The sequence below is a fragment of the Paenibacillus jamilae genome, from assembly GCF_050482105.1.
Taxonomy (GTDB): Bacteria; Bacillota; Bacilli; order Paenibacillales; family Paenibacillaceae; genus Paenibacillus; species Paenibacillus jamilae_B.
Map to the genome: position 1 here is coordinate 115,343 of NZ_JBCNHI010000033.1, position 53,725 is coordinate 169,067.

Consider the following 53,725-nt stretch of genomic DNA (forward strand, 5'->3'; position numbering starts at 1 on the left):
ATCTACCTCAAACTTCATAATGACCTCGAACTCTTCCTCGTTGCCCTCGTCATCGGCAATATAAATAATTTCCGGCTCTTCTTCCATACCCACTTGATTTTCAGCCATTACGAAATCCCCCTCACCTTGTACTGTGTGCGTCCAAATAATTTTGCAAGATCAGGCTTGCGGCCAGCTTATCTACCACCTGCTTGCGTTTTTTGCGGCTGACGTCGGCCTCCAGAAGCGCACGCTCTGCCGAACGCGTCGTCAGCCGTTCATCCCAAAGGTGAACGGGTAAACCCAGTAACTCCTTGAGCCGGTTCGCAAACTCGATGCAAATCTCACCGCGTGGACCCACGGTTCCGTTCATATTTTTCGGCAAGCCTACAACAACCTCACCAATTTCATGTTCACGAACCAAATTTGCAATTTTACCGAACTCGCTGTCGTCACCGCGTCGTTCTATGACTTCCAATCCTTGGGCGGTCCAGCCGAAGGCATCACTTACGGCGATCCCAATTCGGCGATCCCCGTAATCCAATCCCATTACTTTCATGCCTGTCTCCTAACGGTGCTTAGCGAGATAGAAACGAACCAGCTCTTCAATCAATTCATCGCGTTCTTTTTTGCGCACCAGGCTCCTAGCATTATTGTGCCGTGGCACATAAGCCGGATCACCGGATAACAAATACCCGACGATTTGATTGATCGGATTGTATTCCTTTTCTACCAACGCATCATATACGGTCAACAAAATCTCCTGAGCAGAAGCTTCCTTCTCATCCGCCTTGACATTAAATTTGACCGTTTTGTCCATGGAATCCATTGTTGACACCTCGCTTCCACAAAACATGTGTACATGTTTATGCCAGCTTATTCTTTTATATCATACCATAAGCAAAGCCCTTCAAGGAAATGTCTAAGTCCGTTTTTTTCCAAAATCCCGCAAAAATTATCGAACTTTATCCTTGTGCAGCTGCTGACACCAGTTCATGTGCACGTTGAAGCGCTTGGTCCAGCTTGCTGGCATCCTTACCCCCGGCTTGCGCCATGTCAGGTCGTCCGCCGCCACCGCCGCCGCATATGGCCGCAATTTCTTTTACGAGCTTACCTGCATGAAGTCCTGCTTTGGTAAGTTCAGCCGGGACAGCAACGACAAAATTAACTTTGTCGTCCATTGCAGCGCCTAATACCAGCACAGCTGTAGGAAGCTTACTTTTCAGCTCATCAGCAATAGCACGAAGTGCATCCATGCTGGAAGCCTGCACGCGTGCAGCCAACAACTGTACTCCACCAGCCTGCACGACCTGATCTGTCAGCTGACCCGCCTCAATAGCACTCAGCTTGCTTTGCAGTGATTCATTTTCACGACTGAGGTCTTTAATTTGTTGCTGCAAAGATTCAATGCGTTTTGGCACCTCGGACAGCTTGGATTTGACAAGTCCAGCTGACACCTTCAGCAGCTCTAATTGACCTTCCATATATTCAAAACCAAAACGTCCGGTCACCGCTTCAATACGACGTACTCCTGATCCGATGCCGCTCTCGCTTACAAGCTTGAACAAGCCAATTTGCGAGGTATTGCTGACATGACATCCTCCGCATAGCTCGATGCTGTAATCGCCGACTTTAACGACTCTTACGATGTCACCATATTTTTCACCAAACAGCGCCATCGCTCCAAGTGCCTTGGCTTCATCAATCGGTTTCAGTTCAATAGTTACATCCAATTGGCTCCAGATGGCACGGTTAACCCGCAGTTCAATATCTGCCAGCTCTTCTGGAGTAATACTACCAAAATGAGAGAAGTCAAAACGCAGACGCCCAGGTTCTACCAAAGAACCCGCCTGATTGACATGGTCACCCAGCACTTCTTTAAGCGCTTTGTGAAGCAAATGCGTAGCCGTATGGTTTTTCTCGATTTCACCACGCGAAGCCTGATCAACTTCAGCTTTTACCGTATCGCCTACGTTCAGCTCACCAGCCTCTACAACGACCTGATGTACATGCTGACCTTGCGGCGCCTTGAACAGCCCTTCGACTTTCGCCGTTACCGTTCCGCCACGCAGTAAGCCATGGTCACTGACTTGCCCGCCGCTTTCGGCATAGAAAGGAGTCACATCCAGCACGACCTGACAGGACTGCCCTTCACTAACACTATCCACCAGCATATCATTATATACAATTGCCACAATTTTGGACTCGGTTACGAGGTCATTATATCCAACAAAATCACTTTTAACCGCCAGATCGGACAAAGCTCCACCCTGTATCTTCATGCTGGCATTGTCTTGATGAGCATCACGCGCACGTTGACGCTGTTCCTGCATTGCTTCGTCAAAGCCTTCACGGTCTACTTTCAAGCCCTGCTCGTCCGCATAATCCTCTGTGAGATCGAATGGGAACCCATACGTATCATACAGCTTGAAAGCATCTGCTCCGCTAATGACATCGCGGCCTTCGGCCTTTGCCTGAGCACTAATCTCAGCCAAAATGGCTAATCCGTCTGTCAATGTTTCATGGAAACGTTCTTCTTCCGTTTTAATCACCTTGATGATGAAATCACGCTTGTCCACGACCTCAGGGTAGTATACACCCATGATATCTCCAACAGTTTCCACCAGTTCAAACATAAATGGACGGTTCATGCCGAGCATTTTTCCATAACGAACAGCCCGGCGCAGCAAACGGCGAATGACGTAACCCCGTCCTTCATTGGAAGGAAGTACACCGTCACCAATCGCGAAAGTAACGGTACGAACATGGTCAGCAATGACCTTGAGAGCCACATCACTATCCACATTGTCGTTATATTTAACGCCTGCCATTGCAGCTGTTTTTTGGATTAATGGCTGGAAGATATCGGTATCAAAGTTGGAATCCACATTTTGCAAAATGGATGCAAAACGCTCCAAACCAGCCCCTGTATCTATATTTTTATTGGGAAGCGGCGTGTAACTGCCATCTTTGTTATGGTTGAATTGTGAGAATACGAGGTTCCACACTTCCAGATAACGCTCATTTTCTCCCCCTGGATACATTTCGGGGTCTGTCATGTCGCTGCCGTAGGCTTCGCCACGATCATAAAAAATTTCCGTACAAGGGCCGCAAGGGCCTTCACCGATATCCCAGAAATTGTCTTCCAGTTTGATGATACGTTCAGCCGGAAGTCCGACTTTTTCATTCCACAGCTTGTACGCTTCTTCATCCTCAGGATATACCGTTACAGCCAGACGCTCTGGATCAAAGCCGATCCATTTCGGGTCCGTCAGAAATTCCCATGCCCATGTGATGACTTCTTCCTTAAAATAGTCGCCAATGGAAAAATTACCGAGCATTTCGAAAAACGTGTGATGGCGACGCGTTTTACCAACATTTTCAATGTCGTTCGTCCGAATACATTTTTGCGAGTTGGCGATACGTGGATTTTCTGGTTTTACACGTCCGTCAAAATAAGGCTTAAGGGGCGCCATACCCGCATTAATCCACAGCAGGGAAGGATCTTTGTGTGGAACAAGCGGTGCGCTTGGTTCAATCACATGTCCTTTGCTTTCAAAAAACTCCAGCCATTTGGAGCGGATTTCACTAGCTTTCATATAAGTAGCCTCCTAATTATGGTGTCACTGGTTTCTGGCACAGGCCATAAAAAATAGAAAAACGCCCCTGAACAGATCAGGGACGATTGTATCGCGGTACCACCCTGGTTATCGTCGTCCCCTCTGTACGAAATGCTACATGTGCAAGCGCACACCAACATCTGCTTAACGGACGATCGATCGCCTTGTTTTCACTGGTAACGGGAGCATCCCGGCGGGTTCAGCCCGCACTCCGAAATGAGCTTTCCCTACTGGATAAACACATTTAAACATACTCAATTCAGTATATCCGTGTCATTTAGCCGTGTCAACGCGATTTCAGACAGCAGGTATGCGGGATAGAGACGAAATTAGATCGTTTTTCGCTTCACGTAATATGCAAAAAAATGCTGAAGCCCTACCTTTAGAACCGCCATCACAGGAACTGCCAAGATCAAGCCAGCAACTCCCGCAATTTCCCCACCTACTAGCAGAGCGAAAATAATGGATAGCGGATGCAGATGCAGCGTGCGTCCCACTACCTGAGGAGAGATAACATTACTCTCTAGTACCTGAATACAGGCATTAACAACTACGACTAAAAGCACCATTTTCAAGGAAACGGTAGATGCCATAATTACTGCTGGTGCAGCGCCCAAAAAAGGACCCAAATACGGAACAATATTAAAAATAGCCACCACTCCGGCCAGCAGTAGCGCATAAGGCATGCCAATCAGCATATATCCGATATACGCCATCACTCCAATAATGACGCATACCAGCAGTTGGCCCCTGACATAGTTGCCAAGCGCCTGATCAATTTCCTTAAGCACCGATACAATCGCCTTACGACGAGAACGCGGGAGATAAGATACAATCGTCCGTTCGAACACGTCAAAGTCCTTTAAAATATAAAAAATGAGAAAAGGGACAATGAACACATTGAACAGTATGTTGATCATTCCACCGATGTTGTCCATAAAGGTGGAAATCCCAGTAGCCATCCGATTCTCCAGTTGGAAAAACCATTGATTCATCCCTGTTCGCACCCCTTGGGGCAAAATACCGTTGTCCATATTCGTCATGAGTCCCTGTGCATGTATAGTCAATTCAGGCAGATGCTCATTCAGCTCATCCAGTTGTTCAATGAACATTGGAATCAGATTCATCAGGATAACAATAAGACTGGCCAAAAACACAGCGTAAATGAGCAGTACTGCTACACTTCGAGGCACCTTTCGCCCGCCCAGCATACTGACTACAGGGTTAAGTACATAGGAAATGATCATCGCTACTGCAAATGGAGCAATGATTGTTTTCAAAAATTCATACAAATGCAAAAACAAAGGTCTCAGCAGCCAGATAAAATATAGAATAACAAGCCCCAGCAGCGTCCATATGCCATACCGGAACAGTCTATTTTTCGTTAATTGGTCCATTTTGTACCCCCTTACCGGACTAGCCTCCTTTAAGTATATGCCTGTACCTCTACTTTAATCCTTCCCGCCAGACTGAGCTGCCCCATAAATAACCATTGTAAAAAAATGATGAAAACGAATGAAAACAATAAACAAACACAATCAATCTGACGATATAAGTACAAAGCACTATACTAAGCTTTCACATTTCTGAAACATCGGGGGTCGTTACATGAATTTAAAAATGAAGCTTATTCTCCTCTTCACTTGCATTGTTATCGTTGCAGCTGGGCCTTTGTCCGTCATTAGCATGACCAGTGTAAAAAATCAGGCCAACCATGATATCCAAGAGCTTATGAACAGCAAAGCTTCCGAGACCGTCAATCAGCTCGATGGATGGACAGGTGGCAAAGCTGAAATTATTGAAACGTTAGCTGCGAGTCTGGAATCCAGCGATATTTCATCAGATGCCAAAATAGTATCTCTGAAAGCAGCTTTTCAAAATTATAAGGATCAAAATATTTCCAACATTTATGCAGGCTTTGAAGATGGAGCTTACTGGGATGGATCTGGATGGTTTGAAGCCAATTATGACCCTCGCACACGTCCGTGGTACAAGGACGCCAAAACCAAGGGAGAAATGTATTATTCCTCACCCTACACTGATGCAGGCAGCAATGACTTCACCATTTCCATTGCCAAACCTCTCAAGGATTCCAACGGCTCGATCACCGGAGTAATCAGCGAGGATATTATGCTGAACGATATGACTAAAATGATTAAAAGCATAAATCTGAATGGATTGGGCTATGCATTTCTGATTGACCAAAAGGGAGTTGTGATCGCACACCCAGACAGCAAGCTGGCCGGTAAAAATCTCAAGGAAACCCCCGAATTAGGATCATCAACCGCGGTCCTGCTCAGCACAGCTTCGGGAAAAACAGACTATAGCTACAACGGCAGTGACCGTCAGCTTTATTTTAAAAGGATGCCTAGCACAGGCTGGATTGTAGGACTATCCATTTCTAAAGATATCGCTTTTCAGGAGTATTACTCCACTCGTAATCAGTTGATTATTACTGTGGCTATCATTTTAGTTGCTGCTATGCTGCTGGCGATCTGGGCGGCCAACAACTTTATCAAGCCGATTCGCAGACTCCAAGCAAACGTTAAACGGATAGCTGAAGGCGATATGACTGCTCGTGTGGATATTAAGGGCAAAGATGAGATCGCCAGCCTGGGGACAGATTTTAACCTCATGTCTGACAATCTATCTCACCTGTTGCGCAAGGTATCCGATACAGCTAGCGATGTTAGTTCCGCTTCCCATGATATGCATCAACACGCTAAAGATACGGGAAGCATTGCGTCACAAATTTCCAGTGCAGTTCAGGAGCTGGCTCAAGGAGCGAGCGACCAAGCAGAAGCCGTATATTCCGGTTCTGAAAAGCTGACACACATGACAGGCTCCATCAATCAGATTGGTGAAAGTGTTAAATGGACCCAAACTGCCGTATTCGAAACGGATTCTGCCGTACTCGCCGGATATGAAACAGCAGAGCGTCAAGCAAAACTGGCAGCCGAGTCCAGACAAACGACTACTGCAGCAGGAGAAGCGGTAGATTCGCTCACGCTGAAAACTCAGGATATTGAACGGCTAGCCGGAGCTATCCACGATATTGCCGCACAAACAAATCTGCTGGCTCTCAATGCATCCATCGAAGCAGCACGGGCCGGGGAACACGGACGAGGTTTTGCTGTCGTCGCGGGAGAAGTGAGAAAGCTGGCCGAACAAGCGGGCAGTTCCAGTGACAATATTATGAGTAAGCTGGAAGAAATTAAAATTGCGGGAGTACAAAGCGCAGAGGAAATGAAGAAGGCTCTTGCTGTAACTGTAGAACAGGAGCAAGCTGCTATTGCAACAAGACAGGCATTTGAATCCATACGTGGTGCCTCTCAGCATATGCTTGCCCAAATTGAGGACGTTTCTGCCGCTGCAGAACATCTCCGTGTGAATGCTGGACATATTTCCGATGTCATATCCAGCGTTGTCGCTGTCTCTGAGCAAAGCGCAGCCTCTACCGAGGAAGTAGCTTCCTCCGTGCAAGAACAAGGTCATGCCATGAACAAAATTGCTGACCTTTCTGCCAAACTTGATTCTCATGCAGACCTTCTATTAGAAGAGGTCAAACGTTTTAAATTATAAAACTAGCCCATTTTCACAAAAAAAGGATACACAAAAGAGGGTGCCCCTAAGCCAATAGACCGTTGGGACACCCTCTCCATTTTTTATCAAGCATGATCCAATCCATTAAGCTCTATTTTTAAGCATTAGATGGTAGATCACGCTTCTTCGTAAGCAGCCTGTCCACTTCTTGTGTCAAGCTTACGAAGAAGCGTGAATTTGCGGCAAGTCCTGTTGTGCCATCTCATCTCCAAAGAATAAGTCGTCCAGCGAACTGAGCGTTCCATCCTCTTCGACTTGGTAGACAGACATTTTTTCACCATTCACCTGAAGTTCAATAAAGCATCCCCAGCAATAAAATTGATGGGAGCCAATCTTGCCAATATCTTTGGAATTACAATTCGGACATCTCAATAAACTCACCCTATCCATTAACAGAATATATGGCTTTTTCCAAACGCTGCTCGCTTAACGGGGGAACCATAACAGCATTTTCCCCGATGGACATATCTTCGGTGCAGGGCAGCCATTTCCGCCCTTCTATAATATCCGATACAAAACCATCGCTGATTTCCAAGCCTATTATGTTATTGCCCATTTCCTGGTCAAAATAAACATCCGAGATGTGCCCGAGCATAAGCCCTTCCTCTGTTAGCACAGAAAGATCCTTCAGTTTACCGGGTCCAAGCAAGTACGTATGTTGTATATCGTGGGCCTCCGTTTTACGGACGGCCTGCTGATTGCGAATCATGATCGCATCCTCACCATAAGCAACGATGTCATCCCAAGCCACCATTTTGACATGAGATGAAAAAAGACCTTTACCTTCTAGCTCAATCCCTGTAATTCGCCAATCAGCTGTCAGCATAAAGTCATGTATTTTGCCAATCTGCTTCCCGTCTTCTACATCAAAAACGGCAAGTCCGATCATATCTTGAAGTTTCATATATGGGTCCCTCCTCATTCTGCAATCCGAACGAAGGTGCGATCGTTTTCCTACATGCCTGTCAGACCTTGCTTTTCGTTCATGCAATGAAATGGAAAACCGCCCCTCCCTTCTTACTGAAATACGGAGAAATCCCTAGTTCCTAGTACGCAGCCGCTTCCATATGGTTTCAATTTTCTTGGCCGTGTATTCCATTTCTTCCGTAGTATTACCCAAACCGAAGCTAAAGCGAATCGCTGAGTTCAAAACATCTTCAGGAAGATCCATCGCCTGCAACACATGCGATAGCTCTAAAGACCCCGAAGTGCAGGCTGATCCGCTGGCTGCTGCAATTCCCTCCATATCGAGATTCATCAGCATAGTCTCTGTACCAATGGCAGGAAAGCTAATATTCAGCACATTAGGCACAAAATATTCAGGATCACCATTGACTATAAACTCACTACTGCCCAGAGAATCTTCCAACGCTTTTAGCAGCGTCTGACGAAGAGCGGTATCGTGCGCCCCACGCTCCTCTATGGAAGCATTGGCAAGAGTTGCGGCTTTAGCCAGCCCGGCAATGCCAGCGATATTTTCTGTTCCGGCACGGCGCTTCTTCTCCTGAAGTCCCCCATGCATTAGCGGCTGAATGCGTGTACCCTGACGAATGTACAATGCACCCACACCTTGCGGTCCGTTAATCTTATGTCCAGACACACTAAGTAGGTCAATCGGGAGGTTCCCGCAGTCGATGGATATATGCCCGAAGGCTTGAACTGCATCGACATGGAAAATAATACTACGTTCTCTCGCAATCTGTCCTACTTCTTGGACCGGCTGAATGACACCTACCTCATTGTTGGCATACATCATGCTGATTAAAAAAGTATCCGGGCGAATAGCTGCCTCTATATCCGCAGGATTTACACGCCCAAAACCATTGACTGGGACATAGGTCACCTCGTATCCCGCTTTTTCCAGCTCATCGCAAGCATGAAGCACAGCGTGGTGCTCAATCGCGGTTGTAATGATATGACCGGAAGTGCGGCCATCTGCCGTAGCCGTCCCAAACAGGGCCAGATTATCACTCTCTGTCCCTCCGCTCGTAAATATGATTTCTTCAGGCTTACAGCCCAAAGAGGCCGCAACGGCATCCCGCGCAGCGCTGACGGTGCGCTTGGCATCACGGCCAAAGGCATGAACGCTCGAAGCGTTGCCGAATTGGCCGGTCATGATGTCCATCATAGTCTGCGCAACCTCAGGATGCATAGGAGTCGATGCGGCATGATCCAGATAAATTCTGTTCATGTTATCCACCTCAAATATAGAACATGTAATTATCCAATTCATCATGTTCTTGGTATGTGATCAAGTCCTTAAGTGTAGTAGAATCAAGCACTTCAGCAATGCTATCACGAATTCGCAGCCAGAGCTGGCGTTTTGCCGGATCGTCTTCTTCCGTAAAATCGACTGGAGAAATCGGACCTTCCAGTACACGAATGATGTCTCCTGCTGTTACGCCTGACGGTTCATTCGCCAAAATATAACCACCATAAGCACCACGGATACTTTTTACCAAACCTGCATTACGCAAAGGTGCAATGAGCTGTTCCAGGTAATGCTCTGATAGCTGATTTTTTTCGGCAATACTTTTCAAAGAAGTTGGACCTTCGCCAAACCTGGCTGCAAGCTCCATCATAATGGTCAGGCCGTAACGGCCTTTCGTTGATATTTTCAATTGTGGCACCTCTCTTATATTAACAATTCCGTTAAACACGCGGAATAATTGGAGTTGTAAACCTCTCTATTCCGATCCTAACCCTCAGCTTATGTTAACATATTAGGGCAGGTAAAGGGAAACATTACGGTAACAATCTTAAAAAAAGTTGCTTTCGAGCGATTAGGAACAGAATTAGCCCGTTTTATGTAGCTTTCTTTCATCGTTCGCCGTGTCGTTTATTCGTCCAAACATCGTAACTTATTATCGTTTATGTTACAATAGGTGGGTTCTACAACAATATTGAAAGAATTGGGTGATGACCATGGCAAAAGCCAATCATGAAACCCGTGTCGTCGTCGGGATGTCCGGTGGCGTCGACTCATCCGTTACCGCGCTGCTGCTAAAGGAGCAGGGCTATGACGTAATCGGCATCTTCATGAAAAATTGGGATGACACGGATGAATTTGGCCGTTGTACGGCTGAAGAGGATGCGGAGGATGTGCGCCGTGTCTGTGAACAGATCGACATTCCTTACTATACAGTTAATTTTGAAAAAGAATACTTCGATAAAGTATTCTCCTATTTTCTTGATGAATATAAAGCTGGACGCACACCCAATCCGGATGTCATGTGCAACCGGGAAATTAAATTCGGCGAGTTTCTGAACAAAGCGCTGGATTTGGGAGCAGATTATGTTGCTACTGGACATTATGCACGGGTTGTGGAAGAAGACGGCCGCTTTACTTTACTGCGTGGTGTGGACAGCAACAAGGATCAGACTTATTTCCTGAATGCATTAAGCCAAACACAGTTGTCGCGAGCCATGTTCCCGATCGGCCATCTGCCGAAACCAGAAGTCCGTAAAATCGCAGAAGCTGCGGGACTTTATACAGCCAAGAAAAAAGACAGCACAGGCGTATGCTTTATCGGTGAACGCAATTTCAAAGAGTTTCTGAGTGGATATCTACCTGCAAAAGGTGGAGATATGGTGGATATCGCTACGGGTGAAGTCAAAGGACGCCACGATGGTCTGATGTATTATACACTGGGCCAACGACAAGGCTTAGGCATCGGCGGCTCAGGTTCAGGCGAGCCGTGGTTCGTAGCAGATAAGGATCTGGAGAAGAACATCCTGTATGTGGTACAAGGTGATCGTCACCACAGCCTGTATTCCACCGGCCTGATTGCAACAGATGTGAACTGGATTGAAGGTGCAGATGCACGTCCATCCGCTGAATTCCGCTGTACAGCCAAGTTCCGTTACCGTCAGCCTGACCAACAAGTAACTTTACAATGGCTTGCAGATGGAACCGTACATGTCGTATTCGATGTACACCAAAAAGCCATTACCCCTGGACAAGCTGTAGTATTTTATGACGGGGAACGGTGTCTAGGTGGCGGAACTATTGATAAGGTTGAAAAACTTCAGCCCGAAACGGTTTGAATGAATAACAATTAACATTGAATAGCCGTAATAAAAAAGTCGTCTCTCCTGATTTGGGAGGGGCGACTTTTTTCTGTTACATGTTTTTAGCCATGTAGGGCTTCTTTAGATACAGCAAGCAGTATTTCTCTTATTTTGCGGTTTATTTTCCATTATCAAGTAGAACTCCTCATCCAAAAAAACTATGGACTTCTAAAATGAACACTAACTTATTCCCTCTGTAATTCTTTCAACTATTTCTTTATCAAAATCGTCGAGTTCAGACATTAACAGCTCGTACTGTTTTATAGATTCAGAAGTGTTCAATACTCGAAGTACGGCAATACTATAGTGTCCAAGCGTATCAATACCAAAAAGCTTATTTACCTTAGGGTCTCTGAACTGGCTAATATGTCTCAATTTTTCGATTATTTTCTCATTGCATAGTTTCTTTTTAGCGATCTGACTCATTGCATTCAACTGTACCTGATTATGCTGGATATCCAAACATTCCACCAATTGATCGTCGCCTATTTTTCCCTCTCGTATTTCTTTCGATAAAGTAAGTAGCTTCATTTTGTTATCTCCCATCAATCTAGTTTAACTGGCCCATAATTCTCTAAAAGATACTGCCGTTCATCCCTGTAATTATTCCAAAGCTGTTCTGCAAGGTCCTTATTTCCAATCCTCTCTGCTTCTTTTATCTCTACCATATAGGCTCTAAGTTCCATGATAATCCTATTTTTGAATTCATATGTTACATCCAAACTAGGAAAACCTTTAGCTTTATCATCAAGAAAATGTTGGTACTCATGCCGCAGTGCACTAATTGAAGCATCCTCATATATATTCAATTGCCCAGGCTTCCCTGATCCTTTGGGGGCATACGCCATAATGTCTCTATCTAGAATCCTAACTTCAACTCCGGCTCCTTGCGTATTCTTAATAATGGTACTCCACTCTTCTGGATGAGAAAGTCGTCCGGGACCATATATATCCCTAAATGGATCAGCATCATTCTTACCTAACATCGTATCAGATAAACGATTCGATGTCCCTTTAACTTCAATAGTAGCCCCAGATTTCACCTCATATTTTAATGACGAGCCCAATCCAATCTTAGGTTTAATTACTGAACTGACTCCCCCAAATATTCCCGCTGTACCGATCATGTTAGCCCAATGTTCCTTTGACCATGCATTTGTAGGAAACATTGCTTCTCTGATTGTTCCATGTACACCAAAAGTCCAGAAGTTTAAAAAATCATTCCCTGAATCAAACTGCTTGGATGCACGCTCTGCATATCCTTGATACAAACCTTTTGGAATTCCAAACGTCCAATAGTCTAAAAATCCACCTACAGAGTCATAGCGTTTTTCGTACCTGTCCTCCGCAGCAGCCATAAAATCCTCACCAAGCTCTACCAAACTATCTGCTGATTTTTCCAAAGCATTTCTAGTATCTGGAGTAGGGATAGCACATGAATTAGGTGGTGGTGGTAAGCAGCTTGAATCAATATTACCTGCTTCCCGCAAATCAGCTAACCTGAATTTATCGGCATGACGACGCAATTCTTTTGCAATAGAATCTGTCAGTGTAACAAAGTCATTCATATTCTTCTGAGATGTTTGGAAACTATAATAGAACTGCTCTTTTGTCACTCCATCCCAGAATCGTTCCATAGATGAAATTTGTTGTATTAAATTGATATTCATTTGGGTCACTTTTTGCTGTGCAAGTTCGAATTGCTTGGAGATAGTCATAAGCTGCTCAGGTGTTACTTTAATAGTTGTCATATTATACCTCTGTTGAAAGTTCGTCAGGACATAATAACACTCTTCAAATTTATGGAGAACCATCTTAATTCCTAATTGTTATAAGAAAGATTCACCTTATTACCTATGCCTAAAGACTTAAAACTTAACTTATTAATTGTTGAACCTGAAGAAAATTTCGTGACCAGAGGCATCATCAGTAGAAAAATCGCTAATAAAGACTATACATGAGAAATTTTTGATAACGTTCCGATTTGGGTATATGATGTAGACAGATCGTTACTTCAATTGAAAAGGAGCGTGCCTTTATGTCTGATTCATTAGGAATGCTGACACCAGGTAAGAAAGTTTCTTTGAAAGAATGGGACCCCAAGGATACGAAGAATATTAAAAATAAAGAAGAAATCCGACAGGAAACAGAACAATTGAAGGAACGCTTTGCCGAATTACAAAGTAAATTATTTACAGAGAAAAAACAAGCCGTTTTGTTTGTATTCCAGGGTATGGATTGCAGCGGAAAAGATGGAGTGATCAAGCAGGTGTTTTCCAATCTTAACCCCGCAGGGGTCACTGTACACAGCTTCAAATCACCTACGACTGAGGAATTAAGCCATGATTTCTTGTGGCGTGCTCATACTGTTACCCCAGGACGGGGATATATTGCAGCGTTCAACCGTTCTTATTATGAGGATGTGCTGATTACACGAGTTCACGGACAGGTATCCGATAAGCAGGCCAAACAAAATATAAAGCATATCAAGCATTTTGAACAGTTGTTGCTGGATAGTGGTGTAAAGGTGGTTAAAATCTTTTTACATATTTCAAAGCAATTTCAGTTGGAAAAGCTGATTGATCGGATTGAGAAGCCACGCAAAAACTGGAAGCTTGATCCGAGTGATTTGCAGGAACGGAAATTTTGGAAGCAATATACCCAATACTATGAGGAGGTACTAGAGCTAAGTGCAACCAAGCAAGCACCTTGGTATGTTGTTCCTTCAGACAATCGTTGGTACAGAGATTATACTGTACTGCGGATAGCGGTCCAAACGCTAGAGGAAATGAAGCTGTCTGACCCTGATCCACGACCTGAACTCAAAGCCCTTTTACCTGAATTATACAAAGAACGAGATAAAAAATAGTTAAATAAGCACAGCACTAAGCTTCCGCCCTCCTATTCATGGCTGATAACGCCTTGAGTAAGGGAGTGGAAGCTTTTATTGTGTGCTTACCTGTCATTATGAAAATACTTACAAGGTATAACTGACCCTGTACCCGATAGCTGCAGCAATAACTCCTACTATTACAGAAGATAATATATACATAGTCATACGTCGGTACTTTTTATGTTCCATCAGTTGAAGAGATTCATAGCCGAATGTGGAAAAGGTGGTGTAGCCGCCACAAAAACCTGTTCCGAGCAGCATCCAGAGTGCAGGAGACAGATGGTGCTGTGTAAACTCGCCATACAGCCACCCTAACAGTAATGAACCGCTGATATTAATGATCCACGTCCCCCACGGAAATAACGTACCCAACCTTTTTCCGGCCCACATGCCAAGCCTGTATCTCGCTATGGTACCTACCATCCCACCTGCTGCCGCCCACCAAATCATAAATGTTCCTCCTTAGGGGCAACCTGCGTCATTTTTGTGCCTAAATGGATACCTGCCCACGTCAAAAACAAGCCTCCGCCTACACTCAGCAGCAGGTACAACACAGCCGTCAGCATGCGATCGTGAACCGTGAGGCGTACAGCATCCACCGTAAAGGTGGAAAAGGTAGTAAATCCCCCTGTAAAGCCTGTTCCGATGGCAAGTCGCCAGCGGGGGTTGATCCGCCATGATCGCAAGGTCACCGTAAAAAACCAGCCGAGAAACAGGCAGCCGAGCCAATTCATTAACAGCACGCCAAATGGAAAGTCTGCCCCAGCCGCAGGCAATAATAATTGTATACTGTAGCGAGCAGAGGTTCCGAGTGCTCCACCTGCTGCGACGAATAGTACGTCTTTCATTTCTTTTATTCCCTTCTTCGCTCTTGCAAGATCATAGTGCACTATGACAATATCGTACACTTCGTATATTAAAGTCACACATATATTAAGACTGCGACTCCCGCCAACGCTGATTTTGCCTGATTTTAGACTCATTTCCCTGCTCAGTGGCCTGGTAAAAGGTCTGGTCTGCTATCGAATCGGGCAAGTATTGCTGTCTCACATAGTGATTCGGAAAATTATGCGGATATTGATAGCCAACATGGCCGAGTTTTTCCGAGCCTTTGTAATGTGCATCGCGCAGATGCAGCGGCACCTCAGCCGATTTTATATCGTCCATGGCCGACATGGCCCGTGAAATCGCCGTGTATACGGCATTCGACTTGGGACTTTCCACGGCGAACAAAATGGCCTGTGCAATGTTCAGTTTGGCCTCAGGCCAGCCGTTATTGCGGTAGGCTTCAAGCGCACTGACCGCTTGCACCATCGCCTGCGGATTCGCCAGGCCAATGTCCTCACTGCTCGCTGCAATGAGGCGGCGAATAAAGGTCATCGGGTCCATGCCGAGCTTCTCTACGGCATACAGGAACCAGAACAGCGCCGCGTCGCTGGAACCGCGAATGCTTTTGTGAAAGGCAGACAGCACGTCATATTGTGTGGACTCGTCTGCCTTGACAATCGGGCGGCGGATGGATTCCTCTGCCACTTCCAGTGTCACATGAATCGTGCCGTCTGCCAGCGGAGGTGTCGTGAGCGCCGCCAGCTCCAGCGCGTTCAATGCACGGCGGATATCGCCGTTCGCCATGGACGCGATGTGGTCCAGTGCAGCTTCGTCTACCTGAAGCTGCATATAGCCGAGCCCCTTGTCCGCATCGCTCAAGGCGCGGCGCATAGCAGCCAGCGAATGCTCACGGGTTAGCGCTTCAAGCTGAAACAACGTAGAACGGCTCATTAAAGCGCCGTTAACGTAGTGAAAGGGGTTTTCCGTCGTGGCGCCGATAAACACGATCGTTCCCTTTTCCACCGCAGGCAGCAATGCATCCTGACGCGAACTGTTAAAACGATGGACCTCGTCAAGAAACAGAATGGTTTTTTTGCCATACATCGATTTATTCGTCTGTGCACGGTCAATGACTTCCCTTACATCCTTCACAGAGGCTTCTACTGCATTTAGACGCACAAAATCACCTTGCGTATGTTGAGAAATGATATGTGCCAGGGTCGTTTTACCGCATCCCGGTGGTCCGTACAGCAATATAGAAGAAACCTGATCTGCCTCTATAGCTCTTCGCAGCAGCTTACCCGGACCCACAACATGCTCCTGTCCAATATATTCATCCAGCGAAGTCGGACGCAGGCGATCTGCAAGCAAGCGATTGTTTGGCGATGACTCCTGGGAATATGAAAATAAATCCATTTCATTCACTTCCTTATGATTTATGAACGAACACTTGCTTTTTCATTGAAAACATGTCCGCCCATACAGTTAAAAGACATGATAATTCAATCCATCTACTGCATTTAAATGATTATAAACCGCTTCTTATTCTACCATATCGGTTAACAGGTTGCAGATAGCCTGGTCACGGTATAATTGTAGCCTTTCATGTGATTCAACTAAAAAAGAAAGAACAGCCTCGGACGAAAAATGAATTTCGTGGCTGTTCTTGGGTCGGTATGCATACAGCGTTCTATTTACTCCGTTTGCGCCTGTACGTAACTTGGAAGTGGGCCGTCATGCAATAGCCATAGCTCATGCAGTGCACGCGTACATCCTACATACAACAGCTTGGCATCCCATGTCCGTTCTCCATAATGATCCTGGTCAGCATCGGCCACAATCACTGCATCGAACTCCAAACCTTTGGACAGGTATACAGGCAGTACAGACAAGCCGCCTTCATATTGCTTTTTACCACCGTCAATCAAATGGACATCCAACCCCGCACTGGTAAAAACCTCATGCAGCTCTGCAGCTTCTTTTAAGGTACGTGTCAGTACAGAAACAGTACGATACTCCTTGGAGGAAAGCTCTTTTAGGGCGGTGAGCAAATTTTGCCCACGCATTGACGAGTCGTAAGACACGGTACGCACCGGATCACCGCTACGAAACACCGGAACCGCTGTAATACCGCCACGTACTCCCTGCTCCAAAATAGTATTTGCAAATTCTATAATTTCCAAAGTTGATCTATAACTCCGTGTAAGTGCAAAATACCCCGTGTGTTCAGGCGCAAAAAGAGAACTCATTTCCTCCCATGCATGTACACCGCGATACTCATGAATGCCCTGCGATAAATCGCCCAGTATTGTAAAGGAATGCCCTTTTACGAACAAATCCAGGAGGGCGATATGAAATGGTGAAAAATCCTGCGCTTCATCAATGACCACATGGTCAAAACGTTGAGATGATTCTACCTCATGAATCAGCACGTGAAGATACACCAACGCAGTCAGATCCTCTTCACGGATGATCTGATTTCGCAGGTCTGACTGTGTGGCCTTAAAGATGGCAGCCGACAATGAAGCCTTCATTTCCGCAGCGGTCTCGGCAGGTAATCCTTTAGCTGCCTGAAAAAGCTGTTTATAAAGCGTCAGCGCGTCATATTGGGGCCACTTTTTGGCATATGCCTTTTCCCGAGATCCGGCTTTTTTCTTCCGTTCCTTGAGCGCAGCCGCAGAAGGTGACTTTTTCAATTCCATTTCAATCCAGCGATGGACTCTTGCCAGCACACGTTCCTTCCGTTTTGCGAGCGGATAGGGCTTATACTCCTCATTGAACCAATTCAAGATCTCAGTACGCGGTAACACCGCCCCATCCCATGGTGAAAAGTCGCCCTCAGGCACCGAGATAGGCTCCAGTCGTTCCACAAAATCCTGAAGCAGCTTCATAAAATGAACCGACCCCTTAAACCTACCCGGCGCTTCATCCATAGATTCCGTTCTCAAGTTGCCACTTTCAAACCAATAAGATAACGTTTCGGCAGGATCTGCCAGAGGTAAATCCAGCCCCAGCAAACCCAACGCCCAATCTGCAAATGTACTTTGCTGTATATTTCCGACCCCCAGCTCTGGAAGTACATCTGAAATATAATCGAGAAACATATGGTTTGGTGCGAAAATAACCATTTTATCTGCCGACACCTGATCTTTGTATTGGTACAGCAAAAATGCAAGCCGATGCAGCGCTACGGTTGTCTTGCCACTGCCCGCTACCCCCTGAATAACGAGGGCTGTATTTTTAGCCGCGCGGATGATCTGATCCTGCTCCGCTTGAATGGTAGATACGATATCCCGCAAACGGTTATCCTTGTTCTCTCCCAAACGATAAACGAGAAATTCATCGGAAACGGCAGGCTCGTCACTTTCACGATTGTACGTATCGGCGACCCGTTCCAGGATTCTTTTCCGAATAACAACGTTGCGCTTCAGATACACCAAGCCCTCGACAGTTCCCTCAGGAGCTTCGTAGGACGCCGTTTCCTGACCACCTGTAAACGAATAAAACAAGCTGGCAATCGGTGCACGCCAATCAATCACCAGCGGATACGCTGACGTTTCTTCACGCTCCACCCCGATCTTACCGATATAAAGTGGCTTGCGCTGCCCTCTACCGCGCTCGTCAAAATCCATACGCCCAAAATAAGGCTCCTGCGAGCTTTTGGCCAAAGCCTGGCGTTTCTCTTCCCGTGCGGATTCCAGTACTTGCTCCGTAAAGTCATGCCCAGTGTACACTGGCGTATTGCGTAGCCGTTCCAATCTCCGATCAATTTCCTCCATAGCAAGCGACAGCCTGTGCTGTTCTTCTTGATAGGCACTTTGAAACTTATTCTCCATTTCAGTTACCTCCTAAGAATATCAAGTCTCGATTTCTGCATCTTATCACGTGCCCCGACACAAAAAAAGGAAAGTAAGCGTAACACATTTGACCATAAAAATCCAACCTTATTTCCTAATACGTCCATTTCCCTGCCCTTTTACAAAAGTATGGAGCTTTTCGGCACCAGTGGAGCGGGTGATTTTGAATCCGAAGAAGCTGAGCAATCGGCGGATCAAATCACACGCATAATGGCCTCTAAAGCTCCACCTTATCTCCCATCTCCACAAACTGCTTTTGAGCCAGCTCACGGTACACCTGATGATTCTCTAATAACTCGGTATGGGTTCCTGCACCCGTTACATTTCCCTTGTCCAGCACGATAATTTGATCGGAATGGACCACCGTAGACAATCGGTGTGCAATGACAATTGTCGTACGCCCTTCCATCAAGTTCGCTAGTGCCTTCTGCACCTCATGCTCGGACGAGCTGTCCAGGCTAGAGGTAGCCTCATCCAACATGAGGATGTCAGGACTGCGAAGAAGCGCACGCGAAATGGCGATCCGTTGCCGCTGACCACCAGACAGCTTCATTCCCCGCTCTCCCACCTCCGTATCATAGCCTTGAGGTAAATCCATAATAAATGCGTCGGCATACGCCATCATGGCAGCTCGTCTCACTTCTTCCAAATCAGCTTCGCGCCCTAAGCCATACGTAATATTATCCCTGACCGTTCCGGTCATCATTGAGCTTTCCTGTGATACATAACCAATTTTGGAGCGCCAGGAGGACAGTGTATATGATGATATCGGTTCGTCTCCATAACGAATTTCCCCTGTATCTGGTACATAAAAGCGCTCCAACAATGAAAATAAGGTAGACTTCCCACTTCCGCTCGGCCCCACGAATGCTGTCGTCTGGTTAGCCGGTATTACCAGGTTTGCCTGATGAAGCACCTCTTCCCCTTCGGTATACGAAAAAGCAACGTCACGAAACACAATATCTCTGCTCTCTTGTGCCGCTTCCTGCTTCAGCTCTAGCGGTTCCTCTTCATGGTCTAAAATAGTCTGAATCCGTTCAGTGGCACCAACTACTTTTTGCAAACGTGAATATAGGGTCGTGAATTGGGCCATCGGTGTAATTACCTGAAACAGTAGCAAAATAAAGGCTACCAAATCACCCGCAGTCAGTACACCTGACGCTACACGAACACCGCCAACACCCAATATAATAACCAGCACAGCAGTCAGCAAAAAGGTAGAGATGGGACCTACCAGGGCCAAAATACGTGACTCCTGCAATCCAAAGCGGAACATACGGAAAATGCGATCCTCCCCAGCCTGTGCCTCTCTGCTTTCCGTTCCATAGGCCTTAACCAGCCTGATTTCGCCGATAACCTGACTCAGCACTGAGGTCAGATCTGCCATCTCATCCTGCTGTTTTTTGGAGATACGGTACATTTTTCTGCCTACCGGAAATAAAATCAGGGCTGTTAGCGGAACAATGGTCAGAATAATGAGCGTCATCACCCAATCCAAATAAAATAACAACGCAATACCACCAATAATCGCAATCACATTAGAGATCAGATTCACAAGATATTCGGTAATTAAGTTCATAATCAGACTTGTGTCATTAGTGACGCGGCTCATCGTATCTCCTGATCGATTCCGGTCAAAGTATGGAATGGGTAGAGATAAAATTTTATGCCATAAGCGTTTGCGCAAATTAGCCACTATTTTATGTCCGGCGTAGTTCAACATATAAATCGAAACTGCCGAAGCCACTGCTTGGAGTACAAAAGCGCCAATCAGACCGATAATGACCATACGGTTTAGGGAAGAAAAGGTCAAGCCATCAATCAACCCTTTGGTCATCATCGGTACGATTAAACCAGCAATCGTCTGAATTAATGTCAGAATCAGGGCGATGGTCAGAATGGCCTTGGGCGGATGCGCACTCACAATCAATTTGATAAACCGACCCATGCCAGCCTTATCCGGTCTTTTACTCGACTTTTTCTTCATCCAGTCCTCCTGATCATCTTGCTGCACATGATGTTCTTTTTCCATTAAACCATCAACCTCGCTTCCTGTCTGACCATTCTTGTTCAAACAACAACACCCGCGCTCTGCGCGGGTATGAACAGTACAACCTATCTTCGAGTTTACTACACCAGAGAATGAAGCACAAAATTAGCCACAAACAGTATAGAAATGATATATAACGCGACAGGCACTTCCTTGCCTCGTCCAGCTGCCAGCTTGGCTACGGGGTATGCAATAAAACCAAATGCCATCCCATCTACAATACTGTAAGTAAAGGGCATCATGACCATGATCAGAAACGCAGGGAACGATTCGGTAAAATCACTGAAGTCCATCTCTCTTACGTTTTGTACCATCAAGCCTCCGATAATGATTAATACAGGCGCAATGGCACTGTCAGGAATATAAGCCAACAACGGTATAAAGAAAAATGTCGCACCGAATAAAATTGCTGTTACCAGCGGTGTCATCCCTGAACGTCCTCCTGCGGCAATACCAGCCGTCGACTCCGCAGCGGCTACTGCGGGACTGCTACCTAAAATACCGGCAAAAATATTGGTCACCGCCAACACACGCAAGCTATTCTTAAAAGCATCCGGTCTTCCAATCATGTTGGTCTGTGCAGTAATCATTCCAACATTCTCAAACAACACAATCAGTAACAGCAAAAAAACAGCGATCCAGAAGGCTACTGAGGCGATACCTGAAAAGGAAAGCTCCCCAAACAATTGCCCATACTGTCGCACCGTTTCAGAGGTTCGTACCGTGCTTGTTGGTTCTACAGCTCCCAGTACGTATGCAAGCCCAGTTCCTGCCAAAATGCTGATGAGCAAACCGCCCTGAACGTTACGCACAAATAATACAATTGCGAGCAGCAACGTTACACAGGCCGTAATTACCTTGGGATCATTAAAATGACCAATAGCCACAAAAGTCGTTTGATGTGCAATCACGATCCCGCTTTTTTGCAGACCGATAAAGGTTAAAAATAGACCAATACCTACGGTAATTCCATGTTGCAAATTGTGGGGAATCGCCTGGCTTATCAGCTTGTACAATGATGTAAATGCCACAATGGCGAAAATCAATCCTGTGACGGCAACCACCATCAACGCTTCCTGCCAGCTCAGCTTCATGGAATGTACGAGCGTGTAGGTAAAAAAGGCATTAATCCCCATTCCTGGTACAACGACCATGGGGGACTTTCCGCCAAAAGCCATCAGTAGACAGCCGATCATCGATGTCAGCAACGTCCCGAGCATTGCCCCTTGTAGAGGAATCCCGGCATCTGCCAAAATAGTTGCATTAACCATAATAATATATACAACGGAAAAATAAGAAATGGCACCCGCGGCCAATTCCTTTTTCCAGTGATGCTCGGGCTTGAAACCGAGACTTCTGGACCATAGCCCATCCTTCATACCAAAACCCTCCAGCAAGTTGTTCAATCTGTTTGCAGTAAGCGCGTTTTTTCCAAACAAAAAGAGCTGTAGCCTACTGTGACACCAAGTGAAGTGATGCACAGAACTACAGGTCTTAAAGTGAATACCTACTACTGTAATCTATAAATGTACTGTCATGCTACTTTTCCAGCTTACACACCAGCGCGCTCTAACAAATCCTTCACGGCCACACTCACCATGATCAAGCCTGCTACCGGAGGTACAAAAGCATTGCTTGCAGGCGGTTGCTTTGCCTTCCGGATTTCAGGTGCGTTGGCAGGTACAATTTTCTTGGTGATTTCTTCGCGCGGCTTCATTGGCTCCTCATCAGAGAATACAACCTTGACGCCTTTGGTAATGCCTTCCTTGCGCAGCTTGGTGCGGATGACACGGGCAATCGGGTCCATTCTGGTCTTGGAAATATCGGCAACTTGAAAACGGCTTGGGTCCATTTTATTCGCAGCACCCATACTGGAGATCATCGGAATTCCCCGTTTCAAGCATTCTTTAATCAAATGAACTTTGTAAATAATCGTATCCGAAGCATCCAGCACATAATCCAGATCGTACTTGAATAGCTCCTCATATGTTTCTTCTGTATAGAACATGTTCAGTGCAATTGCTTCACATTCAGGATTAATCAGCTTCACACGCTCAACCATCAGATCAGCCTTTTTTTGACCTACTGTTGTCGTCAGCGCATGAATTTGACGATTAATATTGGTAATATCTACGACATCCTTATCAATCAAAATAATGCGTCCAACACCCGTCCGCGCCAGCGCTTCCACTGCAATCGAACCGACACCACCGATACCCAATACAGCTACCGTGCTATTTTTCATAACCTCCAGACCTTCCGTCCCGATGGCCAGTTCCGTGCGTGAAAATTGATGCAGCATATGGTAATCCTCCCTCACTGGTTTAAACTCTAAGCTGGAACTCCAGCATACAAACCACGAACCCATTATCCATAAAAGGGTAACGGGTTCACGGCATTCTGTAATCTATTTACATGCCAACAGATGGCAGCTTGCATTTGCAAAATCCAACGCTTGTTTTAAGCTTTAGGTGCAACAGGCTTTGGAGCAAGACGAATATGGAGCTGATCCAATTGAGCTTGATCCACTTCGGCTGGTGCATCCATAAGCAGGTCTGTCGCGCTGGCTGTTTTCGGGAAAGCAATCGTTTCACGCAGATTTGTACGACCTGCAAGCAGCATGACAAGACGGTCAAAACCGAAGGCAATACCACCATGTGGAGGCGTACCATATTCAAATGCATCCAGCAAGTAACCGAATTTATCCTTCACTTCTTCAGGCGGCAGGTTGAGCGCTTTGAACATTTTCTCCTGAACTTCACGTTTGAAAATACGCATCGAGCCGCCACCCACTTCGTAGCCATTCAGCACGATGTCGTAGGCCTGAGCACGAACTTGACCTGGATCTGTGTCCAAGAGGGCCAAATCTTCTTCCTTCGGACGAGTGAACGGATGGTGCTCCGCAACATAACGTTTTTGTTCTTCGTCATAGCCCAGAAGCGGGAAGTCAACAACCCAGGCAAATTTGAATTTGTTATCGTCGATGAGCCCCAAATGACGGCCAATTTTCAGACGAAGCGCGCCCAAAACATCAGCAACTACTTTTTTATTATCCGCAGAGAACAGCAACAAGTCGCCTTCTTCGGCTCCCGTACGCTCTTTCAAGGCTTCGATTTCTTCCGGTGTAAAGAATTTAACGATCGGCCCCTTGAATTCGCCTTCTTTCACTTGAATCCAAGCCAAGCCCTTTGCTCCGTAGCGTGCTGCAAAAGGACCCAGGTCATCAATGTCCTTACGACTCCACGTGCCACATCCTTTGGCATTAAGAACTTTAACTTCGCCACCCTTTTCAATTACGGAAGCAAATACTTTTACCCCACTGGTTGCCACGATATCATTAACATTTATCAACTCAAGACCAAAACGCAGGTCAGGCTTGTCAGAACCATACTTGTCCATTGCCTCTGCATGTGTAATCCGTTGGAATGGGGTTTCCAGCTCTACCCCAACTGTTTCTTTGAACAATTTCACCATTAGACGCTCCATCATAGGCAGCAGGTCATCTTGTTGCATGAAGGAAGTCTCAATGTCGATCTGCGTAAATTCAGGCTGGCGGTCAGCACGCAAATCTTCATCACGGAAACAACGTGCCACTTGGTAGTAGCGCTCCAGGCCACCCACCATCAGCAATTGCTTGTACAATTGTGGTGATTGCGGCAAGGCAAAAAATTCGCCTTCATGCACTCGGCTAGGAACCAGATAGTCACGTGCACCCTCAGGGGAGCTTTTCGTCAAAATCGGTGTTTCCACTTCAATGAAATCTTCACCGTCCAGGAAGTCGCGGAATACTTTTGCTGCTTTGGAACGCAATTTCAATGTCTGATGCATTTCCGGACGACGCAGGTCCAGATAACGGTATTTCAAACGCAGTGACTCGTCTACTTCTACGCCGTCTTCAATGAAGAACGGAGGTGTTTTGGATGCATTCAATACTTCGATTTCAGTGACACGCACTTCAATTTCACCTGTAGGCAGGTTCGTATTGATCGTTTCTGCATCACGTTTGACAACAGTCCCAGTAACCTCAAGCACATATTCGCTACGAACGCGGTCTGCAATTTGCAGTGCTTCACCGGAATAAGCCGGATTAAACACGATTTGTACAATTCCACTACGGTCACGCAGGTCTATAAAAAGTACGCCCCCCAAATCACGACGGGTCTGTACCCAACCGTTCAATGTAACTGTTTCTCCGATATGCGCATGAGTCAATGCGCCGCATTGATGACTCCTTTTCATAATACACACTCCTGTTTATGTTTAGTAGTTAATGCTATATGACAGCCAGAGGGAAGCTCCCCCTGACTGATGTTACATCATGTTGTTTAGCCTAATTCTTCCACCAGTTGATCCAGCTTAACAGTACGTTGCTCACCGGTTTCCATGTTTTTCAGTGCAATTTCACCTTTAACCAGCTCATCGTCACCCAGAATCGCCGTATATCTTGCTTTAAAGCGATCTGCCGATTTCATCTGAGCTTTCATTTTACGCCCCAGATAATCTCGCTCTGCGGAAAAACCAGCTTGACGCAGCTTGAACAGCTGTTTGGTCACTTCCCTTTCTGCCGCCTCACCCAAAGCCACCATATAGATATCCAGCGACTTGGCTTCGTTCAGTTTGACACCCTGATGCTCCAAAATCAGCTGAATTCGCTCCAACCCAATGCCAAAACCAATCCCTGGCTGATCCGGTCCGCCCAGATCTCCAACCAATCCGTTGTAGCGACCGCCTCCACCAATCGTGTCAATAGCACCAATGCCTTCGGCTTTGAACTCGAATGCTGTCAGCGTATAATAATCCAGTCCTCGTACCAAGCGCGGGTTCACTGTATATTCCACGCCCATCGCATCCAAGTTTTGCTTCACTTTCTCAAAGTGGGTGCTGGATTCCTCATCCAAACTATCCAAAATCGAAGGTGCCCCGCTAAATTTGTCCTGATCATCTTTGCTATCCAGCACACGCAGCGGATTACGCTCGATGCGCGCTTGGCTCTCCTTGGTCAACGTATCCTTAATGGGCATCAGGAAGTCCACCAAATGCTGCCGATAAGCAGCACGACTGGCAGCATTACCAACGGAGTTAATTTCTACCTGTACCCCTTTCAGGCCCAGCTCACGACAGAACTGATACCCGAAAGCAATAACTTCTGCATCCAGCGCCGGGTCCATCGCCCCGAATGCTTCAATGCCAAATTGGTGAAACTGGCGCTGACGCCCAGCTTGTGGACGCTCATACCGGAACATCGGGCCAATGTAGTACAGCTTAGTTACATCCGGTTCCCCATATAATTTGTTCTCCACATAAGAGCGGACAACCCCTGCGGTTCCTTCTGGACGCAACGTCATGCTCCGTTTGCCTTTATCCTCAAAAGTGTACATTTCCTTTTCCACCACATCGGTCGTTTCACCCACACCCCGAACGAACAAATTAGTTTGTTCAAACATCGGTGTACGAATCTCACGATAATTAAAGCGGCGGCTAATTTCGCGGGCTTTTTCCTCGACCACTTGCCATTTTTCTACACTGCCTGGCAGCAAATCCTGTGTTCCCGTCGGTTTTTGAAAGGCCATTTACGTATCCCCCCGTCATTGTATTTCTTATAAAAACAAAAAATCCCTCGCCCTGTTATCATTAACAGGGACGAGGGATTGTCGTTTACAAATCACCCGTGGTACCACCCACATTCCGGAGTTTACCAGACCACTAGCATACAAATGACTCAGTGTCCGTCAGCATTACACTGACTCCGCTCATACGTATAACGCCCGTAACGCGCAGTACGGCTATTATGCAGGTGTGAATCTGCTGCTTGGCATATGCCGTGCATTACTCAGCAGATATTCCTCATTGTTCGCCGCCTGTTCTCGGGGAGGTCATTCGTCCGCTCATCAAGGGAATTTTTACAGCCTGGAAATTCCTCTCTGCGCTTGTTGGGTTCGGAGTACTTGGTCCCGTCATCAAATCATTTTTCATTATTTTATGATTTTAATGAACTGCTTCGACAAAGTCAAGATATTCCCCCTAGAATCAGACAAATAAGTCTTATAAAAAGAAAATAACCTGCGGAAACGGTCCGCAGGTCTAAAAGATATATCAAAAGGGGGTCATGCTGTTATTATAAACAACGAATATTAAGGAATGATGTTTCGAATATTACAATTGTATTACAGCCACTTTAGTGTGCCTATTTCCCTCAAATATCAACAATCTTGTGGCACTAGCTCCGTTTTTAATCCAGCTGCGCTACATAAGCACGATTGGAACGGAGCTTATAAATGATCTCATCATAATCGGCATCATTCACCTTGGCGGACAATACATATCGTAATTCATCATGATCGCCATTAATATACACATCTGTCGCACGGAGCAAACCGCCGTCATAATTCGTGGTGCCGTTCCGATCCTCATTCAGATCCCTTTGGGCTGTGCCAGAGTTAATCTCGTCATTCTTCGCATCGGGTAAAATATTCTCGCCATAAGCCCCTGCGGCTGGAATTACCGCACCCGCAGAACCTCCTGTGCTCACAGAGCCAGAATTGTTATAAGGGACCAACGGAATTAAAACTCTCGTCTCCCGACCGAGCGCCTCATCCAGAGCGCCTACTTCCAAATGTTCGGTTCTATAAGCTTGAAGCGAAGCTCTGGCACCCTCAGCTTCATCTTCTGTGCGAAAATAAGCCTGAATTTGTTTAGCCATATCAAATCCTCCTCGTTTGGGAATTGTACTGGCATAAATCTACGGAAGCATTCACCGTCAAATTACAGTGCCTTTAACAGCTCACGTACAAAGGCAGGCTCGTCCTTAGGAGTCCGAGACGTAATAAAGTTACTGTCCACGACCGCCTCACGATCCTCAAAATGAGCACCCGCATTAATTAAGTCATCCTTCAATGGTGGATAAGCTGTAATCGTCCGACCTTGTAACAAATCGGCACTCGCCAAAATTTGCGGTCCGTGGCAGATCGCACCAATCGTTTTTTTGGACTCATTAATTTCAGTTACAAATTTCAGAATATTTGCATCCAATCGTAAATTTTCCGGAGATGATCCACCAGGAATAACAACTGCATCGTAGTCACTTGATTTCACATCGGCAATGGCTTTTTCAATGGTGTAGCTTACTTTGCCTTGCTTACCGTTCACTTTTTCACCTTGTTTTAATCCAATAATATCAGCCTCATGCCCAGCCTTTTTCAGTTCTTCATAGGGAACTTTCATTTCGGAATCCTCAAATTGGTCAGCCAACAAGAATGCAATTTTACTCATTATCGTTCAGATCTCCTTTCCGGTTATCTCAGAGTGAGCTTAAAGTTAGGTTTGCTTGCCTACCACGCTTTGTTATTACCCGCTTGATCTGTGTTTATAACAATTCCAAGCAGTGAAAAAGAAAAAGGAGCCCATTGGCTCCTCCCTAATTTTACTGCTACATATTTTGTTTTTGACCTCATTATAACTACACAAGGCAACACGTTGTTAAAGCTGCATTTAACCAGTGGATTCCTGTTGTTACCTACGCGGCAGGGCACCGCGTCCTGGCTTGTCCACAGCTGTAGCAACATGCTGTAACAGCGCGTCGGTATTACGGGTAAGGCTGATTGCCTCCCGCATACTACCAGGATAAAGCAGCACGGCGCTTCGATATCCGTCCATTTTTGGGGTCTGACGCATAGCTTCGTCTCTCCTGTCACCCTTAAGGCTTTCCAGATGGCTAGTCACCGATCAGGATGACATTATGGTCCCTCTATATGGTTATTTTATTCTCCTCTGTTCCGTGCTCAGAACATGTCCAGAATGTAGGCCTATGAACGTTCGCTATCCAAAATCAACGTTACTGGGCCCCAGTTGGTTAATGAAACATCCATCATAGCTCCAAAGATTCCCGTCTCGACCTCAAGGCCCTTGGCTCGAAGCTGGCTATTGAAAAAATCATATAGCTTTTCCGCTTCCTCAGGCTTGGCTGCTCCCATAAAGTTGGGCCTTCTCCCTTTACGGCAGTCACCATATAACGTAAATTGTGAGACAGACAAAATGGCCCCACCGACATCCAGAACACTGTCGTTCATTTTGCCTTCAGCATCTTCAAATATACGCAATCCCGCTGTTTTATCCGCCAAATAAACGGCATCGGCTGCCGTATCTCCCTGACCAATACCAACCAGCAGCATTAATCCGGTTCCGATCTTGCCGACCACCTTTTGATTCACCGTTACCTGAGCGTCTTTACAGCGCTGAATAATAATCTTCATCGCCTATTCGCTGCTCCTTTACTTTTCCCCTTAAAAGGTGCCCACAGCCGTATCACGGCTCTTTTAACCCCTCCGAGTCTCGTGTACCCGAGAAGCGTTACAAAGGCTATATAAACCTACGTGTACACTTAACAAGTTATTGCATAATCCGGTGCACGGTGTATACATCCTTCACTCGCTTGATTCGTTCGACAACAGAATGCAAATGATCCGTGTTACGAATGAGAATTGTAATGTGAATCATTGCCATTTTATTTTTATCCGTACGACCTGTCACGGCTGAGAAGCTGGTTTTGTTCTCAGAAATGGCTTGAAGCACCTCGTTTAGCAAACCATTGCGGTCATGCCCTGTAATCTCAATATCAACGCTATAATTGACCTCGGCTGCTTCTTCCCACTCTACTTCAATCACACGCGCCTGATCTTCGCCCACACCCGAAGGAATATTCGGGCAATCGGTACGGTGAACAGACACGCCGCGCCCACGTGTTACGTAGCCGATGATGTCGTCACCTGGTACGGGATTACAACATCGTGCAAAGCGAACGAGCAAATTGTCGACGCCTCTGACGCTGACACCGTTGGTCGGTGCCTTTTTCCGTTCAGCCTGTGGTTTGTACTCCTTGACCTCGGTCGTCAATTCGATCAGCCGAGCCTCTTCTTGCTCCTTGCGCAGCTTCTCTGTCAGACGTGTACAGACCTGCGCTGCAGTTATACCGCCAAAGCCAATTGCAGACAGCATGTCTTCAGAGTCATTAAAAGAGAACTTTTGTGCCACTTCCTGAAGTTTATCCTCACTCATCCAGACCGATGGCTCAATATCACGCTTTCTTAGCTCACGTTCCAGACTTTCGCGTCCTTTTTCGACATTTTCCTCACGCTTTTCTTTCTTGAACCACTGCTTGATTTTACTGCGCGCGTGAGAGGACTGAGCAATTTTAAGCCAGTCCTGACTAGGTCCATAAGAATGCTTGGAGGTCATAATTTCCACAATATCGCCGGTTTTCAGCCGATAATCCAAAGGTACGATTCTTCCATTTACCTTAGAGCCAATCGTTCGATTTCCAACTTCGGTATGGATACGGAAAGCAAAGTCCAACGGAACCGATCCCGCCGGCAACTCAATGACCTCTCCCTTAGGAGTAAAGACAAACACAAGGTCAGAGAAAAAGTCCATTTTGAGTGATTCCACAAATTCCGACGCATCCTTCGCCTCGTTTTGCAGCTCCAGAATTTCTCGAAAAAAGGTGATTTTGTCCTCAAAATTCGTGTTATTCGCTCCGTTGTTTTCTTTATAAGCCCAATGGGCGGCAATCCCGAATTCAGCGGTGCGATGCATATCTACTGTGCGAATCTGTACTTCTGTAGGCTCTCCATTGGGCCCCACTACGGTCGTATGGAGAGACTGATACATGTTAGCCTTAGGCATGGCGATATAGTCCTTAAACCGCCCCGGCATTGGTTTCCACAACGTATGGATAATCCCCAATGTGGCATAACAGTCTTTAATGTTATCCACAATAATTCGAATCGCCAGCAAATCGTATATTTCATTGAATTGCTTGTTTTTCGTCGTCATCTTTTTAAACACACTATAAATATGTTTAGGGCGTCCAGACAAATCAGCCTGAATGCCCATCTCTTCCAGCTTCTCTCTGATACGCTGTATGACATTATCAATAAATTGCTCACGCTCTGCCCGCTTCTTATGCATCAAATTAGCAATGCGATAATACTGCTGCGGATTCAGATAGCGTAAAGCAATGTCTTCCATTTCCCATTTAATCGCAGAAATACCCAATCGGTTAGCAACTGGACAGAAAATCTCCAATGTTTCGTAAGCGATTCGACGCTGGCTTTCTTCCGATTGATATTTCAGGGTACGCATGTTGTGCAGACGATCTGCCAACTTAATGACGATGACACGAATGTCCTGCGCCATCGCAATAAACATTTTGCGATAATTTTCGTTCTGCTGTTCTTCCTTGGATCGGAACTGGATACGCTCCAGCTTCGTCAGCCCATCGACAAGCATCGCACAGGTATCGCCAAAATGCTCGCGAATCTGCGCCAAAGACACCGTCGTATCCTCCACAACGTCATGTAAAAGAGCGGCGATAATGGAGATGGTATCCATCTGCATATTAACGACGATATCAGCAACCGCAAGCGGATGCAGAATATAAGGTTCACCGGACTTACGAGTCTGGCCGGAATGGGCCTGCTCGGCAAAATCATAGGCGTCCCTGATGCGGATAAGATCTGCTTCTCTGGTATAGGCCCCGGCCTTTTTAAGTAATTGCTCTATCCCCATTCTGCTCTATTCCGTGTCCTTTCTATGCAAAATGGAACCCGCCGATCAATGTCGCGCAAAGGTTCCCTTTTAAAAGTGATTTCCTACAATTATGACGCTTAGCACGCCACACGTCAACTATTACAGGTTTGGCACTGTCGCATTATTTTGTCACACATGGATAAGTAAAATCACGATTGTTGACGAAATGAAACGAATTATATTGAAAAAATTACGAAAAGTAATTAATGTATATAAGAATAATTGAAAGAACTAAGGAGTGAAATGCGTTGCAACGCGAAATTCAAGTTAATGAAAAGCTTCCAGCAGGACCTGGGTTCCTGCTCAGCGTACAGCATTTGTTTGCCATGTTTGGCAGCACCGTGCTGGTGCCAAATATTTTCGGCGTCGATCCCGGCATGATTTTGCTCATGAACGGTATTGGGACATTGTTGTACATATGGATCTGTCGTGGCAAAATCCCTGCCTATCTCGGCTCCAGCTTCGCTTTTATCGCTCCCGTCAGTCTTGTGCTTAAAAGTAACCCTGGCAGTAATGGCTATGCAATGGCCCTGGGTGCTTTCATCGTTACAGGTATTATTTTCTGTCTCGTCGCACTGGTAATCAAATATGCTGGAACTCGTTGGCTGGATGTCGTTTTTCCACCGGCTGTCATGGGCTCAATCGTAGCCTTAATTGGTCTGGAACTGGTTCCCGTTGCTGCAGGCATGGCAGGCATTATTAATGCCGATCCTACTAAAGCCTGGACACCAGATCCCAAGACGATCACCCTTTCCCTTGTTACGCTCGGTGTTACTGTTCTGGGTGCGGTGTTGTTTCGCGGATTTGCCAAAATCATTCATATTCTAATCGGTATCGTGGTAGGCTATGTGCTTGCTTATTTCATGGGTATGGTCAATACGCAGGCAATTGCGGATGCTCCTTTGTTCGCCCATCCCGCAATTGCCACTCCTACCTTTAATGCCTCGGCTATGCTGACGATCCTTCCTGTTGCTCTGGTCGTCATTGTAGAGCATATTGGTCACTTGCTTGTGACGAGCAACATCGTTGGGCGTGAGCTGTCCAAGGATCCTGGTCTCCACCGCTCTCTGCTGGGAAACGGGATCTCTACCATCATTTCCGGTTTTGTAGGTTCTACACCAAATACAACTTACGGTGAGAATATCGGTGTCATGGCCTTAACGAAAGTGTACTCTGTATGGGTTATTGGCGGAGCGGCCGTTATTGCCATCCTATTGTCCTTCTCAGGTACGTTCTCAGCGATTGTTTCCAATATTCCGTCTCCTGTTATGGGTGGTGTATCCTTGCTATTATTCGGTGTAATCGCTGCCTCTGGTCTTAGAATTTTCGTTGAGCAAAAGGTTGATTTCGCCAAGCCAACCAACATGCTGCTTGCTACCATCGTGCTTGTTGTCGGAATTAGCGGTACTACGCTCACTTGGGGTGCTGTCACATTGAAAGGTATGGCATTGGCTACAATCATCGGTATTATCCTGAGTTTGTTCTTCAAGCTGATAGATGTGCTCGGCTGGGCGAACGATAAAACGCAGGAACCCTTAACTGAAAAAACTCCAGATTAATATCTGTTTTTCAACTTAAACGACGCTTCATGTAAGTCATGGATCAGTACGCTCAGGCTGTGTAAACAAGCGTGAAAGTATCCTTCTTACATGGAACGGCGTCTTTTTATACACGGCTTTTTTATTTTTTTAAAAAGATATCACACACGAAAACGGGATACGACCTGATTAAGGGTATCAGAAACACCTGTAAGTGACTTGGCAGAGCTATCCAGACCTTTCAGGTCCTTTAGCTGCCGTTCGGATCGTTCCGAGGCTTGGCCTGTACGTTCAGCTGAAGCTTTCGCAATGTCTGCAAGATAACCAATGGAGGCTGCAACTTCCTCTGAGCCTGCCGACATTTCTTCAGAGGCAGATGAAACCTCCTGCACTTCTATCGCCACCTGCTGAATATCTTGATTCATCGCAATAAAACGTTCTTCCACCTCACGTAAAATAGATACGCCTTCATCCATCTCCAGAACCCCCTGCTGCATTCCTTCCAAAGCGAATTTGGTTTCTTCCTGCATGGATCGGATTCGACTTGTAATTTGCTCCGCAGACTCGCTTACATTTACGGCCAGCTTTCCGATTTCTGAAGCCACTACAGCGAACCCTCGTCCATGCTCCCCAGCACGTGCGGCTTCAATTGAAGCATTCAGCGACAGCAATTTGGTCTGCCCACTAATATCCTGAATCATTCCAATAATGCTGCCAATTTGAGCGGACCGCTCATTTAACGAGCTTACTACCCTGCCTGCCTCATCCATAGACATTTTCGCTTTATGCATTCCTTGGCTGACTACGTTCAACCGTTCATTTCCTTGTTGTGCCTTATGTTCAATCTCAGTGGTAGCCTCGGATACATGCTGTATAGATTCAGCAATACGCTGAATGCCAACAGCCATTTCTTCCATCGCAGTCGCACTTTCTGCTGCTGCGGCCAACTGAAGCTCTGCCCCTTCCTTTACCTGCGCCAGTTCTCCTGCATTATGGTGCGCATCTTTAGTCGCCCCGGAAATCTCCTGAGATATTTTTAAAGATACACCTGAGATTACACCTGACTCTTCGCTCAAGCGTGATGCCATTCCTCTGGTTGCAACAATCACTTTATTGATCCCATCAGCCATTTGGCCAAACTCATCTTTACGATGATGTGGTAATTCAACGGTATAATCACCAAGTGCCATACGATTGGTCATCTGCCTAATTTTTTCAATCTCTTTGATCATGCCTGAATTGTTAATCAATACCGCTCCTATAATTATTAAAATACCTATAACACTAACAATCAGCAGAAGTTTAAGCATTTCATGCGCTGAGCGATTCAAATCCGATTCTGGCAGTAATACACCGATTTTCCATCCGGTTTGTGGGAGTGTTTCGTACATTATCCGGTAATCCTCATTATCAATGGGTACGGATAGTTGTCCAGACATACCACTTTGAATAGATTGTGCTGCTTCCGCATTCATCGTGTTTATTAACGGCTCGCCTGCTTTTAAGGACTGAAGACCGGATGACAGAATGGCTCCATTCTTATCCACTAAGATCGCACTACCTTGAGTACCAAACTTCATTTTTTCAATATACGTCTGGATACTCGTCATGTTTAGGTCGCCTGTAATGACACCTAATAGTTTCCCCTCCCTGTCGTAAAATGCTTTCCCTGCCGTAATCATATTGATGTTCAGCTTGCTATCGTAAAAAGGCTCTGTGAAATTTATATTTTTACCACGTTCCACGGCTTCTGTATACCAAGGCTGCGTTAAATAGTCATATTGCGAATCGTCATATTCAGCCGATTGCTTGACTATCTCACCATCTCTATGCACATATATTGAACGGTAAGTCACTCCCGGATCATACGCACCTTTAGCAAAATAAATGCCCAACCCGTATGACATATCATTTAATGCCAGCTCTTGCTCAAAAAAACGTCCATAACTTTCAATGTTCATCCCTGCCCCCAGTTGTTCCGCACTCTTAGTCAGCATCGAAACAAGCAAAGCATGACGATCTACGTTAGCTGCAATATCTGCTTGAGCCCTCGACAAGGAATGAGCAGCATTTTGGCTTATTTCCGTATCCAGCTTCTGTTTGGCAAAAAAATAAGACAAAAAGTTGATTAAAATTAGCGTTATAAGTACTAACGGAACCAAGGTAGAAAGTGTCCGTGCTTGTAAACTCTTAAATTGAAATATACCCAATGTATATCCACCTCTGTTTCTTTTTACAATTTTATCGACATTTATTTTATTTTTTTATAACTATTTCCCAATAAAACCCGTGGTAATTTGTTACAATGAGAAAATCCAATTTAATTACAATCAAAAAATAGTCCGATGGAGCAACTCTTTAGATAAAGAGATGTTCCATCGGACTATTTAGGCAATCCATGTATAAATATTTCCCGGGAAACCCCGGTTTCTAAACACTTAATACTTAATTAGGGTAAATACATCTACGTCAGGCAGCTTCGCCCGTCCGTTGAGATCAGACAGCTCGATAAGGAAAGCAGCCCCTGCCACATTGCCACCAAGTTGGCGTACCAGGTTCACGGATGTAGCAATGGTTCCACCTGTAGCAAGTAGATCATCAGCAATCAGAACATTTTGTCCCGGCTCAATCGCATCCTTATGCATAGCCAAAGTATCCTTACCATATTCCAAACCGTATGCTTCCTCAATAGTTTCTCCAGGCAGCTTGCCACTCTTACGAATGGGAATAAAACCAACACCAAGCGCGTAAGCCAGAGGTGCCCCGACAACGAATCCACGTGCTTCTGGACCTGCAATCAAATCAATTTTCAAATCAGATACCAGTTCCTTCATATCGTTGATAGCCTTGCGGTACAGTTCACCATTTTTCATTAAGGTCGTAATGTCCTTAAAGCTAATCCCTGGTTGTGGAAAATCGGAAATCACCCGAATATATTCTTTGTAGTCCAACTTAGTTCCTCCTACTGTAAACTTCTAATTAGTATATACATTTTACAAAACTGCGAAGCAAAATCTCAAGACGCACCCTTCATGAGCGACATGATCCAGCTCGTCATTTGGGTGGTATCCGCATCCAGTAAATAACGCTCCATCTCGGCCATATTATACAATTCCTGATAACGTGGAGAGGCAGTTAAATCTCGTTTGGGCGGATTCGATACAAAACGAAATTGACCATCTGTACGCGTCAAAAACTCAAGATCCTCGAAGATGTCCAATACTTTGGATAACATGCGCACTGAACAAGAGCACTGCCGGCTAAGAGCAGGCAGCATTGCTTTTTCATCAATCAGTTGTGTTCCCATTCGGGAAAGCACAATGTAAATACGCTTAAACAGCTCCCTGTCAGGGCTTATAAGCCGGCCGCCACGCTCACTGATTGAATGAAGGAGAAATACATTCTCTACATTCTCAAAGGTAGACCATAATGCATGAAACTGCTCGGGTGTATCTGGCGGCTCCAGTACGAACAGTGACTTCACAGAATGCTGTGTTTCCTTTTGACCACCACTGGGAGTAACGCTACCCTCTTTATCATATAGCCATAAGGATTCAGCGTCCACGGAGCTCGATGGACGAAGTCGGGATGACGGATGAACCAACACCGCAACATCATTCTTTCGTTCCACTAAACTTGGATGGAAAACCCTCAGCCCTCGCTCCAGTTCAGCAAGAGGGTCTGATACTCCACGATAATCAAAAATTTGCGGAGCCTGCACACGAATATCCTGCATCATCAGCTGGAGGGAGCGTTTACCGTTCCACTCGTTAATTGACAATTCACCCAACAGATCTATGTCTGTGTGCTGCTGTAAAAAATCAGCCAAATCGCCACGCCGGAAAGCAATCGCGTCCAGCGATAAACCGTTCTGCTCCAACAGTAGCTTCACGTGGTTTTTCTCACGTCCCATTTTACGAGCCTCACGCAATTGAAGCCCCTGTAATACAAATCGTGGAGAAGGGTTTCCCATACCAAAAGGCTGAAGTAATTCCAGTTCTTCAACTACTTGTAAAGATACCTCATCCAGACGACAGACCATATCGGCCTCAGCTATAGGGACAAAATCTTCTGGTGTGAAAATGGAGCCTGCATAGCGGTTTAGCTGTTCTTCGAATAATTCCAGATTGTCACGGGATAGCGTCATCCCCGCAGCCGAAGGATGTCCACCAAAATGCTCCATAAGCTCATGGCAATCTGTGAGAGCACTGTAAATATCCAATGCAGGAATAGAACGAGCAGAACCTTTGCACATACCTGTCTCCGCATCTATGCCAAGAATAATAGTCGGACGATAATAGCGATCCAACAGTTTGGATGCCACAATTCCGACCACACCAACATTCCAGCCTTCACCAGCCAAAACGATAACAGATGGAAGCCTGCCTCCATTTAGTTTGGATGCTAGCTGCTGCTCGGCTTGCTCCACAATGCGTTCGACCACTTGTTGACGCTCACGATTGAGCAAATCCAGCGCATGCGCAAGCTGGTCTGCTTCCTCCTCTTTTTCTGTCGTCAGCAGGGAAACGGCTCGTCCTGCATGATCCAAACGTCCGCTGGCATTAATCCGCGGTGCCAATGCAAATGCGATGTTGACCGAAGTCACTGTCGATATCTCCACACCCGCTACATGAAGGAGCGAACGGATCCCTGGAAATGCAGAGCTTCTCATCGATTGAATCCCTCTGCGTACTATCATCCGATTCTCACCATGTAGTGGCATCAAATCAGCTACTGTACCAATAGCGGCAATTTCAAACCATTCCTCGGGTACTTCACTCAACAGCGCCTGAGCAAGCTTCAGGGCAACACCTACACCTGCAAGGCCTTTAAATGGATATGGACAATCCGGTAGCTTCGGATTGATCAAAGTATAAGCCTCGGGAAGCACAGCCGGCGGCTCATGATGATCCGTCACAATTACATCGATCCCTAAGGAAGTCGCATAAGCAATTTGCTCTACAGCACTAATTCCCGTGTCCACCGTAATGACCAGTGTAACTCCCTGCTGATGTGCCCAATCCAGAGCATGATTGTGCAGACCATATCCCTCATTAGAACGATGGGGAATGTAAATATCATAAGATGCCTTCAGAAAACGCATAAGCTGAATCATCAATGATGTACTGGATACGCCGTCCGCATCATAATCGCCATAGATTAGTATATGCTCGCCTCGCTCCAAAGCCTGGCGAATTCTCGGCACAGCCTCTTTCATGCCAAGAAGCAGAAATGGGTCGTGTACATCGTCCATACTTCCGTACAAAAAGCGGTTTGCTTCCCCGGCCGTAGTGACGCCCCGGTTCACTAGAAGCCGGGACAACAATGGTGAAATCCCCAGTTCTTCTGTTAACGGCTGAGCCGCCTTCAGGTTAACCTCCGGGGTCTTCCATCTGTACTGCGAATGAAGCAATCCTATTCACCTTTCTTTCATAGTCGTCCTGCCTTATTGAAGCAAGGACGACGCATCATTATCTGGCAGTTCATGATTGGATTTATAAGGATACCCGGCTTGGTAAGAAATGAACTGCATTTGTACATGATTCACCTGTGGAAAACGGGCTAACAGTAAATTTTTAGCTCTATCGGCAATTTCCTGTGCTTCCTGTACCGTAATCCGCGGGTTAACGCTTATCGTTACATCCACCGTTATAAAATGGCCCGTTTCCTGAGCATGTAAGTGTTCAACCGTTACAATACCATATACCCGTTGAATCGTCTCCATAAAGCGCTGGGAGTCTTCCCCCTGCAAGGGCTGTGCGGGAACCTGATGAGTGGTATTCATCACCATCAGATATCCTTTATGCAACACCAGACAGGCTACCAGCAAAGCTGCAGTTGGATCAAGATACAATAATGCAGGCCATTCCATTGCTTCGCCAGTCATTGCACCAATTATGCCAATCAATGTGATCAGCGATGCATACAGCGAATACCGTTCATGGTTAGCGTACCAATCTGCTTCCGCTTTATGGCCATGTTTAATCGAGTAGCGATATTGAAACTGAAATAACGCTTCTCTCAACACCAAAGCAATAAATACGGTAATTAATGCGTACAGACCAGGAGCCTGCGGTTCCGAACTGCTTAATGAGCGAACAGCAGAAATAGCTAGCTGAAGCCCACTCATCAGCACTAAAATAGCCAGTACCACAGATATGACCGTCCGAACCTTTTCACCGTTCCGCAACCGCGCCAGCATTCCGTGATCTGTACCACCCTTGGAAAACAGAAGCTCCTGCAAACGAGAAGCACTATCCGCAGCCGTGTGCAGTGCATCCCCCAACAACGCCTTGCTGTTTGCCGCATAACCAACAGTTCCCTTTAGAACAGCCAGCGCGAGATTGCCTACAATCCCGCTCAACGCCGCAGTTTCTAATGATCGGCTGCGTTCGCTATTCACAACGTTTCCTCCTCAATCCTGAACTAACCCTTTCCCGATAAAGCTTCATTCCAATATAACCCTAATTTCTCAATACAAAGCCTTTTACATTTAGCTGTTTCACTATTAGCCTCAGCACGAGGTAAATCTTAAAACCTTAGAAAACCGCGCCCAAGCAGACGCGGCTTTCTCTTTAATTTATACTACTAGTATTTGCGTAACTTAAGACTTTGCAGTTTTGGCCGCACCACCAGCTGTTGGCGTCTTTTGTTTTCCCTTCAAAGCTACCCACAGCGGGCTGGCAATGAAGATGGAAGAATAAGCACCAAACAGCAAACCGATAACCATCGCAAGCGAGAACATCCGAATTGACTCACCGCCAAAAATAAATAGGCAGACGGAGGCAATAAACACTGTAAACACCGTTGCGAGTGAACGCGTCATCGTCTGTGCAATACTGTGATCGACAACTTGTTCCAAGTCGGCTCTGGATTTTTTCTTTGCGAATCGCAAGTTTTCCCGAATACGGTCAAAAATAACGACCGTGTCATTGATGGAGAAACCGACAATTGTCAGAATGGCCGTAATAAAGGTCAAATCTACCTCAAGACGGAAAATCGAGAAAATACTGATGACAAGGAAGGCATCATGCAACAATGAAACGATAGCTGCAACCGCAAAACGCCATTCAAACCGGATCGAAATATAGACTGCGATGGCCACAGAGGCCAGCAAAATCGCCCAGATTGCATTTCGCTCCAGCTCTTGCGCCATTTCCGTATCCACCGTATTGACCTCAAATGATGCCTTTGGATCAAGCTCTTTGTTAAAAGAGGTTTTGAATTCATTCACTTGCTGATCCGTCAATACCTGTGAAAAACGAATGCCGAAACGCTCTTTACCTGGTGTATAATCCACCTCTTTGCCGATCCCGTTCTTGTTCAGCAAAGCTTGAATCTGTTCTTGTGTAACTGTCTTAGTCAAATTAACATCCACGTTGGAACCGGAACGGAAATCAACCCCGTAATTCAAACCGAATATCGATAAGCTCAAAATACCAAGCAATGTGATAATAATCGAGAATGTATAGAACCACTTGCTCATCTTGACATATTTATAGTCCCAATTAAAGCGCACTGATATCACTCTCCTTCACACCAAAATACTTGGCCTTCTTCACAGCATCTGCTTTAACCAGCAGATTGAGCAAGAAGCGCGAGAAGAAGATATTTGTCAAAATACTCACGACAATATCAACGATGAGCACGAGAGCAAATCCTCGAACGGAGCCAGTACCCAGACCAAACATAACGGCTGCCGCTATAATTGTCGTAATATTGGCATCCATAACTGTACGGAACGATGCCTTACTGCCTGCGATGACAGAAGAACGAATCGTTTTGCCTGACTTGATTTCTTCTTTAATCCGTTCATACGTAATGATATTGGCATCGACTGCCATCCCGATCCCGAGCACGAAGGCTGCGATACCCGGAAGTGTGAGCACGAAACCGCCCAAATAAAAGATCGCAAGCACTAGCCATGTATGAACGATGAGACAGAAGCTAGCTATCAGTCCCGGTACACGGAACATTGCAATCATAAAGATCAGAATGATGACCGAACCGATCAAACCGGCACGGATCGTCTGATCCAGTGACAACTGCCCCAGCGTAGCCCCTACACTTTGAGAGTATTTTTCCGTTAGCTTAAGCGGAAGAGCACCCAGGTTTATCGTATCTGCTAGCTTGTTCGCTTCATCACGTGTGTAGTTACCTGTAATCGAAGCACTGCCATCCGTCAATTCGCTACGTACTGTAGGTGCAGACAGCAATTCATCATCCAGGAAAATAGCCAACTCTTTATTCAAAAGTCGCTTTGTGATTTCTGCAAATTTAGCTTTGTCCTTTACTTTGATACTAATCTCAGGCTGATTCAGCTGATCATAGCCTACAACAGCACCATTCTCCACAAAATCATTACCGCGAAGCTCAATTTTGCTGTATTGTCCTGGCTTTTTAGCATCTGCTGCCGTTGCACTGCGGAATGTCAACTCGGCAGGCTTTTTCAGCATGTTGCGAACTTCTGCCTCATTAGAGACACCGGCAAGCCGCACGCGAATACGATTGGTGCCCTCCGTTGTTACTTCCGGCTCAGTCGTACCCAGCGCATTAATCCGTCTCTCCAGACTTTGTGCCGTTTGTATCAAAGACTGGCTGGTTACACGCTGCCCGGCTTCCAAAGGCTGGGCTTCATATAAAATTTCAAAGCCTCCCTTTAAATCGAGGCCTAATTTTAAACTTTTTAGTAGGCCCGGGCTTGTCCCGACCATAACACCAGTAGTTATGAGCACGACCACGATGAAACTTAGAATTCTCTTCATTCCGTCCCATGTTCCCCTTTCATTCTCAATATTCCTATTATAGCTACCCCTCAAAAAGCAGTCAATTTGAACGCAAAAAAAGACCCCCTTCTATTCGAAAGTGGAGCCCCGTAATGCGGACATCGTCAAATAGTTCATAAAGCTCGTCGCTTTAAGGGAAAGTATATCGTTAACGAGCTTGTGCAGCGGAGGAATACCCTCCTTTTCATATTTATGGCTGACGCAATTCCACACGTCCTTACTGGTGACATGTTCATAGCCTACAAGAATCAGCTCGTCTGCCTTACTTTGACAGAGCAACTCTATTGCGTCATCCCAATCCTGCTCATCCAGCTCTTCCATACTCACGATGGCCGTTCCTCCTCCCAGCGACTATCGGTTCCGCAGATCAGCAATTAGCGGGGTTGTTGACTGCTTTATAGAACAATTCTGTCCTGATCTTGGAAAACCCTTCTTTTCGTCGAAAATAGCCGTAAATCAACAATATATGTAATCATTTCGCTCGTCAATAGCAGAATTCACCACTCTATCGCTTGTAGTCAGGATCACCTATTTTTAAGCTAAAAAGCTTGTCATGAACATGGACAGGTCCAGCATATCTTCTAAAGAAACATATAGACGCAGAATTACATTTGGGGGAAGAGGGAGTTGCGATTGAAAAAGCAGACATTCATTCATGGAGCAATTATTTTATTGGCAGCGGGAATTATCAATCGGCTACTGGGTTTTATTCCCCGAATCGCACTCCCGCGTATCATCGGCCCCGAAGGAGTCGGCTTGTACCAGCAGGGGTACCCTTTTTTTATCGTACTCGTGACTCTTATTACCGGAGGCATCCCGCTTGCAGTAGCCAAACTGGTAGCTGAAGCCGAAACAGCAGGGCAACCCGAAATGTCGAGGCGTATTTTGCACACAAGCTTGCGTTTCACCATTACACTCAGCCTAATTACCATGGCAATCTGTCTTGTGTTTGCACCTTGGATCACAAGCCATCTCCTAACCGACAGCCGTGTGTATTATACATTTGTGAGTATGAGCCCAATGATTGTCATTGTTGCTGTTTCCTCTGCTTATAGGGGCTATTTTCAAGGAAAACAAAATATGATCCCGTCAGCCAGTTCCTCCATTGCGGAAACCGTCATGCGCATTTTTTGCGTCATTTGGTTTGCCTACTTGTTACTTCCTCATGGGGTAGCCTACGCTGCTGCAGGTGCCATGCTTGGTGCTTTGGCGGGTGAATTCATCGGCATGGTTGTGCTGCTATGGCAATACGCCTGGAATCAGCGAAGAGATCACACCTCTCAACCGAAAGCACCTGTATCCTCAGAGGTTCATATCGGGCACTCATCCGTTTTGTCACGTCTTATGGCGATCTCCGTCCCCGTTACTGCTGGGAGGCTTGTTGGGTCCTTATCTTATCTGCTCGAATCTATCTTATGCATGCGAAGCCTCGCTGTAGCAGGCATTGCAACTGGCGTGGCGACCGCACAATATGGGGCTATGCAAGGCATGGTTATTCCTGTGTTATTACTACCTGGAGCCCTTACCAGTTCGCTAGCTGTTTCACTCGTGCCTTCGTTATCCGAAGCAGCAGCGAATGGGCATATTACTGCCATTCACAAGCGCTTGCATCAATCGCTTCGACTTGCTTTGGTCGCAGGAGCCCCGTTTGCCGTTATTATGTATGTATTGGCAGAGCCGCTGTGTCTGCTGCTTTACAATAATGGCGATATTGCAGGTATGCTTAAACTCATGGCTCCCTTTGCTCTTTTTATGTACATTCAGGCCCCGCTTCAGGCAGCACTTCAGGCATTAGACCGTCCTGGAAGTGCCTTAATGAACACCTTTATCGGAGCCATCATCAAAATTGTGCTTATTGTATGGCTTGCTTCCCAACCTCAGTATGGTATTTATGGAGCTGTCATCGCCATCTGTATTAACAGCGCTATCGTCACCCTCCTACATGGCTTTAGTGTCAGCAGACTGCTTCGCTTTCGTGTACGTTTACTTGACTTCTGGAAAACCGGAATGGGCATGATCATTATGGCAGCAGTGGTATTATATACCTACAGACATTTATTGATTTTCGACCAAATGTGGCTTCAGTTTATTTTTGCCGCAGGCATGGGAGTTATTCTATATCTTTTCCTGATGACCTTGATCAAAATGATCGATTGGGACAACCTTACACGCATTCCAATACTGAGAAGGTGGTTTAAAGCATAAGGAAGCTAATCCAAAGTTTCTCCATAGGTCGGTGGTGTAATGTACACATCACCTCTATGGTTAACCGAGCATAAGAAAACATCCTTAAAATCTTTGTGCCCCTTCGCTTGAATCTGATTTTTTAGCCAAAAACGGTTCATATCCATCCGTTCCAAGTTTCGATCCAGCACCTTACCATCCATAATTAATGGAATCGGCAGTCCCTCATATCTAAACTTGCCACCAATTTGTGGAGAAGGGTGAACTTTATTTTCCTGCTGGCCCTTGCTTATCAAATCATTTTTGCTTTGTTCCTGCTTTATTTTTTCGTGTTTAGCTTCATCATAATTATCCTTGCTAATCACCGTCAGCTTACCTGTTGTTTCCAAAATGACATATTCAACCTCGTCCAGGCTTTCTATATTTTGTTCACGAAGTTGTAACAGCAAGTCATCTAAGTTATAACGCTGCTTCGCCATTTCGTCCTTGTAGAGTTGCCCATTGGAGTACAATACACTAGGTCTACCATCAAATAGTAAGCGCAGACGCCGACTTTTCAGACTGAAATAGGAAATCCCGATTTGCAAAATCAACAGCACTCCTAAAGGAATCAGCCCTTCATAAAGGGGCCGTTTTATATCCTCCAGGCTGAATACAGCAATTTCCGCAATCATAATGGATATGACGAGATCAAATACAGATAATTTTCCGATCTCCCTTTTACCCATCAAGCGCATCACCAGATATACAATAAAATACATGAGCAGCGTACGAAAAATATGAGCAAAAATATCGTGACTCAATAGGTTCGCCTCCTCTCCTGTACTTGCGACAAGATATTAGTCGTTCATTGTACACGTATTCTGACCGTTCTTCACTTGGCTCATACAAAAAATAAAAGGCTAAATTATTGAAATAATGAAAAAGACTGCTTACGACTTGGTACTAAGCCGGGAGGCTTGGCCATAGAATGATAATAGTTCAAACCTTGGTACAGGAGGAATTATCCATGGAGCTCATTCGCCGCTGGTGTTCGTTTCGTCTGGCCCATCCTATTTTATCCGGCTTATTTTATGCTTTTGCGTGGATGCTGTTAGGCGCATTGATTCTTTCAATACTCTTGTGGATGACACAGATGCAAGAACAGGACCTATCGTTGTATACGTATATCGTCCACGCATTCGCCATGCTATCTGGCGGCTTTGTCGCTGGTAAAAGATCCACGAACAAAGGCTGGTATCAAGGCGGAATTACAGGCATTCTGTATGGACTAATTGTTCTTCTAGTCGGGTTTTTGGCACTGGATGCAGGCATGAATGGCAAAGACCTGATGCACTTAGGAATCGCGTTTGTCATAGGAGCAGGTGGCGGGATGTTTGGCATTAACTTCAGCAAGTAAGTTAACCCGTATGCAACACAAAAAAACCGAGCCTCCTCAAAGGCTCGGTTTTTGCATAATAATCGCATGTTACGATTTAGAAACAACTTCCTCAGATGCAGTGTCTTTTGCAATCGCGTTACTAATTGCACTACGGTCAAAGGTCAGCTTCGTTACATCATTCACACGCAAAACAACTACATCATCTGTAATCTCCATAATTGTACCGTGAAGACCTCCGATTGTAATCACTTTATCTCCCTTTTTCAAAGCTTGAAGCATCGATTGACGCTGCTTTTGCTTTTTCTGATTCGGACGAATCAGCAAGAAATAGAAGATTACAAACATCAGAGCCAGTGGCCAGATCATTTGAAAAAGTCCGCCAGCTCCACCAGGTGTAGCCGCAGCTGTAGCAAAATGAAACATATTAAATCCCCCTTTCATATACTCTCCCCTAAAACTTAGAAGCCTTTATCATTATCATGAAGACCGTACTGCTCAAAAAATTCATCGCGGAAATCAAGCAGCCTGTCATCCATAATCGCTTGTCTGACATTACGCATCAATTGTATTAAGAAATGCAAGTTATGATACGTTGTCAGTCGGAGCCCGAAGGTTTCATCCGCTTTAATTAAATGCCGCAAATAAGCACGTGAATAGTTACGACAAGTGTAGCAATCACAAACAGGATCAAGCGGACCAAAATCACTTGCATAATTCGCATTCCGAACGACAAGACGTCCTTGACTTGTCATCGTTGTCCCGTTGCGAGCAATTCGGGTTGGAAGTACACAATCGAACATATCCACACCACGAATGGAGCCTTCAATCAAAGCATCCGGCGAGCCTACGCCCATCAGATACCGTGGTTTGTTGGTAGGAAGCAGAGGAACCGTATAATCGAGCACTTCATACATCAAATGCTTGGGTTCACCTACACTCAGTCCACCAATAGCATACCCCGGGAAATCCATGGAAGTCAAATCTGCCGCACTTTGCTTACGCAGATCTTCATGCATGCCTCCTTGCACAATGGCGAACAAACCTTGATCATGAGGACGAGCATGTGCCTCCAAACAACGCTCAGCCCAACGGCTGGTGCGCTCCAATGACTTTTTCACATATTCATACTCAGCTGGAAACGGTGGACATTCATCGAAGGCCATCATAATATCCGAGCCAAGCGAGTTTTGGACTTCCATCGCTACTTCCGGAGAAAGAAACTTCTTATCTCCATTTAAATGAGAGCGAAAATGAACACCTTCCTCTGAAATTTTACGCATTTCACTTAAGGAAAATACTTGAAATCCGCCACTGTCCGTTAAAATCGGACGATCCCAATTCATAAATTTGTGCAGTCCGCCCGCTTCACGGATAATATCATGACCAGGACGAAGAAACAGATGGTACGTATTACTCAAAATAATTTGAGCATCCATTGCTTTCAGTTCCTCAGGGCTCATCGTTTTAACAGTAGCTTGAGTTCCCACGGGCATAAAGGTTGGAGTCTCAATCACTCCGTGAGGTGTGTGTACACGCCCAAGACGTGCTCCTGATTGTTTGCAGGTCTTAATATGTTCGTATCTTATTGCTGGTGCCATATTTTCTCTACCATCCTTAATTAATAAATAAACATTGCGTCACCGAAGCTGAAGAACCGATATTTTTGGTCAATCGCCTCCTGGTAAGCATGCATAATATTCTCTCTGCCAGCCAGTGCGCTGACCAGCATAACCAAGGTGGATTTAGGCAAATGGAAATTCGTAATCATTGCATCCACCACACGGAATTCATAGCCTGGATAAATAAAAATCTGTGTCCAGCCACTGCTAGCATGCAGTACACCATCTACGAGGTTATTGCCCACCGTCTCCAGTGTTCGGCAACTGGTTGTTCCTACGGCCACGACTCTCCCGCCGCGCGCCTTAGTTGCATTGAGTATATCTGCTGTTTCCTGTGACAGTGTGTAGTATTCTTCATGCATAACATGCTCTTCTACTGTATCCACCGACATCGGTCTGAACGTCCCTAAACCAACATGAAGTGTGATAAAGGCAATAGTAACGCCCTTCTCTTTAATTTGGTCAAGTAATTCTTCTGTAAAATGTAACCCTGCCGTTGGAGCCGCAGCAGAGCCCTCGTGCCGAGCATAGACAGTCTGATAACGCTCACGATCGTCCAGCTGTTCCTTGATATACGGAGGAAGTGGCATCTGCCCCAAGCGATCCAGGATTTCCTGAAAAATGCCATCATATGAGAATGATAGTATCCTTCCCCCCATATCTCCTTCTTCCTCAATAACTGCCTTCAGCTCATCGCCGAAAACAATAACAGCGCCCTTTTTCAGCTTTTTACCAGGCTTCACCAACGCTTCCCATCGGTCTCCCTCCAGTTGTTTAAGCAGCAAAACCTCGGCCTTAGCGCCAGTGTCTTGCTTGATGCCAAACAAGCGTGCAGGAATTACTCTGGTATCATTCAGAACCAGCGTGTCTCCTGGCTGAAGATACTGCACAATATCCGAAAATGTATGATGTCCCACTTCACCGTTGTTTTTATTTAACGTCAATAATCTAGAAGCAGTCCGCTCAATCAAAGGTGTCTGTGCAATTAATGTCTCAGGTAGTTCAAAATCGTAGTCGTTTACGTTCATATATAGGTCAGTCCTTAACTATATCCACATTTTTGTAATAGTGTTGCAAAATTTTCTTGTAATCATACCCCTGCTCTGCCAAACCGTTGGCACCCCATTGTGATAAGCCCAAACCATGTCCATTCCCTTTACCTGTAAAAATAAAGCTTTGCGTTTTGTCGATGACTCGTGCATGGTGATCTTCATTCATAACGACCACACCGTTACCACTTGAAGTACTGGTACCAGATGCCGACAAAATTTGGGTGCCTTGTGTTCCGCTTACATGAGAAGTAGCTCCATCAGCGCCTAATACAGTATAACTGCCAGTACTCGCAATATCAAACAATGTGCTTGGCAGTCCCCCCATCGCTGAGCGATACATATCCGGATATTTCACTTTTAAAGGGGCTCCATCTGCTTCAACCTCCAACACTCGCCCTGACGGCCCTCGTTTGGTGACATCAAGATGATTCATAGAGGAGGGTACCGTGCCAGTGACTTTCCCTTGCAAGGATTTAGCAATTTGAGCTGCCGTAAAGGGCCCCCTAACCCATGCATAGTCTCCGGATTGAGGTACCTTTTCCAAAACAATCATCTCTTCGCCCGGTTGCGCCTTTGCTATGGGTGTAACAGTTGATTGGATTTGGGGAATAGGACGCACATTTGTGTTTTCTGCAGTGACAGTGATTTTGTCTAATCCCGCTTCTGTGACTCCCTCCAGCTCCTTAGCGTTATCCTCGCGAATATAACCTGTCTTGCCACTGGAGAGAAGTACATGATACCACTCCTGTGCTCCTTTTTGTGCTGAAGTATCTCCCGAGCTGTCTACGCTGGCAAACGCTTCGCCACCACTATTCCATACCTCGGAAGCATCTGCTGTCACACCGCCCGCATTAGAGGAGAATACAGCTTCGACCACTTTGCCGCCACTCTTAATCACTTCACCAGCTGTTGCATCTACAGCCTCGTTGACATTCGCATGTTCCGAGCTCTTACCGTTGTAAGCCTGGCTTAGGGTTCCATCTACCACATTGCCGATCTGAAACCGATTGCCTTGGGCAAGCGCATAACTGCGGGCAGCTACTGCTTGAGCTTTGAGCGCTTCAGCTGGCCATGAAGAATACACCTCTGCTCCAACTACGGAATACAAATACTGCTCTAAAGGAACTTCATTCACAAGCGCCAGCTGTCCTGGCGTCATGCTAATCTCCATGTCACCGCGATATGTACGCTGTGATCTTTCGACCACTTGGATTCCATTGTTACCGCCGTTGACAATTACCTTACTATTATCAGCCCCACTTAACATGTAATGAGACATCACCTGCGAGCCTGTCGTTACTCCTGCTTCCTGTCTTATGATGAGACCAGTTTGATTAGCTTTGGTAAGTGTGAGTTTGGGCTGCTTGCTCTCCAGCTCTGTTTTCAAGGCCGACAGCTTGTTATCATTGCTTTCTTCCCCAACCCATACAGCATACTGCCCTCTTGATTGAATTACAGTAAAAGCATCAAAACCTGCGGCAGCAATAGTGGTGCGAACAAGATTAGCCTCCTGCTCGGTTCCGTAGCTTCCCGTCGACCAATGTTTGTTTCCCTTAACTTCGGCCTGCGCTCCGGTTGCTGTGGAAATCCGCTGCACAGCAGCCTGTGCCGATTGTTCACTGGCATATAATCCCGCGTACACTTGATAAACAGAACTACCGTTTTTAGAACCGATAAAAACGGTAGGTTTATCATTAGTCTTTTGCAGGGCTTGAGCCGCTTTTATCGCAGCTGCTTCATTTCCTTCAAGCACCTTCACTCGATAGCTGTCTACACTAAAACGAGCCATACTGTCCGGTAGTCCCACCCAGGCCTGAAAGCTGCCTCCACTGTTCTGCCCAACACTCAGGCTCCCTGACGATTTCAAAGTTACAGCGGGGACTGTCGCCTTATATTTGCTACCTAGATCCGCAAAGATCACTACACGAATATCCTCTTGGGCAGCAGCCTGAGCCCCTGTGGACCAAGGCATACAAGCTGTAGCTATTACCATAATCAGTGCCGCTCGTTTGACACGGCCTGTCCACGCTCCGAAATTTTTTTTTCGGTTCAATGTTTCCTCACTCATTCTTGGCTCCCCCAATTCTAGCTGACTAGCACTTATATACGTGATTTATCGGAATCTCGACCCGCGACGATCCCTTTAAATACATCGGCGGAACAATCCAAAATGTGAACCCGCTCGAATCAGACTTACTCACTCTCTCATCTCAATTCATCTGTCTTTCCATTTCTTAATCGCCGTACTTGCCAATGATTTTAAATGCACCCTGGTGTCCTGCTCACCGCGGGTCCGTTGGCATGGGAATTCCAAGGTGGGCATATGCCGCTGGAGTCACCGTACGCCCCCGAGGTGTTCTTTGCAGAAGACCAATTTGCAACAAATAAGGCTCGTACACATCCTCAATCGTCTGGCTCTCTTCACCAATAGTCGCAGCAATGGTATCCAATCCTACAGGTCCGCCCCGGAATGAATGAATCATAGCCTTAAGCATTTTATGGTCAATTTCATCCAGTCCGCGTGGATCTATTTGAAGTCTCCTTAGTGCCTCAGCAGCCAATTCTGAATGAATAATACCATCTCCAGCAACTTGGGCAAAATCACGAACTCTTTTTAACAGTCGGTTGGCAATCCGTGGTGTCCCCCGTGAACGCAATGCGATTTCCTCCGCTGCGTCCCCAACAATCTCAATTTCCATAATATCCGCATTCCTAGACACAATGTAAGCCAGCTCGTCTGTCGTATAAAACTCTAACCGACTAATCACACCAAAACGGTCACGCAATGGCGCAGAGAGCAACCCAGCGCGTGTAGTAGCACCTATAAGAGTAAAGGGTGGCAAATCCAAACGCACCGAACGTGCACTCGGACCTTTGCCAATCATAATATCCAACGCAAAATCTTCCATCGCCGGATACATCACTTCTTCCACGGTACGATGAAGGCGATGAATTTCATCAATGAACAAAACATCCCCCTCTTGCAGGTTGGTCAGCAATGCTGCCAAGTCTCCTGGTCTTTCAATTGCAGGACCTGAAGTCGTACGCAAATTAACTCCCAACTCATTGGCGATAATGTTGGCCAGCGTGGTTTTACCCAATCCGGGCGGTCCGTACAATAGTACATGATCCAATGCTTCTTTACGCATCTTGGCTGCTTCAATATATACTTTCAGATTTTCCTTAACCTGATTTTGCCCGATATATTCATTTAGATAACGGGGACGAAGGCTTAGCTCCGCCGTCTGGTCTTCCATCATCAAATTGGCGGAAATAATCCGGTCATCCATATTCCATCGCTCCTTTTTACCAGATTCCTATCCACGGACATCAGTGTCCTATCCGGCAAACAACAGTTGCAAAGCCCGTTTCATCAAAATGTCGGCTGAATCATCAGGTTTCGCATCTTTTTTCATTTTGCTCCATACCTTATCTAACTCAGCATCCGTGTAACCGAGCGCCTTAAGCGCCTCACGTGCCTCACTCCAATGCGAACCTTCACCTTCTTCTACAACAGGCTCCGCAAACAATCCGGTAGCCATTCCCAACGCCCCTATACCGTCCAGCTTGTCTTTCAAATCTAGAATCATACGTTGTGCCGTCTTTTTACCGATCCCCGGTAATTTGGTGAGAAATGTGATATTCTCCTGATAAATTGCCGTCACCACATGAGCAGGCGTACCGCCTCCCAAAATACCAAGCGCCACACGCGGTCCAATACCAGATACATCGATCAATTTACGGAATAATTGCTGTTCCTCACGGGTTGCAAAGCCAAACAGTAAAATAGCATCTTCCCTTACATGATGGTGAGTGTAAATCACCACCGGTCCTTCCGTTTTGGCGAACGCATAAGGATTTGGACAAAATACCCGATACCCTACACCTTGCACATCCAAAACAACATATTCATTTTCCAAGTGAGCTACAGAACCACGTAAGAAATCTATCATTTTCGCAATACCTCATTTAATTTTGAATTTAGGCCATAGGAATGCGCATGACAAATAGCCACTGCCAAAGCATCCGCTACATCATCCGGTTTCGGTACAGCCTGGAGCTTTAGAAACATTCTAACCATCTCCTGTACCTGCTTCTTCTCCGCCTTGCCATACCCTACAATAGCCTGCTTTACCTGCATCGGCGTATATTCCCCTATAGGCAAATTACGTTGCTTGGCAGCCAATACCAGCACCCCACGTGCCTGACTCACGGACATGGCTGTTGTAACGTTGCGATTAAAAAAGAGCTTCTCCAATGCAACCGCATCTGGCTTGTACTTATCAATTAATTGCAACATGCCTTCATACACATGAAGCAACCTGTCTTCTTCCGGTGTATGGGCCTCCGTCTGGATACAACCATATTGCACAGGAACCACCTTACTGCCTATCTTGTCTACAAACCCGAAGCCCACAATGGCAATACCGGGATCAATTCCTAAAAAACGCAAAAAAACCTCTCCCCTATCGCTCAAACATGCGTAACTAACCATCAGCCCGCACTATCGTTATTATACATGAGTAAATTCCATATAAAGCGAACATATGTGTCGTTCTTTTCATTATAACAAAACTTTGTATCTAATAGAGGAAAAAGTTTAACCACAAGTGAAAACATAAAAAGAGACGCTACAAGCCTCACCTCATGGGCAATGCCTAACGTCTCTGTACTTATATCAATAATGTTGCTTTAATACCCTCTGTGTTCGCTCCACTGCAAAGTCACTAAAAGTAGAGATTACACTGTTATACTCATTTATATCCTGTACACGGATTCCCTGCTGAAGTTGTTTATATACCCCTTCCGGCAAGGCCGTCTCCATGGACCCTATATCCAATTGAAAAAAGGTACGAATTACTTTTTCCTTTTTGGGCAGCCCTTCAAACAAAGTAAGCTGGCCATCAGGGCTCAATCCCATGTATGCACGCTCTTTGCATGACTCGGACAAATCTTCCACCCTGCGCTCCAGCCACACCTCTCCTTTAGTATTAAGCCGTCCCTTCCAATCAGGATGTTGCTTTAGTAAACTTTCCAGTTGCTGCGAACTTAACGTTCCCAAGGAGGTGGTCTCCGTACCACATACGTAGGTGGTTAACAAACGGGTCTTCCTGCTTATGCCGGAAGCACGAATACTTTGCAATAGCTGCATCTGCGTGGAGCGATCTTCAGTAGGAGCATAATTGGATGACTCCTCCTCCACCTCTGCCATAACGGGAGTAGCCAGCGGTTGTGACAGCATAGCCTGCATATCATTCGAAAACAGAATGCCCAAACCAGCCAGTAAACAAGCCGCACCAGAAATAGTACATGCCCACACTGTTCTTCTCCACTGTTTCCAGCGCCGTTTCATCTGTTTTTTCCAACTTAATCGCTTCACAGTAATCCCTTCCGTCCCACTTTTTGTGTTAGTGTGACCTGAAGAATACTGATTTATACAAAGATAATACATAAACAAAAAAGCCGCTGCTTTCAGCGACCTTCTTTTGAATCGGGATGACACGATTTGAACATGCGACCCCCTGGTCCCAAACCAGGTGCTCTACCAAGCTGAGCTACATCCCGAAATAGATGCCGGTGAGAGGACTCGAACCTCCACGGTTTCCCTCACGATTTTGAGTCGCGCGCGTCTGCCAATTCCGCCACACCGGCTTATGAAGTTAATGGCGCGCCCTGAGAG

The 53,725-nt window shown here is 45.9% G+C and carries 47 protein-coding genes and 2 tRNA genes (1 of these 49 only partly in view); 6 read left to right on the plus strand and 43 right to left on the minus strand.

Features of this window, described 5'->3' with window-relative positions; genetic code table 11:
- The 5 genes from ABEW32_RS25000 to ABEW32_RS25020 all read right to left on the minus strand — a co-directional run.
- Positions 1-108: the start of a DUF1292 domain-containing protein gene (locus ABEW32_RS25000; RefSeq protein WP_430192825.1), read on the minus strand. 195 nt of this gene lie to the left of the window's left edge; only the first 108 of its 303 coding nucleotides appear in the window; its start codon is at positions 106-108; the stop codon falls past the left edge of the window.
- 13 nt (positions 109-121) lie between these two features.
- Positions 122-538, minus strand: a complete 417-nt coding sequence (gene ruvX, locus ABEW32_RS25005) for a Holliday junction resolvase RuvX (RefSeq protein WP_063212034.1) — start codon at positions 536-538, stop codon at positions 122-124.
- Between the two features lie 9 nt (positions 539-547).
- A complete protein-coding gene (locus tag ABEW32_RS25010) occupies positions 548-808 on the minus strand; it encodes an IreB family regulatory phosphoprotein (protein WP_007431624.1) in 261 nt (86 codons plus the stop codon).
- 136 nt (positions 809-944) lie between these two features.
- The gene (alaS, locus tag ABEW32_RS25015; protein WP_430192827.1) at positions 945-3,578 is read right to left on the minus strand and encodes an alanine--tRNA ligase; all 2,634 of its coding nucleotides are present in this window, start codon (positions 3,576-3,578) and stop codon (positions 945-947) included.
- Positions 3,579-3,928: 350 nt separating this feature from the next.
- Positions 3,929-4,996, minus strand: a complete 1,068-nt coding sequence (locus ABEW32_RS25020) for an AI-2E family transporter (protein ID WP_430192829.1) — start codon at positions 4,994-4,996, stop codon at positions 3,929-3,931.
- A 211-nt stretch (positions 4,997-5,207) separates the two neighbouring features.
- Between ABEW32_RS25020 and ABEW32_RS25025 the strand changes: the two genes are divergently transcribed.
- Positions 5,208-7,181 (plus strand): methyl-accepting chemotaxis protein, encoded by a 1,974-nt coding sequence (locus ABEW32_RS25025; protein ID WP_430192831.1) that lies wholly within the window; start codon positions 5,208-5,210, stop codon positions 7,179-7,181.
- Between the two features lie 180 nt (positions 7,182-7,361).
- Here the strand turns inward: ABEW32_RS25025 and ABEW32_RS25030 are convergent, their stop codons facing one another.
- From ABEW32_RS25030 to cymR, 4 genes are all read right to left on the minus strand, one after another.
- On the minus strand, positions 7,362-7,574 hold the full coding sequence (locus ABEW32_RS25030; protein ID WP_013311529.1) for a hypothetical protein: 213 nt from the start codon (positions 7,572-7,574) through the stop codon (positions 7,362-7,364).
- A gap of 10 nt (positions 7,575-7,584) precedes the next feature.
- A complete protein-coding gene (locus tag ABEW32_RS25035) occupies positions 7,585-8,106 on the minus strand; it encodes a PRC-barrel domain-containing protein (RefSeq protein ID WP_013372611.1) in 522 nt (173 codons plus the stop codon).
- Between the two features lie 135 nt (positions 8,107-8,241).
- Entirely contained in the window at positions 8,242-9,393 is a 1,152-nt protein-coding gene (locus ABEW32_RS25040) for a cysteine desulfurase family protein (protein WP_430192833.1), read from the minus strand.
- Between the two features lie 10 nt (positions 9,394-9,403).
- A complete protein-coding gene (cymR, locus tag ABEW32_RS25045; protein WP_013372613.1) occupies positions 9,404-9,823 on the minus strand; it encodes a cysteine metabolism transcriptional regulator CymR in 420 nt (139 codons plus the stop codon).
- A 304-nt stretch (positions 9,824-10,127) separates the two neighbouring features.
- Between cymR and mnmA the strand changes: the two genes are divergently transcribed.
- Positions 10,128-11,249: a tRNA 2-thiouridine(34) synthase MnmA gene (mnmA, locus tag ABEW32_RS25050; protein ID WP_430192904.1), complete on the plus strand. Its 1,122-nt coding sequence runs from the start codon at positions 10,128-10,130 to the stop codon at positions 11,247-11,249.
- A gap of 204 nt (positions 11,250-11,453) precedes the next feature.
- Here mnmA and ABEW32_RS25055 read toward each other — a convergent pair whose 3' ends face one another.
- Positions 11,454-11,804, minus strand: a complete 351-nt coding sequence (locus ABEW32_RS25055) for a hypothetical protein (protein WP_430192836.1) — start codon at positions 11,802-11,804, stop codon at positions 11,454-11,456.
- A gap of 14 nt (positions 11,805-11,818) precedes the next feature.
- Positions 11,819-13,024 carry a WXG100 family type VII secretion target gene (locus ABEW32_RS25060; protein ID WP_430192838.1) on the minus strand — a complete coding sequence of 402 codons (1,206 nt, stop codon included), beginning with the start codon at positions 13,022-13,024 and terminating at the stop codon, positions 11,819-11,821.
- 287 nt (positions 13,025-13,311) lie between these two features.
- Here ABEW32_RS25060 and ABEW32_RS25065 point away from each other — a divergent pair, with 287 nt between their 5' ends.
- On the plus strand, positions 13,312-14,142 hold the full coding sequence (locus tag ABEW32_RS25065) for a PPK2 family polyphosphate kinase (RefSeq protein ID WP_430192840.1): 831 nt from the start codon (positions 13,312-13,314) through the stop codon (positions 14,140-14,142).
- Between the two features lie 108 nt (positions 14,143-14,250).
- Here ABEW32_RS25065 and crcB (ABEW32_RS25070) read toward each other — a convergent pair whose 3' ends face one another.
- From crcB (ABEW32_RS25070) to ABEW32_RS25135, 14 genes are all read right to left on the minus strand, one after another.
- A complete protein-coding gene (gene crcB, locus ABEW32_RS25070) occupies positions 14,251-14,616 on the minus strand; it encodes a fluoride efflux transporter CrcB (RefSeq protein WP_430192842.1) in 366 nt (121 codons plus the stop codon).
- Positions 14,613-15,014 carry a fluoride efflux transporter CrcB gene (gene crcB / locus ABEW32_RS25075; RefSeq protein WP_430192844.1) on the minus strand — a complete coding sequence of 134 codons (402 nt, stop codon included), beginning with the start codon at positions 15,012-15,014 and terminating at the stop codon, positions 14,613-14,615. The genes crcB (ABEW32_RS25070) and crcB (ABEW32_RS25075) overlap by 4 nt, the downstream gene beginning before the upstream one ends.
- 85 nt (positions 15,015-15,099) lie before the next feature.
- Positions 15,100-16,410 carry a replication-associated recombination protein A gene (locus ABEW32_RS25080; protein ID WP_430192846.1) on the minus strand — a complete coding sequence of 437 codons (1,311 nt, stop codon included), beginning with the start codon at positions 16,408-16,410 and terminating at the stop codon, positions 15,100-15,102.
- Positions 16,411-16,688: 278 nt separating this feature from the next.
- The gene (locus ABEW32_RS25085) at positions 16,689-18,830 is read right to left on the minus strand and encodes a HelD family protein (protein WP_430192848.1); all 2,142 of its coding nucleotides are present in this window, start codon (positions 18,828-18,830) and stop codon (positions 16,689-16,691) included.
- 238 nt (positions 18,831-19,068) lie between these two features.
- Positions 19,069-20,883 (minus strand): ABC transporter ATP-binding protein, encoded by a 1,815-nt coding sequence (locus tag ABEW32_RS25090; RefSeq protein ID WP_430192906.1) that lies wholly within the window; start codon positions 20,881-20,883, stop codon positions 19,069-19,071.
- A 98-nt stretch (positions 20,884-20,981) separates the two neighbouring features.
- The gene (locus ABEW32_RS25095; protein WP_430192850.1) at positions 20,982-22,280 is read right to left on the minus strand and encodes an NCS2 family permease; all 1,299 of its coding nucleotides are present in this window, start codon (positions 22,278-22,280) and stop codon (positions 20,982-20,984) included.
- Between the two features lie 173 nt (positions 22,281-22,453).
- Positions 22,454-23,203 carry a tRNA threonylcarbamoyladenosine dehydratase gene (locus ABEW32_RS25100; RefSeq protein WP_013372626.1) on the minus strand — a complete coding sequence of 250 codons (750 nt, stop codon included), beginning with the start codon at positions 23,201-23,203 and terminating at the stop codon, positions 22,454-22,456.
- A 158-nt stretch (positions 23,204-23,361) separates the two neighbouring features.
- On the minus strand, positions 23,362-25,140 hold the full coding sequence (aspS, locus tag ABEW32_RS25105) for an aspartate--tRNA ligase (RefSeq protein ID WP_019688323.1): 1,779 nt from the start codon (positions 25,138-25,140) through the stop codon (positions 23,362-23,364).
- An 86-nt stretch (positions 25,141-25,226) separates the two neighbouring features.
- A complete protein-coding gene (gene hisS / locus ABEW32_RS25110; RefSeq protein ID WP_430192853.1) occupies positions 25,227-26,471 on the minus strand; it encodes a histidine--tRNA ligase in 1,245 nt (414 codons plus the stop codon).
- Positions 26,472-27,130: 659 nt separating this feature from the next.
- A complete protein-coding gene (locus ABEW32_RS25115; RefSeq protein ID WP_430192855.1) occupies positions 27,131-27,601 on the minus strand; it encodes a hypothetical protein in 471 nt (156 codons plus the stop codon).
- 62 nt (positions 27,602-27,663) lie between these two features.
- Entirely contained in the window at positions 27,664-28,170 is a 507-nt protein-coding gene (locus tag ABEW32_RS25120; protein WP_430192856.1) for a type 1 glutamine amidotransferase domain-containing protein, read from the minus strand.
- Between the two features lie 240 nt (positions 28,171-28,410).
- Positions 28,411-28,572 carry a hypothetical protein gene (locus ABEW32_RS25125; RefSeq protein ID WP_430192858.1) on the minus strand — a complete coding sequence of 54 codons (162 nt, stop codon included), beginning with the start codon at positions 28,570-28,572 and terminating at the stop codon, positions 28,411-28,413.
- Positions 28,573-28,703: 131 nt separating this feature from the next.
- Positions 28,704-29,150 carry a D-aminoacyl-tRNA deacylase gene (dtd, locus tag ABEW32_RS25130; protein ID WP_013372633.1) on the minus strand — a complete coding sequence of 149 codons (447 nt, stop codon included), beginning with the start codon at positions 29,148-29,150 and terminating at the stop codon, positions 28,704-28,706.
- 136 nt (positions 29,151-29,286) lie between these two features.
- Positions 29,287-31,464 (minus strand): RelA/SpoT family protein, encoded by a 2,178-nt coding sequence (locus tag ABEW32_RS25135; RefSeq protein ID WP_430192860.1) that lies wholly within the window; start codon positions 31,462-31,464, stop codon positions 29,287-29,289.
- A gap of 269 nt (positions 31,465-31,733) precedes the next feature.
- Here ABEW32_RS25135 and uraA point away from each other — a divergent pair, with 269 nt between their 5' ends.
- Positions 31,734-33,044, plus strand: coding sequence for a uracil permease (uraA, locus tag ABEW32_RS25140; protein WP_430192862.1), 1,311 nt, complete (start codon positions 31,734-31,736; stop codon positions 33,042-33,044).
- A gap of 140 nt (positions 33,045-33,184) precedes the next feature.
- Here the strand turns inward: uraA and ABEW32_RS25145 are convergent, their stop codons facing one another.
- The 7 genes from ABEW32_RS25145 to ABEW32_RS25175 form a co-directional block, all read right to left on the minus strand.
- Entirely contained in the window at positions 33,185-35,233 is a 2,049-nt protein-coding gene (locus ABEW32_RS25145; RefSeq protein ID WP_430192864.1) for a methyl-accepting chemotaxis protein, read from the minus strand.
- A gap of 228 nt (positions 35,234-35,461) precedes the next feature.
- On the minus strand, positions 35,462-35,974 hold the full coding sequence (locus ABEW32_RS25150) for an adenine phosphoribosyltransferase (RefSeq protein WP_013372637.1): 513 nt from the start codon (positions 35,972-35,974) through the stop codon (positions 35,462-35,464).
- A 65-nt stretch (positions 35,975-36,039) separates the two neighbouring features.
- Positions 36,040-38,436 (minus strand): single-stranded-DNA-specific exonuclease RecJ, encoded by a 2,397-nt coding sequence (gene recJ, locus ABEW32_RS25155; protein ID WP_430192866.1) that lies wholly within the window; start codon positions 38,434-38,436, stop codon positions 36,040-36,042.
- A 33-nt stretch (positions 38,437-38,469) separates the two neighbouring features.
- A complete protein-coding gene (locus ABEW32_RS25160; RefSeq protein ID WP_430192868.1) occupies positions 38,470-39,426 on the minus strand; it encodes a cation diffusion facilitator family transporter in 957 nt (318 codons plus the stop codon).
- A gap of 201 nt (positions 39,427-39,627) precedes the next feature.
- Positions 39,628-40,542 carry a protein translocase subunit SecF gene (secF, locus tag ABEW32_RS25165; protein WP_430192870.1) on the minus strand — a complete coding sequence of 305 codons (915 nt, stop codon included), beginning with the start codon at positions 40,540-40,542 and terminating at the stop codon, positions 39,628-39,630.
- Positions 40,532-41,788, minus strand: a complete 1,257-nt coding sequence (secD, locus tag ABEW32_RS25170) for a protein translocase subunit SecD (RefSeq protein WP_430192872.1) — start codon at positions 41,786-41,788, stop codon at positions 40,532-40,534. Before secD ends, secF begins: the two co-directional genes overlap by 11 nt.
- Before the next feature lie 90 nt (positions 41,789-41,878).
- Positions 41,879-42,136, minus strand: coding sequence for a post-transcriptional regulator (locus ABEW32_RS25175; protein WP_430192874.1), 258 nt, complete (start codon positions 42,134-42,136; stop codon positions 41,879-41,881).
- Positions 42,137-42,442: 306 nt separating this feature from the next.
- Here ABEW32_RS25175 and spoVB point away from each other — a divergent pair, with 306 nt between their 5' ends.
- Positions 42,443-44,014, plus strand: a complete 1,572-nt coding sequence (gene spoVB / locus ABEW32_RS25180; protein ID WP_430192876.1) for a stage V sporulation protein B — start codon at positions 42,443-42,445, stop codon at positions 44,012-44,014.
- Between the two features lie 5 nt (positions 44,015-44,019).
- Here the strand turns inward: spoVB and ABEW32_RS25185 are convergent, their stop codons facing one another.
- Positions 44,020-44,796 carry a YetF domain-containing protein gene (locus tag ABEW32_RS25185; protein ID WP_430192878.1) on the minus strand — a complete coding sequence of 259 codons (777 nt, stop codon included), beginning with the start codon at positions 44,794-44,796 and terminating at the stop codon, positions 44,020-44,022.
- A 206-nt stretch (positions 44,797-45,002) separates the two neighbouring features.
- Between ABEW32_RS25185 and ABEW32_RS25190 the strand changes: the two genes are divergently transcribed.
- Complete coding sequence (locus ABEW32_RS25190) at positions 45,003-45,392, plus strand: TIGR04086 family membrane protein (protein WP_430192908.1); 390 nt, start codon at positions 45,003-45,005, stop codon at positions 45,390-45,392.
- A gap of 69 nt (positions 45,393-45,461) precedes the next feature.
- On the opposite strand, the gene yajC is transcribed toward ABEW32_RS25190, so the two are convergent.
- The 10 genes from yajC to ABEW32_RS25240 all read right to left on the minus strand — a co-directional run bounded on the left by yajC (position 45,462) and on the right by ABEW32_RS25240 (position 53,697).
- Positions 45,462-45,797, minus strand: a complete 336-nt coding sequence (gene yajC, locus ABEW32_RS25195; RefSeq protein ID WP_430192880.1) for a preprotein translocase subunit YajC — start codon at positions 45,795-45,797, stop codon at positions 45,462-45,464.
- Between the two features lie 35 nt (positions 45,798-45,832).
- On the minus strand, positions 45,833-46,972 hold the full coding sequence (tgt, locus tag ABEW32_RS25200) for a tRNA guanosine(34) transglycosylase Tgt (RefSeq protein WP_430192882.1): 1,140 nt from the start codon (positions 46,970-46,972) through the stop codon (positions 45,833-45,835).
- A gap of 20 nt (positions 46,973-46,992) precedes the next feature.
- Complete coding sequence (gene queA / locus ABEW32_RS25205) at positions 46,993-48,021, minus strand: tRNA preQ1(34) S-adenosylmethionine ribosyltransferase-isomerase QueA (RefSeq protein ID WP_430192884.1); 1,029 nt, start codon at positions 48,019-48,021, stop codon at positions 46,993-46,995.
- Positions 48,022-48,028: 7 nt separating this feature from the next.
- Complete coding sequence (locus ABEW32_RS25210) at positions 48,029-50,113, minus strand: SpoIID/LytB domain-containing protein (protein ID WP_430192886.1); 2,085 nt, start codon at positions 50,111-50,113, stop codon at positions 48,029-48,031.
- 214 nt (positions 50,114-50,327) lie between these two features.
- Positions 50,328-51,335, minus strand: coding sequence for a Holliday junction branch migration DNA helicase RuvB (gene ruvB / locus ABEW32_RS25215; protein ID WP_430192888.1), 1,008 nt, complete (start codon positions 51,333-51,335; stop codon positions 50,328-50,330).
- Between the two features lie 48 nt (positions 51,336-51,383).
- Positions 51,384-51,998 carry a Holliday junction branch migration protein RuvA gene (gene ruvA / locus ABEW32_RS25220; RefSeq protein ID WP_430192890.1) on the minus strand — a complete coding sequence of 205 codons (615 nt, stop codon included), beginning with the start codon at positions 51,996-51,998 and terminating at the stop codon, positions 51,384-51,386.
- Positions 51,995-52,498, minus strand: coding sequence for a crossover junction endodeoxyribonuclease RuvC (gene ruvC, locus ABEW32_RS25225; RefSeq protein WP_025675038.1), 504 nt, complete (start codon positions 52,496-52,498; stop codon positions 51,995-51,997). The genes ruvA and ruvC overlap by 4 nt, the downstream gene beginning before the upstream one ends.
- A 225-nt stretch (positions 52,499-52,723) precedes the next feature.
- Positions 52,724-53,425 carry a BofC C-terminal domain-containing protein gene (locus ABEW32_RS25230; protein ID WP_430192892.1) on the minus strand — a complete coding sequence of 234 codons (702 nt, stop codon included), beginning with the start codon at positions 53,423-53,425 and terminating at the stop codon, positions 52,724-52,726.
- A gap of 111 nt (positions 53,426-53,536) precedes the next feature.
- Positions 53,537-53,610: transfer RNA gene (locus ABEW32_RS25235), tRNA-Pro, on the minus strand.
- A gap of 7 nt (positions 53,611-53,617) precedes the next feature.
- Positions 53,618-53,697: transfer RNA gene (locus ABEW32_RS25240), tRNA-Leu, on the minus strand.
- Between the last annotated feature and the right edge of the window lie 28 nt (positions 53,698-53,725).

Coding starts and splice junctions, on each gene's coding strand:
- crcB (WP_430192844.1), bottom strand. CDS start 15,014: ATGAAAGACGTACTATTCGTCGCAGCAGGTGGAGCACTCGGAACCTCT.
- ABEW32_RS25135 (WP_430192860.1), bottom strand. CDS start 31,464: ATGGGGATAGAGCAATTACTTAAAAAGGCCGGGGCCTATACCAGAGAA.
- ABEW32_RS25190 (WP_430192908.1), top strand. CDS start 45,003: ATGGAGCTCATTCGCCGCTGGTGTTCGTTTCGTCTGGCCCATCCTATT.
- dtd (WP_013372633.1), bottom strand. CDS start 29,150: ATGAAGATTATTATTCAGCGCTGTAAAGACGCTCAGGTAACGGTGAAT.
- alaS (WP_430192827.1), bottom strand. CDS start 3,578: ATGAAAGCTAGTGAAATCCGCTCCAAATGGCTGGAGTTTTTTGAAAGC.
- crcB (WP_430192842.1), bottom strand. CDS start 14,616: ATGATTTGGTGGGCGGCAGCAGGTGGGATGGTAGGTACCATAGCGAGA.
- ABEW32_RS25020 (WP_430192829.1), bottom strand. CDS start 4,996: ATGGACCAATTAACGAAAAATAGACTGTTCCGGTATGGCATATGGACG.
- ABEW32_RS25035 (WP_013372611.1), bottom strand. CDS start 8,106: ATGAAACTTCAAGATATGATCGGACTTGCCGTTTTTGATGTAGAAGAC.
- mnmA (WP_430192904.1), top strand. CDS start 10,128: ATGGCAAAAGCCAATCATGAAACCCGTGTCGTCGTCGGGATGTCCGGT.
- secD (WP_430192872.1), bottom strand. CDS start 41,788: ATGAAGAGAATTCTAAGTTTCATCGTGGTCGTGCTCATAACTACTGGT.
- yajC (WP_430192880.1), bottom strand. CDS start 45,797: ATGTTTCATTTTGCTACAGCTGCGGCTACACCTGGTGGAGCTGGCGGA.
- ABEW32_RS25095 (WP_430192850.1), bottom strand. CDS start 22,280: ATGAAGGATGGGCTATGGTCCAGAAGTCTCGGTTTCAAGCCCGAGCAT.
- ABEW32_RS25060 (WP_430192838.1), bottom strand. CDS start 13,024: ATGACAACTATTAAAGTAACACCTGAGCAGCTTATGACTATCTCCAAG.
- hisS (WP_430192853.1), bottom strand. CDS start 26,471: ATGGCCTTTCAAAAACCGACGGGAACACAGGATTTGCTGCCAGGCAGT.
- queA (WP_430192884.1), bottom strand. CDS start 48,021: ATGAACGTAAACGACTACGATTTTGAACTACCTGAGACATTAATTGCA.
- ABEW32_RS25085 (WP_430192848.1), bottom strand. CDS start 18,830: ATGGAGAATAAGTTTCAAAGTGCCTATCAAGAAGAACAGCACAGGCTG.
- ABEW32_RS25100 (WP_013372626.1), bottom strand. CDS start 23,203: ATGCTGCATCAATTTTCACGCACGGAACTGGCCATCGGGACGGAAGGT.
- ABEW32_RS25010 (WP_007431624.1), bottom strand. CDS start 808: ATGGATTCCATGGACAAAACGGTCAAATTTAATGTCAAGGCGGATGAG.
- ABEW32_RS25125 (WP_430192858.1), bottom strand. CDS start 28,572: ATGCGTCAGACCCCAAAAATGGACGGATATCGAAGCGCCGTGCTGCTT.
- ABEW32_RS25025 (WP_430192831.1), top strand. CDS start 5,208: ATGAATTTAAAAATGAAGCTTATTCTCCTCTTCACTTGCATTGTTATC.
- ruvB (WP_430192888.1), bottom strand. CDS start 51,335: ATGGATGACCGGATTATTTCCGCCAATTTGATGATGGAAGACCAGACG.
- ABEW32_RS25115 (WP_430192855.1), bottom strand. CDS start 27,601: ATGGCTAAACAAATTCAGGCTTATTTTCGCACAGAAGATGAAGCTGAG.
- ABEW32_RS25065 (WP_430192840.1), top strand. CDS start 13,312: ATGTCTGATTCATTAGGAATGCTGACACCAGGTAAGAAAGTTTCTTTG.
- ABEW32_RS25210 (WP_430192886.1), bottom strand. CDS start 50,113: ATGAGTGAGGAAACATTGAACCGAAAAAAAAATTTCGGAGCGTGGACA.
- ABEW32_RS25090 (WP_430192906.1), bottom strand. CDS start 20,883: ATGGAAAAAGAACATCATGTGCAGCAAGATGATCAGGAGGACTGGATG.
- tgt (WP_430192882.1), bottom strand. CDS start 46,972: ATGGCACCAGCAATAAGATACGAACATATTAAGACCTGCAAACAATCA.
- ABEW32_RS25080 (WP_430192846.1), bottom strand. CDS start 16,410: ATGGATTTATTTTCATATTCCCAGGAGTCATCGCCAAACAATCGCTTG.
- ABEW32_RS25120 (WP_430192856.1), bottom strand. CDS start 28,170: ATGAGTAAAATTGCATTCTTGTTGGCTGACCAATTTGAGGATTCCGAA.
- ABEW32_RS25055 (WP_430192836.1), bottom strand. CDS start 11,804: ATGAAGCTACTTACTTTATCGAAAGAAATACGAGAGGGAAAAATAGGC.
- ABEW32_RS25040 (WP_430192833.1), bottom strand. CDS start 9,393: ATGAACAGAATTTATCTGGATCATGCCGCATCGACTCCTATGCATCCT.
- ruvA (WP_430192890.1), bottom strand. CDS start 51,998: ATGATAGATTTCTTACGTGGTTCTGTAGCTCACTTGGAAAATGAATAT.
- ruvX (WP_063212034.1), bottom strand. CDS start 538: ATGAAAGTAATGGGATTGGATTACGGGGATCGCCGAATTGGGATCGCC.
- aspS (WP_019688323.1), bottom strand. CDS start 25,140: ATGAAAAGGAGTCATCAATGCGGCGCATTGACTCATGCGCATATCGGA.